This window comes from Streptomyces sp. NPDC031670, assembly GCF_055580545.1.
Map to the genome: position 1 here is coordinate 167269 of NZ_JBVILC010000004.1, position 57505 is coordinate 224773.

Consider the following 57505-nt stretch of genomic DNA (forward strand, 5'->3'; position numbering starts at 1 on the left):
AGGTCTCCGCACACACGCCCATCAGGGCAGGAAACAGCGGGGACACATGCCCGTTACTTGTCATGCTCGTTTCACAGGGCTGCTTATTAAACAGTATTGGCATCTCATTGCCCCGGAGACCCAAATCCCGCCATTCTCCGGCCTCATGAAACGATCTGTGTTCGTCGGCACGCTGTCCCTCGCGGTCAGCGGCCTTCTGATAGCCGGTGCGGGTACCCCCGCCTCCGCCGCCAAGGGCCCCCGAGCCGTCTCGCCGAAGGTGAGCAAGACGCAGGCCCTGCGGGATGCCACCGCCGAGGTGGCCGCCAGCCCCCATGCGGTCCGGGCCGGCGTCCACGACACCTTCGTGGCGCACGACGTGACCGTCGACAAGGACGGCACCCGCCACGTCCACCTGGACCGTCGCTACCAGGGCCTGCCGGTCCTCGGCGGTGACGTCATCGTGCACTCGGCCCCCAACGGTGAGCTGAGCTCGACCTCGCTCACCCTCAAGGCCCCGCTGTCGCTGTCGGTGACGCCGAAGGTCAGCAAGGAGCGCGCGGTGGCCGTGGCCGTCGCGAAGTTCAAGGGCACCAGGAAGGGCAGCAAGGCCGATCTCGTCGTCGACGCGACCGCGGCCACGCCGACGCTCGCCTGGCAGGTCGTCGTCGACGGCACCGCCCCCGACGGCTCGCCCAGCCACGTCCACACGCTGGTCGACGCGACGACCGGCAAGGCCGGGAAGTCCTGGAACACCTTCCACAGCACGGTGGTGCCGGGCCAGACCGCCACCGCGCCGCAGACCTCCTCCCTCGCCGGCGCCGCCGCCTCGGGCACCGGCCACGGCTACCAGGTCGGCGACGTGACGCTGGGCACGAGCAGCGTCTCCGGCGGATACGAGCTGAAGGACCCGACCCGCGGTAACGGGGAGACGCGGGACGCCCAGAACAAGACCGTCACCAACGACTCGCCGCCGGCCGGCTGGGGCGCCGCGTTCACCGACACGGACAACGTGTGGGGCAACGGCACCCTCAGCGACCGCGCCACGGTCGCCGTGGACGCCCACTACGGCATCCAGGCCACCTGGGACTACTACAAGAACGTCCACGGTCGCAACGGCATCAAGAACGACGGTGTCGGCGCCCGTTCCTTCGTCCACTACGGCGTCAACTACGCCAACGCGGGCTGGGACGACGACAGCTTCAGCATGATCTACGGCGACGGCGCCTCGGGCCAGAAGCCGTTCACCGAGCTGGACGTGGCCGGCCACGAGATGAGCCACGGCGTCACCGCCGCCACCGCCGGCCTGAACTACTTCGGTGACGCGGGCGGCATGAACGAGTCCACCTCGGACATCTTCGGCACGCTGGTCGAGTTCAACGCCAAGAGCCCCGCGGACACGCCCGACTACCTCATCGGCGAGAAGATCGGCTCCACGCCGCTGCGGTACATGGACGACCCGAAGAAGGACGGCGTCTCCCAGAGCTGCTGGACCACCAACACCAAGAACCTGGACCCGCACTACTCGTCGGGCGTAGGCAACCACTGGTTCTACCTGATGGCGGTCGGTTCCGGCTCGTCCAGCTACGGCAACAGCCCGACCTGCGACGGCGGTACGGTCACCGGCCTCGGCAACGACGCCACCGGCAAGATCTGGTACCGCGCGCTCACCACGTACCTGACGGCCGCCTCCACGTACGCGGACGCCCGTACCGCGACCATCAAGGCCGCGACCGACCTGTACGGCGCCAGCAGCACCCAGTGCACCACCGTCGAGAAGGCCTGGAGCGGCGTCGCCGTCGCCCCCACGGGCACCACCTGCGGCGGCGGGACCACGCAGCCGCCGAGCGGCTCCAACCTGCTGCTCAACCCGGGCTTCGAGTCGGGCGCGACGAACTGGTCCGCGTCCTCCGGTGCCATCACCAATGACACCGGCGCCACCGCCCACGCCGGCTCGTACTACGCCTGGCTCGACGGCTACGGCTCCTCCCACACCGACACCCTGTCCCAGTCGGTGACCATCCCGGCGACGGCCGCGGCCCCGAAGCTCTCCTTCTGGCTCGCGATCGACACCAAGGAGACCGGCAGCACCGCGTACGACACCCTCAAGGCGCAGGTCGTCTCCGGCACCACGACGACCACCCTGGCGACGTACTCCAACGCCACGCCGAGCGGCTACGTCCAGCGCACCCTCGACCTGTCCGCCTTCAAGGGCAAGACGGTCACCATCAAGTTCACCGGCGCCGAGGACTCCTCGCTGGCCACCAGCTTCCTGATCGACGACACCTCGGTCACGACCGGCTGATCCGGCGCACCACACGGCACCGGCCCCGATCAACGGCCCGGACGGGATGCCCCCAACGCCCCGTCCGGGCCGTTTCGTGCCTGGAGACTCGCGTATGCGGCTGAGCGTCCGGGCCATGGTCGCGTACGGGCCGTCCGCGATGAGATGACCAGGTCACCCGGTGCGACGGGTCACCACGGTCGGAGCGGTCGTGTGAATGCCACGCGGAGGGTTCTATGAGTCACCCGGAGATGTCTCGCAGCACTGGCGCGTCCGACGACGATGTGTCCGTACGGATGCCGGCAGGACCGCCCGGCGCGGACCCCCGCTCCCCGCGGCTCTCCGCACTCCCCCCACGGGACGGCCGGGACCGGTTGACGGGGTTGCTTCTGGGCGTCGCCGCCGTCGCGATGGGTCTGATGGCGGGGCTCTTCTTCGCTTTCGACGTATCCGTCATGCCGGGCCTGGCGAGAGGCGACGACCGTACGTATGCCACGGCCATGCGGAACATCAACGCCGTCATCGACGGCAGCGGCCCGTTCGCCCTGGTCTTCCTCGGCACACTGGCGGTCACCGCGTGGGCGGCGGTCCGCGCCTTCCGCGAGCAGCGGCGGCCGATGGGATGCTGGCTCCTGGCGGCAGCGCTGTGCTACCTGGCCGTACTGGCCTTGACCATGGGGATCAACATCCCCCTCAACAACCGGCTGGCCGACCTGGGCCGCCCCGGGCCCACCACCGACTATTCGGTGGTCGCGGACTTCAAGGGCACCTGGGAGACGGCCAACATCTTCCGAACGCTGCTGTGCCTCGGCGCCCTGAGCGGCATCGTGCGCGCCCTGCTGCTGCACGGCCGCGCCACGCCCCGGCCCGGCAGCCGCTCCGTTTCTTCGCAGCCCTAGGCCATAGGCCGCTCCCGCACCGCGACGGCCCGGGCTCCCATGGGGACCGGGCCGTCGGGTGGTCGGGCAGGGGCGCGGGCGCCTAGAGCCGGCGAGGCGTCAGATCATCAGCAGGAGTCGCGTGTGCGGCACGAGCTTCCGGTTCACGCTGGTGCTCTGCACGAAGATGGTGAAGTCGTCGTTGTGGTCGGGCTTGACGCGGGCTTCCGCGTCCGGCAGACCGAGCAGGGCCCGGGCCTCGGGCCCCGTGTACACCCGGTCCGTCTTCTTCTCCAGCACGGCGATCTGCTTGCGCGCCTGGATCTTCTCCGACTTGCTGAGCTGGTAGAACGCGCAGCCCGTACGGTAGGTGTGTCCGCATTCGACGACCCAGTCGCGTATCGCCGCCTCGCGCGCCACCGGGATCAGCTGGTACGTGGAAGGGTCCACCGGCGCGAGACCGGCCGCCTTGATGGTGTCCTTGTTGACGGCGTCGGCGCCCGTGGAGAACACCGCCCGCGAGCCCCGGATGCCCTGGGCGCGGCCCACCATGAAGTTCTCGGTGGCCTGCTGGATGACCTGTCCGGCCTCCTCCAGGCCCCGTGTGCTGGTGGCGTCCCAAATGGCGATGTTGTCCTTGGGGAAGCCGCACTGCATGGCCTCGCGCTTGCCCATCTGGTCCGGCACCAGAACGGCCAGCGTCCAGTTGTCCTGCTGTGTCTCCATCATCTCGGCGACGGCCTTGATCAGGGCGCGCGGATCCCTGCTGGGGGCGTCGGGGCTGCGATGGCTCGCGTTCTCCTGCCCGTCGGTGAGCACGAACGTCAGGAAGCTGTGGTCGCCGTACAGTTGCGCCGTCTGCGCGAGCTCCCGCTGCGACTTCAGGGCCGCGGCCAGCAGAGCCGTCATCCCGCCCACCCGGTACAACTGCTTCAGGGACGGCATCCGCAGCACGTCCTTGTCGTAGATCACACACTCGACCGTGTCCGCGAAGACGTACACCGTGACGCGGGTCTCCTGCTCCAACTCCCTTGAGCGGCGGGCGAGATACGCGATCTGCTGGTCGGCGACCTCGACGACCTTGCCGCTCAGGTGCGACATGGATGAGCTGGCATCCAGCACGAGAGCGACGTGGTTGATGTAGTTCTGGTTTCCGGACATGACGAGTCCCCCCTCTTTCTCGGATTCGATACGTCGATCCTCCCACCCACCACTGACAATCGATCTTGGTCCGGGTTCGGGGACGGCCCTACGCCCGGGGACCTCCGGCGAGGGGGACGCCGGTGCGCCGGGCCTGCTCCACGGAGGCTCTGGAGTCGACGCTCCGGGCCGCCTCCTGAGGGATGCGGGCGGGTTGGGCCGGGTGGCCGGGCGGCGGGACGTATCCCGGCAGGCGCAGGGTGCCCCAGACATAGGGGTCGGCCTGGGCACTGCCGAAGGGGGACAAGGCCAGCCGCGTCCGACCGGTCCGGTCCCCGGTGTCGGAGTCGTAGAGGAGGACGTTGACGGCGAGGTGTCGGGGATCGACGCCGGCCGGGAGGTCGGTGAGCGGAATCTTCACCTCCACCGAGTAGCCCCGGTACGGGTCGGTCACCGAGGAGGCAACGGCCATACCGGGAGCGGTGCTGCCCGCGGGTCCCTGGCGGTTGTCCGCGTCGCGCTCCACACAGGGCCCCCCGCCGCCCCTGGTGAAGGGCAGCACACCGGTTTTGAAGGTGGTCGAGGTGTCGTCGGAGTTGCCTCGCGGGTCGAGGGCGATCTCGACGGCGTCGGTCCGCCAGTGGCGTTTGCAGTCGGTCACGGCGTCCAGGGCGTACCCCTTGACGTCGTCGGCGACGCGGATCAGCACGTACAGGTCGTCAGCCCGGCGCGAGAAGCGGACATCCGCCGCGCAGTCCCTCTCGTCGGCGCACCGCTCGCCCTCCCAAAGGGTGAGGTGCGAGACCTGCCCGGGGTACTCGCCCGGGCCGGCCTCTCCGTCCACGACGGGAGTCCGCGCCACCGCGGGCGCGTCGGTGGAGGGGGTGGCCGGATAGGCGGGCTGGGCGTCGTTGGCGAGCCATGGCATGCGCACCCGCCGCGTCCAGGCACGGAAGTCGGCGTACAGCGGGCGCAGGCCCGGCTGATCCCGTGTGGCGGGAGCCTGGGGCGCGCGGTCGTCGGCCAGGACGGTCAGCCACTCGCAGGGGAGCTTCCGCCGGGGGGTCTCGACGGTCGGCGGAAGCGAGGCGAAACCCTGGGTGGCGTACTCGCGGGCGGCGTCCCGTTCGATCTGGGCCCATGTCCTGCCGTGGTGCCGGTGAGAAGTGACCCCGGTCCACGCACCGATGACGGGGAGCCCGGTGTGGGGGTCGCGCGCGTGCTGTTCGGCGCACTTCTGCCCCACCGGCCCCTGGAAGCCGCTGTTCTGGGCGAGCAGACGGGCCGGCTTCCACGCCGCGTACTTCTCCCGTGTGATCTGCTCGGGAAAGGCCTTCGGGTCGCCCGCGGCCCGGAACGCCTCGACGGCGAGACGCGCCGCTTCCTGGTGTCCTCCGTGCTGGCGGAACGGACGCGGGTCCATGACCACCACCTCTTGCGGAGTGGTCGCCCGGATCAGCCGCACGAGCCGCGAGAGGGTGTCCGTCGGCGGCTGCGGCGACCGGTTCCAGACGGCGGCGGTCAGCGGGGCGGACAGGGTGTACCAGAAGTCGGGCTTGTCGAGATAGAAGACGTTACGGATGCCGGCGTGCCGTACCGCCTTGCGTTCCTCGCCCTCACGGATCATCCCGAGAGCAGCGCCCTCCTCGGGGCCGACGGCGTTCCCGCCGCCCTCACCCCGGGTGATGGTGACCACGCCGGTGCTGAGCCCACGCCGCTCCCCCCATTGACCGAAAGTGGCCAGCAGCGGGGACTCGTCGTCCGGGTGGGCTCCGACGAACAGGACGTCGGTGTGCGCCGGGGCCACCCTGCCAGGGGCGGCGACGGCCGCCGGTGGACCCACTCGCGCGGTGTCCGCGACCGCGGGCAGCACGCTTCCGACCACGCCGAGGGCCGTACACCCCGCCCACAGCCCATGTCGGAGCCTCGATCTCAACAAGGCAGCCCCTTCCTTTGCGCTCAGTGTGCGACGAGCCGCACCGCATGTCACCGGCCACCGCATGTCTCCGGCCAGCCTGCCGGACAGGGGCTGCCTCTTCCCTTAAGGAGGGCGCGAATTCGGCCCGCGTCGCGACGGCCGCGGCGGGCTGTGGGGCACCGCGCTCGCCAGCCGTTACGGTCTTCGGATGACCGGACTCGAACGCGACCCCTCGCACTCCACCCGCGAGGCCTACGACGCCATCGCCACCACCTACGCGCAGTTGTTCCACGACTCCCTGCGCGACCGCCCTTTGGAGCGTGCCCTCCTCAGCGCCTTCGCGGAGCTGGTGTCGACGAGCGGCGGCGAGGGACGGGTCGCGGACCTCGGGTGCGGCCCGGGCTACGTCACGGCCCATCTTCAGGGGCTGGGGCTCAACGCCTTCGGCATGGACGCCTCCCCCGTGATGGTCGGGCTCGCCCGTGAGGCCCACCCCGGGCTGCGGTTCGAGGTCGGCTCGATGGCCGCGCTGGACATCGAGGACGACGCGCTCGACGGCGTGCTCGCGCGATGGTCCGTCATCCACACCCCGCCACGGGAGCTGCCCGCCGTGCTCGCCGAGATCGCCCGGGTCCTGGCCCCCGGCGGCCACGTGCTGATCGCGTTCCCCGCCACGGACGGCCCGCACGACGAGCCCCGGGCCTACGACCACACGGTGGCCACGGCTTACCGCTGGTCCCCCGACCGCCTCGCCGAACTTCTCGCTGACCACGGCCTGAAGGAGTCGGCCCGCCTCGTGATGGAGCCGAAGCCCACTGACCAACGTCAGTTCCAGGAGGTCCAGCTCCTCGCGCGGAAGACGCGGTCCGAAGAGCCGCTCGGCGAGACGGCGTGACCGCGCCGGCGGCCCGGATCGTTCATCCACGTACCAGCGCGTAGGGGGCGGGTTGGGCGCGCCGAGCAGGAGGGCGTTCCGCGCGGGTACCTGGGCGGATGAGCGGGGAGAGCCTCCTTCCTGTGGGACATGCCGCCCCGGTGAGACACGCCGTCCCCGGGGTAACCGCGCCCCATGGCGAGCTGGCATCTTCACGGGCGACAGGACAACGGCAGCGACGACGCGGCGCCGAGGGAGGCCGGCCCGGCGCCGGAGGTGGCGGAGGCGGCGCCGGATGCCCCGGTGAAGCTGCCCAAGCGCGCGTGGGTCGCCGTACTCAAAGGCAGCCTGCGGGAGTTCACGGACGACGAGCTCAGCGACCGCGCGGCGGCGCTCACGTACTACAGCGTGCTGTCGCTCTTCCCCGCGCTGCTGGTCCTGGTCTCGCTGCTCGGCATCACGGGCAGGTCGACCACCGACAAGGTGCTGCACAACGTCCAGCGGTTCGCGCCCGGCTCGGCCCGGGACCTTCTCACCGACGCGGTGCGGAAACTGCAGGACAGCGCGGGCCTGGGCTCGGTGATGGCCGTCGTCGGTCTCGTGCTCGCGGTGTGGTCGGCGTCGGGCTATGTCGCCGCGTTCATCCGTGCGGCGAACGCGGTCTACGAGATGCCCGAGGGCCGGCCCGTCTGGAAGGTCCTCCCCGTACGGATCGGGCTGACCGTGGTCCTGATGGTCCTGGCGGTGCTCAGCGCGCTGATCGTGGTCTTCACCGGAAGCGTGGCCCGCCATGTGGGTACCGCCCTCGGTGTCGGCAGTGCCGGTCTGTCGGTGTGGTCGGTCGCCAAGTGGCCCGTGCTGGCCGCCCTCGTCACCCTCATGATCGCGCTCCTGTACTGGGCGGCCCCGAACGCCAAGGTGAAGGGCGTCAAGTGGGTCACCCCGGGCAGTCTCCTGGCCCTGCTGATCTGGATGATCGCCTCCGCCGCGTTCGCGTTCTACGTCGCCCACTTCGCTTCGTACAACAAGACCTATGGTGCGATGGCGGGCGTGATCGTCTTCCTGGTGTGGCTGTGGATCACCAATCTGGCGATTCTGCTGGGGCTGGAGTTCGACGCGGAGATCGTGCGCCAGCGGGCGATCGCCGGTGGGATGCCGCCGGACGAGGAGCCGTACGCGCAGCCGCGCGACACCAGGACATGGGACGAGGAGGACCGGCGCCGGCTGCGGAACGCCTGACCGCCACCCCACCGGGCCCCTCGGGCACCCCGCGCATCTCTCCAGCGGGGGCGCACCATTGCCGGGCGTAGTACGGCGAAGGCGTGAAAGGCATCCCGGGCGCCCGGTATCTTTGCGACACCCCAATAGTGCGCCCCCCTTCCATCGCTCGACAAGAGTTCACCAAGCGTGCTGATGGAATCGTTCCGCCCACCACGCGAACAGGAATCCGTTCCTGTTCGGCGCCGCCCGTGGTCCGGACCTGAAATGCCTCCGCATTCCTCTCGCGGCCCGACGGTCGGATAATCATATGACGTTCGACGCCCTTGCCTTCCCCTGCTGACCTGCGAATACCGTTGCACCTGATCGCCTCCCGGCTCTCCGGGTGGTGATGACGTTCAGTCAGAGGAAAAAGAAGGAGTCGTCATGAAGAAGGCGTACGAAGCTCCGACGCTCGTCCGACTGGGTTCTTTCCGGAAGGAGACGGGACTTCTGCAGTTCAGCGGAAACGACCGCCTCATTCTCAGCAAGAACTGACGGTCGACGGTACGTCCATTCGACGTCATGACTGACACGCACGCAGGTGCGGGTCCGGGCCGCGGCGACGCGCACTTCGTGGTCCTTCCGGACCGCGAGGACGCCGCCGCCGCGGCCCGCCTCTTCACCCGCCCCGGAACCCGTACCCTGCCCCACGCCTCGGGACGCCCCTGGCTGATCGGCCGGTGGCACGACGACGAGATCGTGACCGCCCAGGCAGGACATACGGCCCTCGCCGCCATCGGCTGCTGCCCGCTCGACGGCCCCCGACTGCGCGGCCACGCGGGGCAGTTGCGCGGCCTCACCCAGCTCGACGCGCTGGCCCGCTCCACCGCCGGCAGCTTCCATCTGGTGGCCGCGCACGACGGCCGCCTCCGTGTCCAGGGCACCGCGTCCGGACTGCGGCTCGTCTTCCACGCGGAGATCGGCGGCGTACGCGTCGCCGCCACCCGGGCCGACATCCTCGCCGCCGCCCTCGGCCGGGAGCCGGACGTCGAACAGGTGGCGGTCAGGCTGCTGTGGCCGGTCCCCCATCCGTTGCAGGAGGCACCGCTGTGGAAGGGCATCACCGCGGTGCCCCCGCAGGACGCCCTCGTCGTCGCGGCGGACGGCCGGTCCACCCGCCACGCGCGCTGGTGGACACCGCCCGAGCCGGTCCGCTCGCTCTCCGCCGGGGCCGCCCTGGCCCGCGACGCACTCGCCGACGCCGTCCACGCCCGTACCCGGCAGGGCGGCACGGTCAGCTGCGACCTGTCGGGAGGCCTGGACTCCACGTCCATCTGCTTCCTGGCCGACCGCTCCCCCGCCCACGTCGTGGCCAGCACCTGGCCCGGACGCGATCCCGCCGACACCGATCTGCACTGGGCCCGGCAGGCCGCCGAATTCCTGCCGGACGTCGAACACGTCGTCTGGGACGCCAACGCCTCGCCGCTCGTCTACACCGATCTGCTCACCATCGACGACCTGCTCGACGAACCGACCATCGGCGTCATGGACCGCTCCCGGGTGCTGCACCACCTTCCCGCCATGGCCGAGCGGGGCAGCCGTCTCCATCTGACCGGTATCGGCGGCGACCATGTCGCCTGGTGCTCCGAGGCGTACTACCACCGCCTTCTGCGCACCCGCCCGCTGTTCGCCGTGCGCCAGCTCCGGGGCTTCCGTGCCCTGTGGCAGTGGCCGCTCGCCGGGATGGCACGCACCCTGAGCGACTCCCGGCCGTACGGCAGGTGGCTGGCGGACTCCGTCGGTCACCTGCGCGGCCCCCTTCCCGACACCGTCAGCGGCGCCCTCGGCTGGGGCGGGGAGCCACGTCTGTTCGACTGGGTGACACCCGAGGGCGAGCGGCTGGCCGCGCGGGCGCTGCGCGCCGCGGCCCAGGACGCCCGGCCCCTGCACCGCGACCGCGGACTGCACGCCGACCTGGAGCAGATCCGCTCCTGCACCCGCATCATCCGCCAGTGGGACGCGATGGCCGCCAGGGCCGGCGTTCCGATGGCGTCACCGTTCCTGGACGACCGCGTCATCGAGGCGTTCCTCTCGGTCCGGCCCAGCGAACGGGTGTCGCCCTGGCGGTACAAACCCCTGCTGGCCGCCGCCATGCGGGACGTCGTCCCGCAGGTGTGTCTGCGGCGCAGCAACAAGGCCGCGGCGTCCATGGACGCCTCCAACGGGCTGCGCGAGCACCGCGCCGATCTCCTCGCGCTGTGGGAGGACTCGCGACTGGAACAGCTCGGCCTGGTGAACGGCGACGCGCTGCGCGCTCTCGCCCAGCGGCCCGCCACGCCCGGACTGCGGCAGGCCATCCTCTACTCCACGATCGCCGCCGAGGTGTGGCTGCGCGGTCTGCCGCGCACCGCGCGGACCTGGGCCACCACCTCCATCTGACCCCCAAGTGAAAGGCAGGCACGCCATGGCACTGCGGTTCGCCGCCGACATCTCCACCGCACAGACCGACTACGGAACCGTCCTCCTCGACGAACGCAGCGGTCACTACTGGGAGTTGAACCCCACCGCCACGCTGATCGTCGAGACGCTGCTCGCCGGCAAGGACGAGGCGGCGGCGGCCGACGCGGTCGTCGCGGAGTTCGACATCGACCGGGAGCGGGCGCGGCAGGACGTCATCCAGCTGGTCGGCGAACTGCGCGCATCGGGACTCGCCGCATGACCACGCCCAGCGCGCTCGAACGCCCCTCCGGCGTGCCCTTCGTACGGAAGCTGGGCGCGCGGCTGGTCCTGCTTCCCGCCGTGGTGCTCTCCCTGCTGCCGCCGCGTCGCATCCGCCGCGTCCTGAACGTGCTGCGCCGCGGCGCCGCGCCCGCGACGGCCACCGAGGCGAAGAACGCCCGCGACGCGGTGTGCGCCGTGAGCCTGCGCTGCGCCGGGCCCCGGGGGTGCCTGCCGCGTTCCCTGGGCGCCGCGCTGCTGTGCCGGCTGGGCGGCACCTGGCCGACCTGGTGTACGGGAGCGCGGGTCGTACCGCCCTTCACCGCACACGCCTGGATCGAGGCCGACGGCCATCCGGTCGATGAAGGAGTGCCCGACGACTACTTCACCCGGTTGATGGCGGTCACCCCGGTGAGCCAGCGCGCTCGATGACCCGCCCCGAGGCACAGGGCCCCGACCGTACGACGCGGGGCGCGATCGCCACCATGTTCCGTCTCACCGCCGGACACCGCGGCGCCATGGCCGTCGCCACGGCCCTGACACTGGCGGGCTCCGCCCTGGGGCTGGCCCAGCCGCTCGTCGCCAAGCGCATCGTGGACGCGAGCGGCGCGGACGCGGCCTTCTGGTCGACGCTGGCGCTCCTGGGCGTGCTGTTCACCCTCGAAGCGGTCACCGGCGCCGTGGGCCGCTATCTGCTGGAGCGCATGGGCGAGGGCATCGTGTGCCGGCTGCGGCACGGCCTGGTCCGGCATCTGCTCCGGCTGGAGATGAAGGAGTACGACCGCCACCGCAGCGGCGACCTCATCTCCCGGGTCACCTCCGACACCACCCTCCTGCGGGAGGTGGTGGCCCAGGCACTGGTCGACCTGGGCACGGGCGCCGTCGCGGCGGCGGGCGCGATCGCCCTGATGATGTGGCTGGACCCGCTCCTGCTGCTCCTGGTCACCCTCACGGTGGCCGCCGCGGCGGTGATCGTCGCGTCCCTGCTCAAGGGCATCAGGGCCGCGTCCGAGCACATGCAGAACGCGGTCGGTGCCATCGCCGCCGAACTGGAGCGCGCGCTGGGCGCGTTGCCGATGGTCCGCGTACACCGGGCGGAGGACCGCGAGGCGGCACGGATCGGCGAGCGGGTCGACGAGGCCTACCGCGCGGGGGTACGGACCGCTCAGCTCGCCTCGGTGATGAGCCCCGCCGTCGAACTCGCCGTCCAGGGCTCCTTCCTGCTCGTCCTGGTCATCGGCGGCCTGCGGGTGAACGGCCGCACCGGCTCGCTCGGCGACCTGGTCGCCTTCCTGCTGTACGCCTCGTACCTGGTTCTGCCCCTGTCGTCGGTCTTCCGGGCCGTCGGTCTCATCCAGCGCGGTATGGGCGCCTACCAGCGGGTGGCGGAGGCCCACAGCCTCCCCACCGAGCCGGAACCGACTCCGCAGCCCGCCCGGCCCCGGGAGCGCGCCCGCCCCGCGCCGCCCGCCGCGCACGCGTCCCCGCGGCCGAAGGCGGCCCTCGCGCTCCAGGACGTCCACTTCGGCTACCAGCCGGACCGGCCCGTGCTGCGCGGTGTCTCCTTCACCGTGCCCCACCGCCAGCAGGTCGCCCTGGTCGGACGGTCGGGAGCGGGCAAGACCACCCTCTTCGCACTGGTCGCGCGGTTCTACGAGCCCGACGCGGGAACCCTGCTGTTCGACGGCCGGCCCACGACCGAGCTGAGCCGCGACCGGTGCCGCGCGCACATCGCCGTGGTCGACCAGAACACCCATGTCGTCCACGGCACCCTGCGCGACAACATCACGTACGCGGTACCGCACGCCGGTGACGCCGAGATCCGCCGGGTCATCGAACTCGCCCAGCTCGAAGGGGTGGTACGTCGTCTGCCCGGCGGTCTTTCGGGTGTCCTCGGCGAGCGCGGCGCGACGCTCTCCGCGGGGGAACGGCAGCGGGTCGCCCTGGCCCGCGCCCTGCTCGCCCGGCCCTCCCTGCTGCTGCTCGACGAGCCGACCTCACACCTCGACGCCATCAATGAGGCAGCCCTCACCACGGTCATGCGGGAAGCCGCCCAGGAGTGCGCCCTGCTGGTCATCGCGCACCGTCTGTCCACCGTCCGCCACGCGGACCGGATCGTCGTCCTGGAGGGCGGCCGGGCCATCGCCTGCGGGCGCCACGAGGACCTGCTCACCACCAGCCCCGCCTACCGCGAACTCGCCGCCGGTCAGATGCTCACGCCCGGCCCGCCCCTGCCGTCCGCCGCGCGGAACGGCGGCCCTCAGATGTACGCCGAGGGCACCGATCCCCGCGCCGGACACCCCGGCCGCGACTGACGATTTGGGGCCCCTGACTTTGGCGGTTCGGGGTCCCTCACTGCCCGGCGCCCAGCGCCGCGAGGCGCTTGCGGGCCGCGTGCAGGGAACGGCCGCGCGGGGCGTCGTGCCAGGGGTCGTGCTTGAGGAGCTCGTCGACGGTGGAGACCGTCCAGCGACGCGCGGTGAGGTCCGGGGCGTCCAGGTCCTCCCAGGCCAGCGGCGCGGCGACGGGAGCGCCGGGGAGGGCCCGTACGGCGTAGGGAACGACCGCGGTCTGGGCGTATCCGTTGCGCTGGATGTCCAGGTAGAGACGGTCTCCCCGGGCCTGCTTGCGGGCCTGGGTGGTCAAATGGTCGGGATGGCGGGCGGCGAGGAGTCCGGCGACGTCAACGGCGAACGCGCGGACCTCGTCGAAGGACGCGCGCCGGTCAAGGGGCACCGAGACGTGCAGACCGCGCGAGCCGGTGGTCATCAGCGTCGCGGGAAGCTCCAACTCGTCCAGCAGCTCACGGGTCCACCGGGCCGCGTCCCGTACGGGAGTGAAGTCGTCACCGTGCGGGTCGAGGTCGAAGACGAGCCGGTCGGGGTGGTCGGGGCGGTCGACCCTGGACAGGAAGCGGTGGAGCGTCAGGCACGCCTGGTTGGCGAGGTAGACCAGGGTCGCGGTGTCGTCGCAGACCGTGTAGGTGACGGTGCCGTCCTCCTTGGGCAGCTCCGCCCGGTGGATCCAGTCGGGGAAGTGTTCCGACACCTCCTTCTGCATGAAGGCCGGGCCGTCGACACCGTCCGGGTGGCGTTCGAGCATGAGCGGGCGGTCACGCAGATGCGGCAGCATGCGCCGGGAAACCGTGCGGTAGTAGTCGACCAGGTCGGCCTTGGTGATGCCGTCCTCGGGGAACAGCACCTTGTCCGGGCGGCTGATCTCCACCGTGTGCCCGCCGACGCGGATGCTCCTTGACGTGGTCGTGGTCATCACGTGCTCCCGCCGGGTTGTTCGCGGATCCTCGCCGGTGAACGTCGTGTGCGCGCGAACGCGGTGCTCATCCGCCACCACCGGCCGCCTCGGCCGCCTCGGCGGCGACCTGCCGGAGGGTGTGTCCCGTGCGCGCCGAGCGGGCGCGGTGCGGATCGGGGGTGCCGGCGCTTGAGGCCCGCTCGTCGGCGCGCTTCACCAGCAACCAGGCCTCGCGTTCACCCCGGGTGTCGCGGATGCGGGTGAGCGAGTAACCGCCGTGCAGCTTGCGGCCGTCCAGCCAGAACGAGGCGTGACCCCGCTCCAGCGCGGTACCGAAGTCGACTTCCGCACCGCTGCGGTCGGTCGAGATGTTCCGGTAGGTTCCCTCGTCCCAGACGATCACCGTACCGCCCCCGTACTCGCCTGCGGCGATCACACCCTCGAACTCCCGGTACTCCAGCGGATGGTCCTCCGTCGGCATCGCCAACCGCTTGTCGTGCGGATCGGTGGACGGCCCTTTCGGTACCGCCCACGACTTGAGGACGCCGCCGACCTCCAGACGGAAGTCGAAGTGCATGGCGGTCGCCTCATGGATCTGCACCACGAACACGGGCCGCCGCGCCTTCGCCCCGTCGTCGGCACCCTTGGGCTCGGCGGTCTTGGAGAAGTCACGTCGGCGGTGGTACTCCGCCAGCGCGTCCTTCGGTGCGTGCGTCGATTCGTCCGTCGATGCCATGGCCACCTCCTGACGGCGGGAGTCGGTGCGCGCCCGGTCGCGCGGCGCTCCTCGCCCCGGGCCTCCGGATGTCGGCTACCCCGTCGGAACGCCGGTACCCGCACGCGGCAGGCACCACCGTCCGCCTCTGCCATTCTCCGGCTCCCGAGCGTACGACGCAGACCGAGCTCCCAGGCCACGCCGTCACGCACAGTAGCGACAAGGGGCCCTCGGTGCCCGTCCTGGCGGACCGGCCGTCTCGGGACACGCGCCGCCCGCCCGCAATGGAGACATGCGCCACCTGGTGACCGCCCGATGTGTCGTGGCCCCACGTCGCGACGCCCCGTGACCGCTCCCACACTTGCGGAACCTGCCCCCCAGCCCGCATCTGGAGCCCTCATATGCGTGACCTCAAACGCCTCCGCGTCGCAGACCTGCTCGTCGCGGTCTCGGCGGCGCTCGCGTTGTCCCTGAGCGCGGTCCCCGACGCCGTCGCGGCCGTCCCCGCTCCCACTCCGGGATCCCTGCCACCCCTCACCATCAACTCGGTCTACGTGTCCGGGGTTTCGTCAGGGGGATTCCTCGCCAACCAGTTGCACGTCGCGCACTCCGAGATCTTCAAGGGCGTCGGGATATTCTCCGCGGGACCGTACGACTGCTCCCAGGGGAACGTCTCCACCGCGCTCTACGCCTGCATGGACACGTTGCTCGCGCGCAAGAGCCCCGCCCAGCTGGAGCAGGAGACCCGTGACAGGGCCGCGTCCGGCGCCGTCGATCCGGTCGCGCATCTGTCCGGGGCCCCCGTCTGGCTCTCCCACGGCAGCTCCGACCGGACCGTGGACCGCGCGGTGAACGACGATCTCGCGGCCTACTACCGCGACCTGGGCGCCGACGTCGCCTACGACACCGCGTCGCCGGCCGGGCACGCCTGGGTCAGCCCGCTCGGCGAGGTGTCCTGCACCTCCACGGCGGCGCCCTATATGAACAACTGCGGTGGCGACCCCGAAAAGGACATGCTCGCCCACCTCTTCGGCTCCGTGCGGCCCGCCACCACGGCCCCGCTGACCGGCCGACTCGTCCAGTTCGACCAGAACACCTACGCCCCTGGTGGCAGCGCCTCCGCGATCAGCATGGGCAACGAGGGATTCGCGTACATCCCGCAGTCCTGCGCGACGGGTGCGTCCTGTCGGCTGATGGTGGCCCTCCACGGCTGCTACCAGTACTACGGGCTGATCGGCGACAAGTTCATGGCCGAGGCCAACCTGAACGAGTACGCCGACACGAACAGCACGGTCGTGCTGTACCCCCAGGCCACCACCGCGAGCGACAACCCGCGCGGCTGCTGGAACTGGTGGGCGTACGGCGGCGACACCCACTACGCCGACAAGGGCGGCCGGCAGATCACCGCGATCACGAACATGGTGAACGCGACAGCCCAGGCGCCCACGACACCGGCTCTTCCCGCCCCGACCGGCCTGACCAGCACCGGGACCACCACCACCGCGATCTCGTTGGCGTGGAACCCGGTCGCGGGCGCCGCCTCGTACAACGTCTACCGCGACGGCGGCAGGGCCAACACCGTCCCGCTCGACGGCACGGCCTACACGGATGGCGGCCTGGCTCCCGGCACGACCCACACCTACACCGTCGCCGCCGTCGACGGTTCCGGCGCCGTGGGGGCGCGTTCGGCCCCGGTGACGGCTACGACCACACCGGCCACCACGCCACTGCCGAACTGCTGGACCACCGACAACGTCGCGCACAACCTGGCCGGGCGGTCGTACTTCATCGGTGACAAGAGCTATGCGATCGGCACCGGTCAGTACATGGGCCCGCACACCGCCACGGCTCTCAGCAGCCTGCACCTGCGCTCAGCGGGCTCATGGGAGGTCGTACCGCACTGCTGAGACGGATCGTGCGCCCGTCAGCCGGGCCGGGTGTCGCGACCGCGGCGGCCGGCCCTCGGCCGTCCCGGCACTTGCGCCGAGATCGCGTTGGCGGTCCAATGCTGAAGATGAGTGCCGTCGGTGGGCGCGGCTCCCCAGATGCCGGGGCCGCAGAAGGCGCGAACCCGCTTGAGGAGCTGTCGCTCGACCGGCTCCGTCGGCGCGGGAGCATGAAGTGGCGCACCTACCCGGCCGATGTCCTGCCTCTGTGGGTGGCGGAGATGGACGTGCCGCTCGCGCCGCCGGTCGCCGAGGCGCTGCGCGAGGCCATCGACACCGGTGACACCGGATATCCCGCCGGAACCGAGTTCGCCGAGGCGCTGGCGGGCTTCGCGTCGCGCCGCTGGAAGTGGGACGGCGTGGCAGTCGACCGCACCGCCATGCTCCCCGACGTCATGATGGGCGCGGTGCAGGTGCTGCGGCTGATCACGGACCCCGGTGACCCGGTCGTCGTCAACTCCCCGGTGTACGCGCCCTTCTACGCCTTCATCACCCACGACGACCGCCGGATCGTGGAGGCCCCGCTCGGGCGGGATCTGCGGATCAGCCCGGACACGCTGGAGGAGGCGTTCCGGCGTGCCCGCAGGCAGAGCGGCCGGGGCGGGATCGGCTACCTCCTCAGCAATCCGCACAACCCCACCGGAACGGTCCACACCGCCGAGGAGCTCACGGCCGTGGCACAGCTGGCGCGGCGGTACGGAGTCCGGGTCGTGGCGGACGAGATTCACGCGCCACTCGTCCTGCGGGGCGCCGAGTTCACGCCCTATCTGAGCCTGCCGGGGGCCGAGGACGCGTTCTCCCTCATGTCGGCCACCAAGGGCTGGAACCTCGCCGGAATCAAGGCGGCGCTCGCCGTGGCGGGCCCCGAGGCGGCCTCCGACCTGCGCCGCATCCCCGAGGAGGTACACCACGGTGCGAGTTACCTGGGCGTCATCGCCCACACGGCGGCCTACCGCCACGGGGAGCCATGGCTCGACACCCTGCTGACGGGGCTCGACGCGAACCGGGCCCTGCTGGGCCGGCTCCTCGCGGAACACCTGCCCGGGATCGGGTACACCAGGCCGGAGGGAACCTATCTGGCCTGGCTGGACTGCCGTCCCCTGGGCCTCGCCCCGGAGGCCGGCCCCACGCACCCCGAAGGCCCGGCGCACCCCGCAGACTCCACGGACCTCGCCGTCGTCACCGACCTGGCCGGACCGGCCCGGCTGTTCCTGGACCACGCCCGGGTGGCGCTGTCCTCCGGACACATCTTCGGCACGGGAGGAGCCGGGCACGTACGCCTGAACTTCGCGACCTCACGGTCCGTGCTGACCGAGGCGGTCACCCGCATGGGACGCGCGGCAGCCTGCCACACGCGCTAGCCGCTCGCGCCGGTCACGTCTCTGAGGACGTACATACGGGTCTGACGACCCAATAAGGCCTGCCCACGTACGACAGCCCGTCGGCGCGGGGCCGCGTATCGTGCCCGGATGACTGTGTTGCCGGAAGAGTTCGTACGGACCACCGTCGAGCGCGAAGGAGAGCCGGGAGCCGCCTGGATCGCCGGGCTGCCGGGGCTCGTGGACGAGCTGCTGGACCGCTGGGAGTGCGTGCCGGACGGCCCGGTCATGCACGGAGGCGTCGGCGTGATCGTTCCCGTACGACCCGTACGACGGGGAGATGAGCGGCCTGCCGTGGTGAAGGTGTCGTTTCCGCATCCCGGCAACGTGCACGAGCCGGACGCGTTCGTGGCGTGGGGCGGGCGCGGTGCCGTCCTGCTGCACGAGCGCGACGACGAGCGGTTCGCGATGCTCCTGGAGCGGGTGCGACCGTCGACGCTGGGAGAGCTCCAGGACGGCGACGAAGTGGTGAGGGTGGCCGGGCGCCTCAACCGCCGACTGGCCGTGCCCGCGCCACCCGGCCTGCCCCGGCTGCGGGAGCGGGCGGACTCCTGGGAGGAACAGCTCCGCAAGGATGCCGAGGACATGCCTCACGCGCTGCCGCAGGAGGTACTGGACGCAGCCGTGGCGACCGTACGCGAACTGGGCGCGGTCCAGCCGGACGTCCTCGTCCACGGCGACCTCCACGCCCGCAACATCCTGCGCGCCGAACGCGAGCCGTGGCTGGCGGTCGACCCCAAGGGGTACGCGGGCGATCCCGCCTACGACGGCGGCACGCTGCTCAAGTCACGCGCGCTGACGCTTCTCGAAGCAGACGATCTGGGCAAGGCAGTCGATCGCGTCCTCGACGTGTTCACCGAGGCCGCGGAGCTCGACCGCGAACGTGTCCGCCGGTGGGCGCAGTTCCACGCCGTACAGGCCGCGTTCTGGGGCCGCCGCCACGGCTTCCGGGTCGCCCGCGCCGGACCGCTGCTGGACTGGATCACCGAGTTCGCCGACCATCTGGCGGGGTTGCTCACGAAACGCTCGTGAGGCGCTCGTCAGCTGCCCGTCGGACGCCCATGAGGCGTGATCGTGCTGTCCGGGGTGCACGCCGCCCGGCCTGTGCCGGTCAGCGCGGGTCGAGGAAGGACGTGGGGTCGTCCGGGTCGACGGGCAGACCGGGCGGGCGCGCGGGGTCGAACTGCCGACGGGCGAACGCGTCAGTGGCCCGGTGCACCACATCGGGCTGCGCAGGCGCGGGCCAGACGGCCAGAGCGTGTTCTTCCACCAAGTGTCCCCGCCTCACTGGAACAGCCACGGGGTGCCGCTGCTGCTAGTAGATACTCACGGCGACGGCGGTCTCCCACTCCTCACCGACGGGTGGCGGCACGTCCGCACACTGCTCCGTCGTCAGACGTATCCAGGGAGTACTGGCAGTACGAGACGAAAGCCGTTCCGTGGTCCATCGCGTGTCGGGCATGTGCGGATCATGCACCACGGCGTCAGACGCCGCCCTCGATCAGCGTCCAGCCCGACGACACCTGTGCGAGCGAACCGACGTTGGCGTAATGGCCGTGGGACAGCGTCGATGTCCACGCCGTGCCGTCGTCCTTGTAGAAGAACAGGCTGTCGGAGGTACGACCTTCCTTCTCCCAGATGCCGGAGGTGCCGATCCTGTTGAAGTGGACGCCCGAGCCGTTGGTCGCCCTGGACACCCGGAACTGGAGTGCGTCGTCGGTCCTCGCCAGGGACAGCACGGAGTCCTTGGTCGCGGTCAGCTCCCCGAGGAAGTCGGTCCTCGGGATGCCGCCCTTGTCGTGGTAGACGCCGCCCGTGAGGGTGCCGTAGCCCACGTTGCTCCAGGGGGAGTCACCCGAACCGTGCCTGGCCGCGGAGATCAGCGTGTCGCAGGAGGCGGCCATGGTCCCCCAGCCCGTGCTGAAGTTGTCGTACTGACGCATCTCCCGGTACGTGCCGTTCTTGAGGGTGCCCGTGACGCCGCGGCCGGTGTCCCCGTTGTAGAAGAGCACGGAGTCGCCGGACGCCTTGACGAAGGTCCAGTCGGTGGAGAAGTCGTCGTAGGACTGGGTGCGGTGGTACCGGCCGCCCCTGAGGGTGCCGACCTCCCCGGCCCCGGTGTCCTTGTTGTAGAGGACCAACGTGTCGCGGCTCGCCGCGCCGTGCGTGTACCCGGTCGGGAGGTCGAACTCCGCCTTCTCCTGCCAGTGACCGGCGGAGAGAGTGCCGGTGGCGGCCGAGCCGCTGTCGGCGTTGTAGAAGAGGATCGAACTGCTCGGCCTCGTCTGATCGCAGTACGACGAGGTGGCGCTCGCGGGCGACACCGGGCCGGCCAGCAGCACGGCCGTGGCGGAAGTGACCGCGGTGAGCGCGGCCACCAGGGCTTTCCTCATGGCTTTCCCCATTTCCTCGCACCGGGTACGTGCGGCGTCGGGGCGCCCCGGAACCCCGGCCCCGGCCATGCACGGTCTGAAGGAAGACGGACGCGCACTGACGCACTCACGCGCGTCGCCGCCCCGCCCTCGGCGCCGATGTCGGCCCGGCCTGTCAACGCCACCGAGCCCGCCGCAGGCTCGCGCCGGCGCTCGTACACAGACGTCCACCTCCCATCGTGCGCCGCCCGGACCCGCCCCGCATCTCGATGCGGGGCGGGCCCCATGACCTGCCATGGCAGACCTCGCGGCCGGAGCACCGGCCGCCGCGTCGCGGGCCGTCCCCCGGCCGTCCGCGCCCGCCCGTGTCGGCACTCCTCGCCCCGTGAGAGGTGTTGGTTGATACGAGGTCCACCCACCCAACTTCTCTGTGGCATCTGCCAGTACGGCCCCGGGACCAGCCGGGAGCAGACTTTCTGCCACGAGCGTGGCCCGCTGATCCTCTCGTTCCGGAGGGCCGGTGCGGTCGCGTGCGGGACGATCCACGATCCATACGGGTGTGATCCACACGAGGGGGCGGCACATGAGCGTGCAGCAGCAGTACGACCGGATCGGCGAGGCGTTCGAGGGGTTCAAGTCCCTGCCGCTGATGCGTTACGGGGAGGTGCCGAGCTTCCTTGGCCTGGTCGGGGACGTGGGCGGCAAGTCGGTTCTGGACCTGGCGTGCGGCACCGGTTTCTACAGCAGGGAGCTCAAGCGGCGCGGAGCCGCGGACGTCTTCGGTGTCGACATCTCCGGCGAGATGATCGCCGTCGCGCACAGGACCGAGCAGGGTGAGCCGCTCGGGGTGCGCTACGAGGTCGGTGACGTGGCCGAACTGCCCAAGCTGGAACGGCGTTTCGACATGGCCCTGGCCGTACAGTGCCTCAACTACGCCGGGGACAACGCGGAGATGGAGCGGATGTGCCGCGCCATCCACCGGAACCTGGTGGCGGGAGGAGCGTTCTACATGCTCTGCCAGAACCCCGACTACCGGTTCAACCGTCCGCCTCTGGACAAGTACGGGTTCCGCTGCGAGCCCACCGGTGAGGAGACCGAGACGGGGCCGAGGGTGCGGGTCACCGCTCTCCTCGACCCGGAGCCGGTCACCATCCTCGTCGCGGCCCCGCGCCGCGAGGTCTACGAGGAGTGTCTGCGGGCGGCCGGGTTCAGCGCGCTGGAGTGGGTGCCCCTGCGGATCTCCGAAGCCGGCATCCGTGAGTTCGGCGAGGACTTCTGGGCCGACCTGCTCGCGAACCCGCCGCTGGAGATGCTGCGCTGCCGCGCCTGACCAGCGCATCCGGGCAGCGACCCGGCGGATCGGCGGGTTTCACCGATCCGCCGGCACCTGCCGCCTCGGTCACCCCGAGGCGGCAGGAGGGTCGGGTAAGCCGGTCGGTGCGGGAGCCGTGGGGTTCACCTCTCCCCCGGCGCCCCCGCCCGGTTCACCGTCAGCTCCGCGATGCCCGGGTGCTCCTTCGCCTTCGCGTCGCCCCGCACCGTGACCCGTACGTACCGTGCCAGTCGTACGTCGTCCTTCACGGCCCGCCTCCAGTGCCGGCCGTCGAGGGACAGCTCGATGCTGTACGCGACGGGCTTGGTGGTGTTCCAGGTGGGGGTGACGCTCTTGACGCGGACGGGCCGGGCGAGGTCCGTCGTCAGTCGGCCGTTCGCACTGTCCGGGACCCAGGCCGTTGCCGTGTTGCCGTCCACCGCGGCGCCCGCGTACATGCCGGGCTGCTGGGAGGAGGCGGTGGCGGTCGTGCAGCGGGCCGCGTTGGTGGTGGGGGTGAGGTCGGGGCGGCGGGTCTTGAGGACGGCCGGGGCGCCCTTGCTGACGATCTGCTCCCCCTGGGGGGTGTCGAGCGTCATCGGCGCGCCGCCGGTGAGGCGGACGGTGGTGCGGTGGGCGCCGAGTTCGATGTCGTAGGTGCGTCCCTGCCAGGTCAGACCGCGCAGGGTGACACCCCGCTCCAACTGCGGGGGCAGCATCGGGTCGAGGTGCAGCCGGTCCTCACGCATCCGCATACCGGTCAGGCCGTTGGTGAAGACCTGGAGGAAGCCGCCCTTGCCGGTGAGGAAGTCATGGGCGGGTGAGCCTGCCAGGGGGTCCTCGGCGCCCGCCTTGTCGCCGCGTGCCTCCGAGAACTGCGCGAAGGGGCCGCGGACGAACGGCCTGATGGAACGCTCCAGATAGGTGTACGTGGAGCAGCCCGGCTCACCGATCCCGGCGGCGTCGATGGCGTGCACCGAGTCCGTCATGGCCGGGCCGTCCGGGTCGGTGCGCTGCGCGTAGTAGTCGAGGGTGGCCGCGTCGGCGCCCTTGGGCATCGGCCATTCCAGCGGGTACATCAGCAGGACGGTGTCGGCCTGCTTGATGGTGCTGCCGCGGTAGCCGTCGTACTGCTGGAAGACCTTGTCGTGTGCGTCGTAGGGGATCCGGATGCGGTCGGCGATCGTCTTCCACTCGGCGGGGGCGCGCTTGCCGAGGAGTTCGGCGGCGCGGGCGGCGTGGCGCAGGGCGGTGGCGGCTCCGGCGTTCGTGAAGACCGCGTCGTCCACACCGTTGCTGTATTCGTCCGGGCCGGCCGTGTCCTTGATCGAGTAGCTGCCGTCCGCGTTGGCGCTGACACGGCCCGCCCAGAACTCGGCGATGCCCCGCAACACCGGCCAGCCGCGCTCACGCAGCCAGCTCGTGTCCTTGGTGGCGAGGTAGTACTGCCAGGTGGCCAGGGAGATGTCGGACTGGAGGTGGATCTGAGTGCGGCAGTGCGGCGGGTCCACGCTGTGGCACTCCTGGGCCAGATTCCCCGAACTTCCACTGTTCCAGGGGAAGAAGAGACCTTGGTAGCCGAGTTTGCGGGCGTTCTCGCGCGCGCCCGCCCGGGTCCGGTAGCGGTAGTCGAGCACGGACTTGGCGAGCTCGGGCCGGGTGGCGAGCAGGCCCGGGTACATCCAGGTCTCGGCGTCCCAGAAGATGAGGCCGGCGTAGTTGTCGCTGGTCAGCCCGGCCGGGGCGATGCTGTTGGCGGCGCCTGCCCGGGTGTTGGAGAGCAGGCCGTACTGGGCGGAGCGCACCCATGTCTGCATCTCGGGCTGCCCGGGCACCTCGATGTCGCTTCGCCACAGGCGGGCCCAGGCGGCGGTGTGGGAGCGCAGCAGGGCGTCCCAGCCGCGCCCGGCGGCGCGCCGCGAGGTGGTGGTGGCGTCGTTGCGCGGTGCGCGTGAGGTGAGCGCGGTGTCGACGCCGACGTACTTGGTGAAGTCGTAGGACCGCCCGCTGCGGACCGGCACAGTGAGGGACTGACGAGAAGTCATTTGCTTGGCCGGTGACGCCGGTTGGCCCTCGGCGCCGTGTACCCCGCTCCCGGCACGCAGGGTCGAGGCGACGGCTCCGTTCACGTTCGTACCGTCCGTACGGAAGGCGACGTCCATGGTGGGCGCGGTGCGGCCGGCGCGGGAGCCACCGCTCCGGTCACCGCCGCCGGTCTGCGAGATACGGCGCGCGCCGCGACCGTCCAGCATGTCGGTGACGGTGGCTCGGCCGCTCCAGTGCGGCGTCATCCTCATACGTACGGCACCGACGTGCGGGTCGGCGCGGTCGGTGAGGACCTCGTAGACGAGGTCGGTGCTGCGGCCGTCGGCGGCCGTCCAGGTCAGCGAGGTCCGGACCAGTCCGCAGTGGAGGAAGAGCGACTGGCGGTAGTGGGAGACGCGGCCGGACGGCGTCGAAGAGTTGAAGGTGTCTCCCCGCGCTCCGCCGGTGCTGAGGGTGAGCGCGGTCCAGTTGGGCAGCGCGGCGACGGCCTGCCGGTCGCCGGCGGTCCGCTTGTTGTGCGCGTACAGACCGGAGACGAGGGAGCCGTCGTAGCGCGGGGTGAACAGCGGCCAGCCGGTCTTGGCCTCGCTGTCGGCGTATCCGGCGCCGTTGGGGGGCACGCGCTGCCCCAGATAGCCGTTGCCGACGAAGGCGTGATGGCTGTCGGCCGTATCGATCCGGGTGGCGTCGAGCGTCCAGCCCGCGCCGCTGCGGCAGGTCGCGTCCGAGACGGAGGTGTTACGCGCGGTCTGCGAGGCCGCGGCCGGGGCGGAGGTGACAAGTGATCCGGCCAGCAGCACCGCGGTCAGTCGGGCGGCACGAGGCCGTACGCCGAGGGAGTACGTCATTGTTCTCCGTCACTCTGGTTCGACTGCGAGGTCCTGGGACCATAAATTTCCTGAACGATCCACGTCAATAGGCGTGCATTACCGGTCAAGTGTCGAAGGAATGGGGGGAACGTGAAGGCTTCCGCCAGACGGGGCGTGCGGGTGCGGCGGAGAGGCGTGACGGTGGTCGGCTCGGCTGCCGCAGCGTCAGTCGGTGACGAGGGCGAGTGTGAAGCCGTCGTACCCCTTGGAGCCGACGGTCTGCACCGTGGTGGCGGTGAGCCGCGGGTGGGCGGCGATGAGCTCGGTGAAGCGGCGGACGCCCTGGACGCGGGGGTCGGCGCTGGCCGGATCGGTGACCGCGCCGTCGCGGACGACGTTGTCGCCGATGATGGCGCTGCCGGGCCGCGTCAACTTCAGGGCCCACTCCAGATAGTCGGGGTTGGAGGGCTTGTCCGCGTCGATGAAGACGAGGTCGAACGGGCCGGCGCCCTCCCGCGCGAGCTGGGGAAGCGAGTTGATGGCCTTGCCGACGCGCAGGTCGACGACGTGGTCGAGTCCGGCGCGCGCGATGTTCGAGGCCGCCACGGCGGCATACCGCTCATCGGCCTCCAGCGTCACCAGGCGTCCGCCGTCCGGGAGGGCCCGGGCGAGCCATATGGTGCTGTATCCGCCGAGTGTGCCGATCTCCAGCACGGTACGCGCGCCTCGGAGCCGGGTGATCAGGTGGAGCAGCTTCCCCTGGTTGGGCGCGACCTGGTGGGGCGGGAGCCCGGCCGAGTCGCTCTCCGTCGCGGCTGCGAGCAGCGGCTCGTCCTCGTCGACCAGGAGGCCGTTGAAGTAGTCGTCGACCGCGGTCCAGGTCTGCTGGGACATAGTGAGTTCCTTTTCGATACCTACTAAGTTTCATCAAGGAACTTACTACGGGCCCTCGGGCGGCTGTCAACGATTCGCAGAAGGGCCCCGCCGATCCCCCGAGGTCGGCCGGCACCACCCGAACGATGGTCCAGGCGGGGGTGACGCTACGCATTCGGCGTAGGAGCGGTGGCTGAGGTGGTGGCCGTGCCGCACGGTGTGGACGAGGAAGTGCGGCGTCACGCCAGTCTCCCCGATCCACCGCCTCTCGAACAGGAGAACCGTCTCTGATGCGTGCCACATGGACCGCTGCCGCCCTGACCGCGGCGCTTGCCCTCACCCCGGTCGCCTCGGCCGCCGCCGTCCCGCGTCCCGGCGCCGACACCCCGCAGCCGGCCACGGCCGCGGCCCTGCCCATGGACCAGCCCGTATCGGCGGTCCCGACGAGACCGGTGACGGCGCCGGTAACCCAGGGGAAGACACAGAGCCCGCTCGCACCGCAGACCGCGCCCGCGGCGCCGGCCGACGACGGCGGTGGCGGGCTGGTGTCGATCGTGACGGGCCTGGTCAAGACCCTGCAGAACGTACTGAGCGGCCTCCTCGGCAACCTGTCGTCGGCCAAGCCCCCCGCGACGACCAGCGCGCTCAACGACCAGGCCACGACGACGAGCCAGCTGGTCCCCCCGGCCACGCTGGCGGAGCTGCTCAAGACCGTCGACGCCCTGAAGGCCGCCGAGACCGCCGCCCGCGCGGCTCAGTAGCCGCGCGAGGCCCCTGTCCGCGGCATGCCGCAGCCGTTCCGGACACGGCGCGCGTCACGGCGCTGTGCGCGCGCCGGTCGTCCGGAAGCGATCCCGGCCCGGACATGACGGGCCGGGATCGACGCGTCCGACCGGCAGGCGGCCGTCAGTGCCAGCGGCTGACTTCCACGTTCTCCAGGATGCCCAGGGCGTCGGGGACGAGGATCGCGGCCGAGTAGTAGGCGGTGACCAGGTACGAGATGATCGCCTGCTCGTCGATGCCCATGAACCGCACCGACAGGCCCGGCTCGATCTCGTCGGGGATCCCCTCCTGCCGCAGGCCGATCACCCCCTGCTCCTCCTTGCCCGTACGCATACAGATGATCGAGGTGGTGCGCTCGGGAGAGAGGGGGATCTTGCCGCACGGGAAGATGGGCACTCCGCGCCACGCGGGCAGCCGGTGGCCGCCGAAGTCCACCGACTCCGGGACCAGACCACGTTTGTTGCACTCACGGCCGAAGGCGGCGATGGCCTTGGGGTGGGCGAGGAAGAACTTGTTGCCGCGGCGGCGCGAGAGCAGTTCGTCCATGTCGTCGGGGCTGGGTACCCCGTCGTGCGGCTGGATGCGCTGCCCGTAGTCGCAGTTGGCCAAGAGGCCGAACTCGCGGTTGTTGACGAGCTCGTCCTCCTGGCGCTCGCGCAGTGCCTCGACGGTGAGCCGCAACTGCTGCTCGGTCTGGTTCATCGGCTGGTTGTAGAGGTCCGCGACCCGGCTGTGGACCTTCAGCACGGTCTGGGCGACGGAGAGTTCGTACTCGCGCGGGGCGCCCTCGTAGTCCACGTAGGTGTGCGGGATCACGGCCTCGCCGACATGGCCGGCCGACAGATCGATCGCGGCCTCGCCGTACTTGTTGGTCCGCTGCTTGGGGATGGCCGCGTAGGCGGTCAGATGGTCGTTCAGGGAGGTGGCGCGCTCGGCGAGGTTGAGCACGTCGGCCCGCCGCAGCTCCAGCACCGTACAGTCCGTCGCCGCGCGGACCGAGGCCTCCCAGGTGGCGTCGGACGAGACGAGCGCCTGCTCGCCCAAGTACGCCCCGTCGGCCAGGACACCGAGCACCGCCTCGCCGCCGTAGGGACCCGGACCGACGCGCTCCACCCGGCCGTGGGCCAGCAGATACACCGTGTCCACCGGATCGCCCCGGGTGGCCAGGACTTCCCCAGCGGCGAACTCGCGCTGCTCGCAGCGGTTCGCCAGCTCCTCCAGCGCGGCCTCGTCCTCGAAGCCGCGCAGCGCGGGCAGCTCTCCCAGCTCGGCGGGGATCACGGCGACCTGCCGACCGGTCTGCACGAAGGTGACCTTCCCGTCACCCACCGAGTAGCTCAGCCGCCGGTTGACCCGGTACGTACCACCCTGGACCTGCTCCCACGGCAGCATCCGCAGCAGCCACCGGGAGCTGATCTCCTGCATCTGGGGAACGGACTTGGTGGTGGTCGCCAGATTCCGCGCGGCGGCGGTACCGAGACTTTGCTGTTCGCATTCCCGGTCCACCGACTCCTGCGGACTTGCATCAACCGACATTGAGGGTCCTTCCTTCGAACGGAGAACAGTCAGGGACAGCCTGACCGCAAGTAAGGGAATTCGCTACTACACGAACGAGTGCAAGGATTTACCCAACCCGGCGGACTGGAACGGAATTTGGCCAATTTCCCACGCCCCAGCACGAGCTGCCGGAAGGGGGTGTGAGAAGGGGACGCTCGTACCCCTATGGAATTCGGTGAGGCTGCGCCGCTCACGCCACGTCCGTAGCGTGTCACGCTCACCGTGCGGCCCAGCAGACGCGGCGAGCCCGTCACGAGCGCGCCGGAACCGCAGGTCCGCGCAGGTGTACGCGCGGCAAACCCGCCGGGGCCGGCGTCACCATATCGAATGACAACCGGCCTTCTCGGCCCGCCGGTTCGCTAAACCGTCCTACCCTCGTACCTGGATCTGGAAGGAAGGCTTCCAGCCGCGCCCTCTTTCCTTCCCTTTCTCGCGGTGCCAGGTGTGAACGGGCAATGCCCGTATACCTGCGTCCCCTTCGCCGCCGATACCGTAGAAATGACCCAGCGATGACCGTGGACACCAGCCGGACGAGTGCGGACACCAGCATGCGGCCGAAACCGCGCCCGCAGCCCAGACAGACCTGCGAGGGTGCACAGGCATTCCCCGACTCCGGCACATCCGCCTTGAGGATGCGGGAATCCGCCTGCCCCTGACCGTTCGCCGGGCCGCTCCTCATGCGTCCACCCACGTTCCGTCCCGCGCGCCGGGACCCCGCGGGCACCTGCCCTTTCGGTGCCCCTCTTCCAGGCGCCGGTCACCCACGCACGCGCCCACGACGGCCCGGCCCTTCCGGGCGCTCTCGGCGTGCTCACACCCGTCCACCCACCCAAGGAGTCATGGATGCCCGGTCCCCCGCTCTACTCGGTGCCGACAGTGGGCCCCCGGGCCATGGCACCGTCGGCCCCACCCGGCGACGCACCTCCAGACGCGGGCGGCTGCCATGAGGACGCGGCGGCGGCCTGCGTCCAGGACCCGGCCCCCGCTCCGGAGGGGGACGGCTCGGCGCCGCACATCCCCGGGACCGAGACGGCGTGCGAGGACGACGCGCGAGGTGACCCCGCGCCGGAACGCGACGCCTGGGAACGTGTGCTGAGCGGGCCGAACGGTCTGGGCACCACGGGCCTGCGGCTGGCGCGCGCGCAGCCCCCGACACCGTGCCGGGAGATCCCGGGCCTCTACTACCACCCCGTACCCGAACCCGACGCGGCGCGGGTGGCGGAGGTCAGCCGGAGGATCAAGGACTGGGCGGTGGACGAGGTCGAGCTGTACCCGCCCGAGTGGGAGGACCAGTTCGACGGTTTCTCCCTGGGCAGATACATGGTCGCCTGCCATCCCGACGCCCCCACCATCGAGCACCTGATGGTCGCCACCCGGCTGATGGCCGCGGAGAACGCGGTGGACGACTGCTACTGCGAGGACCACGGTGGCTCACCCGTCGGACTCGGCGGGCGCCTGCTGCTGGCGCACACCGCGCTGGACCCGCTCCACACCGCGCAGGAGTACCAGGCGCCCTGGGCGGACTCCCTCCACAGCGACGCCCCGCGCCGGGCCTACCGCTCGGCCATGGACTACCTCCTCCAGGCCGCCAGCGCGTCCCAGGCCGACCGCTTCCGGCACGACATGGCCCGTCTGCACCTGGGGTACCTCGCCGAGGCCGCCTGGGCACAGACGGAGTACGTGCCCGAGGTGTGGGAGTACCTGGCCATGCGGCAGTTCAACAACTTCCGCCCCTGTCCCACCATTACCGACACGGTCGGGGGCTACGAACTGCCCGCCGACCTGCACGCCCAGCCGGCCATGCAGCGGGTCATCGCCCTCGCCTCCAACGCCACCACCATCGTCAACGACCTCTACTCGTACACCAAGGAACTCGCCGCCCCCGGCCGGCACATGAACCTGCCCGTGGTGCTCGCCGAGCGCGAGGACCTCGATGAGCGCGACGCGTACCTCAAGGCCATCGGGATCCACAACGACCTGATGCACGCCTTCGAGGCCGAGGCCGCCGCCCTGGCGCTCGCCTGCCCCGTTCCCCAGGTCACCCGCTTCCTGCGCGGTGTGGCGGCGTGGGTCGACGGCAACCACCACTGGCACCAGACCAACACCTACCGCTACGGCCTGCCCGATTTCTGGTAACCAAGGAGACCCATCGTGCCCAAGACAGCCGAAGCCGCCACCGCCGCGGCCATTCCCCACCCGGCGACGCCCTACCAGGGAGACATCGCCCGCTACTGGGACCACGAGGCCCGGCCGGTGAACCTGCGCCTGGGCGACGTGGACGGCCTCTACCACCACCACTACGGCATCGGGGCCGTCGACGAGTCCGCGCTCACCCACCCCACGGACAGCGACCGCGAGACGAAACTCATCGCCGAACTGCACCGGCTGGAGTCCGCCCAGGCCGATCTGCTCCTGGACCACCTCGGCCCCATCCAGCCGGACGCGCTGCTCGTGGACGCCGGCTGCGGGCGCGGTGGCTCCATGGTGATGGCCCATCAGCGCTTCGGCTGCTCGGTCCAGGGCGTCACCCTCTCCACCAAGCAGGCCGACTTCGCCAACCAGCGCGCCCGCGAGCTCGGCATCGACGGGTCCGTACGGGCCCATGTCCGCAACATGCTCGACATGCCCTTCACGAACGGGCAGGCGGCGGCCTCGTGGAACAACGAGTCGAGCATGTACGTCGACCTGCACGACCTCTTCGCCGAACACGCCCGCGTCCTGGCCCCCGGCGGCCGGTACGTGACCATCACCGGGTGCTGGAACCCCGTCTACGGGCAGCCCTCCAAGTGGGTGTCACAGATCAACGCGCACTTCGAATGCAACATCCACTCGCGCCGTGAATACCTGCGGGCCATGGCCGACAACCGTCTCGTGCCGCAGACGATCACCGATCTGACACCGGCGACCCTGCCCTACTGGGAGCTGCGCGCCACCTCATCCCTGACCACGGGCATCGAGGAGGCGTTCCTCAACTCCTACAAGGACGGTTCCTTCCAGTACCTCCTGATCGCGGCCGACCGGGTCTGACCGACCGGCGACCGGCGGACCGGGCCTCCCGCGCCCGGCGAGGGCGGGCACACTCACCACCTGCCCGCCCTCGTGTGCGCCCCGGGGGGCCGTGAGGGTCGAGCGGGTCGCGGAGAGGCGTGGGTCGATGTGAGGAGCGTTCCTCACTCCATGAGCAGGATCTGCTGGCGTCCGCCGCCTATGGTGACGCGGTACTCGACCTCGCTGTAGGCGGGCCACGCCCCCCTCACCGTCGGCCAGCCCAGCTCCGCGTAGGGGCGCTCGTCCCGCTGTCCGCGCATCTTCATGAACGCGACGCCCGTCACGAGCCGGCCCCGGGCGCCGCCCTCCCCGTCGGCGACGAGCCGCAGCAGGGCATCGTGGCCGAAGGGGCCGTTGAGCGGGGTGACGACGACGGCGCCGGGTGCGGCCTGGTCCAGCCAGGCCTGCGGGACGCGGCGTACCGCGGCGGTCGAGATGATTCTCGTGTAGGGGCCGCGCTGGGGGTGGCCCTCCTCCCCGTCCGCGCAGACGACCGCCGGCCGCAGTCCCAGCCGGGCGAGCCTGTCCCGGGCCAGGTCGGCCAGGTAGGGGTCTATCTCCACCGTGGTGAGCTGCTCGGGGGGCACCCGCTGGGCCAGCACGGCGGTGCTGTAGCCGGTGCCGGTGCCGATCTCCAGGGCGGTGTCGCCGGGGCCGGGGTCGAGGTGGTGCAGCATGTCCACCACGACGGCCGGGCACGAGGCGGCGGAGGTGAACGCCTCCCGGGTCGGACCGTCCTGAGGTCGTACGCGCCCGTCCGCGACCTGGGTGATGAGTGACGCCTGCGCCGTGTAGACGGCCCGCAGCCATGAACGGGGCCGCCGCGCACGGTCGATGACCGGGTGCAGTCCGTCCTCACCGGGGTAGGGCCACCACACCTGGTCGGGTATGAAGTGCTCGCGCGGCACCGTCAGGAACGCGGCGCGCAGCCAGGGCCGCTCATGGAAGTGGCCGAATTCCTTCCCGTCGAGTTCGGCCGCGCAGCGCGCGCGCAGCTCCCGGGGGTCGAGCGGGCTCGCCATACCGGCGTATCCGCCTAGTCGTCTTCCGCCGGCGGACTGGGTTCGGGCTCCGGAGCGGGATTGCCCGGATCACCCGGTGAACTGTGCGGGCCGCCCACCTGGCCGTCCGAGTCCTGACGACTGCCCATGAACGTCTCCTTTCCGAGGGGACGGCCAACTCGGTCTCGCAGCCGTCGTGTTACGCGGACGGTACCCCCGCGCGGGGAGGCGGATCCAGGCGGCGGGGAAGGCCGCCACCGATTCCCGGGCAGGCACACCGCGCCTCGTTCCCGGGCCCCTTCCTCACGCAGCCGCCTCGGCCGTCTGCGCGGTCAGCGCCGCGAGCAGCCAGTCGTGTGCCACGCCAGGGGTCGCCACCGGTCTGCCGTCTCCGGGGCCGGTGACCTCGGCCACCAGCTCCCAGTAGCGGTCGATCCGCGGGTCCGCCGCGAGGCTGGGACCCAGGGCGCGACGGAAGTACGGGGTGTCCCGGGTGTGCCGGGAGGCCGCGTAGGCCGCCACGAAGCAGTCCAGCGCCTCTCCCGCGCGCGGGGCGCGCCCCCGTCGCAGCTGCGCGCCCGCGAGCTCGTACGCCTCGGCCAGACCCGCGTACAGCACGTCCGGGCGGAAGTTTGGTGCGGAAGTGTGCGCCTCGGGCTGGCAGGGTTCGCCCGCGAGGCACGGCCGGGTCACGAAGGCGTTGAGCCGGGCGAAGGCCAGGACTTGTGCGGGGCCCGGGTCGTCGGGCGGTGCCGGGACCGCCACGTCCAGGAACGCCGAACGGGCGCGGGCCGGCATCCGGGGCGGCAGCCAGGCCCGCCAGAACCGCGCCAGCGGGTCCGTGCTCGGCGGGGCGGCCACCGCGCCGAGCAGCCGCAGCCGGTCGGCGCGCTCCTGCGGCGCGCACTCCTGGATGAGCCGCAGACCCGCCTCGCGCCACCGCAACGCCCGGATGTCGTCCCCCAGTTGGCGCAGCTGCCCGGCGACGGCCGCCTCCAGCGCCTGGCCGCCCGTACCGTCGTCCTCGTCGAGGATCCGCCGCACCTCGGGCAGCGGCAGGTTGAGCGCGCGCAGCGAACGGATCAGCCGCAGCCGGTCCAGCGCGGCCGGGCCGTAGCGGCGGTGTCCGCCCGAGCTGCGGGAGGCCTCCGGCAGCAGGCCTCGGTCGGAGTAGAAGCGGACGGTCTTGACGGTGACGCCGGCGTGCTCGGCGAGTTCACCGATGCTCCACAGGCCGTCGGGGGAAAGCGGCACTTGAACCTCCCTCAGGGGGAGTTCCTACCGTACCGGTGAGCGCGGACGGCCGATCGAGGACAACGGGGGTGCCGTCCGCGCCCAGACCGCACGGACCGCCGCGTACGGGGGCTTCCGGCAACAAGAGGAGAGGAAAGATCCATGACCGCGTTCATCCTGGTGTCCGGTACGTTCACCGGCGGTTACGTGTGGGAGGAGACGGCGGCGCGGCTGCGCGCGGCGGGCGCCGAGGTGCACGCGCCCACCCTCACGGGGCTCGGTGAGCACCGCGAGGCCGCCGGTCCCGGCACGGATCTGGAGACGCACATCGCCGATGTGCTCGCGGTGATCGACCGCGTCGCCGGGGACCAGGACCTCGTGCTCGTCGGCCACGCCTACGGCATCCACCCCGTGCTCGGCGCCGCCGACCGGCGTGCCGGGCGCGTCTCACGGATCGTGTACGTGGACGCGGGCATGCCGATGGACGGGCTGCCGGCCCTGGCCTCCGTACCCGACCAGGCACTGCGCGAGGAGCTGGCGAAGCTCGCCGAACAGGGCGGCGAGGCGGCCACCGGGACGCTCCCCGCCCCGGCCGACGCCGTCGCGTGGCGGCGGTGGGGCAGCACCGCCGGAGTCTCCGGGCGGGCGCTGGAGCGGCTGACCCGGCTCGCCGCGCCGCAACCGCTCGGCACACTGCTGCAACCGCTCCGTCTGACGGGCGCGGTGGCGGCGGTGCCGACCAGCGCCGTGCTGTGCAGCGGCAACGGCGGAGGCATCGAGCTGCTCCAGAACATGGTGAACATGGGCCACTCCGCCCTTCAGGCCCTGGTCGACCCCCGGGTGTCGTTCTTCGAGCTGCCCACCGGGCACTGGCCGATGCTCTCCTGCCCCGGCGAGCTGGCCGACGCGCTGCTGGCGGCGTCCGCGGGTGAGGGTCACCGGCTGACGCCCGCGGGCGACGAACTCCCCTCGTATCTGCGGCCGTTTCCCCTGGCGGTGCCCGAGGTGCCGCGCGAGAGGAACGGGCACGTGGATCTGTACGTACCCGAGGCCACGGAAGCGGGACCGCTGCCCGCGGTGCTGTTCGTCCACGGCGGCCCGGTGCCCGCCGACGTCAGGCCCACCCCGCGCGACTGGCCGGTGTTCGCCGGCTACGCGCGCCTCGCGGCGGGTCAGGGAGTGGTGGGCGCGGTGCTGGACCACCGGCTGCACGCGGTCAGCGACTACCCGCTCGCGGAGGCGGACGTCGCGGCGGCGGTGGAGGTGGTACGGGCCGACCCCCGGGTCGACGCGGACCGTATCGCCCTGTGGTTCTTCTCGGGCGGCGGCCCGCTCTCCGCGCCCTGGCTGGGAGCGCGTCCGGCGTGGCTGCGCTGCGTGGCGGCCACCTATCCGGTCCTGGCACCGCTGCCGAACTGGGGCCTCGGCGAGGGCCGCTTCCGCCCGGTGGAGGCCCTGCCCGACGCGGGTGACCTGCCCATCGTGCTGACCCGGGTGGGCCTGGAGATGGCGGAGATCGCCGCGACCGTCGAGGAATTCCTGGCCGCCGCCGAGGACTGCGGTGCCGACGTGGAGGTGGTCGATGTCCCCCACGGTCACCACGGCTTCGAGACGCGGCTGCCCGGCGACGAGGCGCGGGCGGCGGTCGACCGGGCGATGGGCTCGGTGCTGGCTCACCTGCGGGCCTGACGGCCCGGCCTCGCCGTCGCGTCGAAGGCACCGGCCGCGCCCACAGGGGGCGCGGCCGGCTTCGAGGAGGCGGGGCGGGTGCTTCGCCGCGTCGAGGTCAGTGCCTGGTGGTCAGGCCGTACCCGTAGGGGAACAGCGGGTCGTAGTCCGCGTCACCGACGTTGATCGGCTCCTGGGCCTCGCTGCGGGGCCAGGTGACGGGGAGCTTGCCGGTGAAGGGGCGCTTGCCGAACAGGACGTCGGCGACCCCGTCGCCCTCGCTGCCCGGGAGCCAGGACATGACGAAGGCGTCCACCTTGGGGAGCTGGTCGGTGATGATCTGCGGGCGCCCGGCGACGTCGAGGACGAGGCACGTCTTGATCGCGGAGCAGACGCGGTCGATGTTCGCCCGGTCCTTGGCGGAGAGGTTCAGGGTGTTGCCGCCGTTGCCCACGTCACCGACGCCCTCCGCGTAGGGGGTTTCCCCGACGACGACGATGCCGACGTCGTGTCCTGCCATGGGCGCGCCGGCGTCGGCGCTGTAGGTGACGTTCTCGGCCTCGCGCTGGATGCCCCGCAGGATGGTGGTGCCCGGGAAGGCCGTGTTGCCGGACTGGCCCTGCCAGGTCACGGTCCAGCCGCCGGCCTGGTTGCCGAGGTCGTCGGCGTTGACCCCGGCCACGTAGATCTTCTGGGAGGGCCTGAGCGGCAGGGTGTGGTGGTCGTTCTTCAACAGGACCTGGGACTCCGCGACCGCGCGACGGGCCACCGCCCGGTGCTCGGGGGAACCGATGGTATCGATGTTGGCCCGGTCGGTGTACGGGTGCTCGAACAGGCCGAGCCGGAACTTCGCCCGCAGGATGCGCGCCACCGCGTCGTCGATGCGGGACATCCGGACGCGGCCGGCCTCGACCTCGGCGGTGAGGGCCTGCTCGAACTGCGGGGCGTTGTACGGCTGCATGAACATGTCCATGCCCGCGTTGACGGAGGTGCGGACCTGGGTGGCGAAGTCGCCCGGCAGTTGGGTGATGGCGTCCCAGTCGCTGATGAGGAACCCTTCGAAGCCGATCTTCCGTTTCAGGACGTCGGTGAGCAGTTCCTTGCTGGCGCTCATCTTCACCGGCTTGCTGCCCGGCACGTCGGTCCATTGGACGGACGAGAACGACGGCATGACGCTGCCCACGTCATGGACCTGGACGGCGGTGACATAGGGCGCCAGGTCCACGGCGGCGAAGCGCTTGTGGCTGGTGACGGTGGTTCCCTGGTCGATGGTGTAGTCGTTGGTGGTGGAGGTCCCGTAGGTGGTGTCGCCGTCACCGGCGTAGTGCTTGACGGTGGCGAGCACCCGGTCGGGGCGGGCCAGGTCCTTCGTACGGGTGCCCTGAAAGCCGTCGATGGCGCTTTCCATCCGCTGCACCAGGGCGGGGTCCTCGCCGAAGCTCTCGTACGTACGGCCCCACCGGTCGTCGCGGGCCACGCACACGCACGGCGCGAACACCCACTGCGGGCCGGTCGCCCGGGTCTCGGTGGCCGTGATGTGCTCCTCCTCGGCCACCAGCCGGGGATCGCGCGTGGCGCCCATGCCGATGTTGTGCGGGAAGATCGTGGCACCGACCAGGTTGCCGTTCCCGTGTACGGAGTCGATCCCGTACAGCAGCGGGATGTGCAGCCGGGTCGCGAGGGCGTGCCGCTGGTACCCGTCGACCATGTCCGCCCACGCCTCGGGCGTGTTGGGCGTGGGCGTGGAGCCGCCGCCGGAGAGCAGCGAGCCGAGGTTGAGGTCCGTGATACGGGTGGGTTCGGCGTCGACCGCACCGCGTTCGGTCTGCGTCATCTGGCCGATCTTCTCCGCCGTCGTCATACGGCCGAGCAGGTCGGAGACGCGCCGCGCCACGGGCAGCTCCGGGTTGAGGTACGGCAGCGCCCGGTCGTGGGAGGCGGTGGCCGGGGAGTCCGGGGCGGCCAGGGCCGGAGCGGCCGGGATCGCGGTGGCGACGAGTGCGGCGGCGGTGAGCAGGAGGCCCGACGTACGTCGGCGGCGGGTGGTGCGGGTGTGCGGCAGCGGGCCGCGCACGGGCTGATGGGTCACGTGGTGCTCCTTGTGAGTGGCCGCTTTTCCGAGGAGGGGTGGAGGGCGCGCCTGGGGATGGGCGGCGCCGTCGAACTGAGGTCAGGGAGCGCTCCCAGAAAGCGGTTGCGCCGAGTCCGGCATCTTTCGGTACCGCGCGAGGGGACTGGGCGCCACGGAGCCACTCTCCGATACATCTGATACATCCGATACGGAAGAACCAGTGCGGCGACACACGAGCTCATCCAGCTCGCTTACGCCGCAATAAATGAAGCCAGTGACGCTGATTACCTGTCAAGGAGTGTGCATGCGTTCAGTTTCCGAAGTTAAAGTGGCGCGCCCCTGACAAGGGTGAATGGGTAAAGATCACTGACGGCGGGCGCAGGGCCGATCATGGGAGCCTCGGCCAGGCGACGAGCGATGCCCCAATGAATTCAGCAGTCAAACGCAGAGCTTTTGGCCGGCTCGTCTGCCTCAGCTCTCCTCGGACTCCCACTCCGTATCAGCGGCCTGTCGCCGCAGTGCCGTCGTGGCGATGTCCAGGAAATCCGCCAAGGGGTGGGAGCGGTCGCCCTCCGGTACGGCCAGGCAGGTCGGGACGGGCACGGCGTCGGCGACGGGCAGGTAGACGAGGTCGGGGCGGGAGTAGGAGCGGGCGATGCTGACCGGGAGGAGGGCGATGCCCTGGCCGGAGGCGATCAGCTCGAACTTCTCGTCCAGTGAGGCGGTCCGCCGTGACTTGACGTCGAGGATCGGCTCGCGGTCGAGGTCGGCCGAGGTGACGGCGGGGCGGCCCGCCAGGGGGTGCGCCGTCGGGAGGCATACGACCTTGGTCTCGTGGCCGATGGGGACGGTACGCAGCCCGGTGTCGTCGAAGGGGCCGCGGAGATACGCCACGTGCGCGCGGCCGTCGCGGAGCGGCGCGTCGCGCTCCTGCCAGGGCAGCGGAAGGACATCGATCTCGATGTCCGGGTGGCTCGCCGTGAACGCCCGTATGGCATGCGAGACCTGGAGTCCGGCCGAGAACGCGACCACGAGCCGCTGCTCGCCGCGCCCGGCCTCGCGCACCCTCCGCAGCGCCACGTCCACCACGGTCGTGATCCTTGACGCTTCGTCATACAGCCGCTCTCCGGCGGGAGTCAGTTCGACGCTGCGCGTGGACCGCGTGAGGAGCACGCACCCCAGCTCCTGCTCGAACGCGCGGATCTGCCGGCTGAGGACGGGCTGTGCGATGAACAGCGCCTGCGCCGCACGGCCGAAGTGCCGGTGCTCGGCCACCGCGACGAAGTAGCGGAGCTTTCGCAGATCCAGATCCATGCCGTCACGGTATCAATCGGGCCCGAAGGGTATTGGACGCCCGCCCGGGCCGCTCGGAGACTTGCAGCCGTACCGCTCGCCGCACGTGCCGCGACGTTCGTTCACCAAGCTCTCGCAGACCATCCAAGGAATCACATGAACGACACCCGTAGGACCGCTCTCATCGTCGGAGCCTCACGGACGATCGGCCTCGGGCTCGCCGCCGAGTTCCTTCGCCGCGGCTGGGACGTCATCGGTACGGTCCGGGGCAGCCGGCGCACCGCTCTCCACGACCTGGCCGACGCGTCCGCGGGACGGCTGACCGTCGAGTCGCTGGAGATGACCGAGCCGGATCAGATCTCGGCGCTGCGCGACCGACTGGAGCGGCGCACCCTCGACCTGCTCTTCGTCAACGCCGCCATCGCACGTGGCGACATCCCGATCGGCGAGGTACCGACGGAGATGTTCACCGAGGTGATGATCACCAACGCGCTCAGCCCGATGCGCGTGGTGGAGACCCTGCATCCGCTGGTCGCACCGACGGGGACCATCGGCGTCATGTCCTCCGACCAGGGAAGCGTCTCCCTCAACACCAGGGGCGGCCAGGACCTGTACCGAGCCAGCAAGTCCGCGCTGAACCAGCTGATGCGCTGCTACGCCGCCCGTCGCGCCGACGACACACGGACGCTGCTGCTCATGGACCCGGGCTGGGTCCGCACCGGCCTCGGCGGCGCCGAAGCGGAGCTCAGCGTCGAGGAGAGCGTCCCCGGCGTGGCGGAGACGATCGAGGGCCAGCAGGGGAAGCCGGGCCTCCACTTCCTGGACCACCAGGGGCAGGTCGTGCCCTGGTAACCGGGCGCGGGAGTGACCTGCGCTCCTGATCCGGGACGCGCGAGGCCACCCCCTCCCGGCCAGGGCGTCAGGCGTTCCAGGTCCAGTCCGCGACCTCCGGCAGGTCGGTGCCGTGCTCGCGGATCCAGGCGTGGTGGCGGGTACGGGCGTCGGCCATCGACTGACGTACGGCGGCAGCCCGTACCGCGAGGCCGGGGACGCGGTCGATGACGTCCATGACCAGCCGGTAGCGGTCCAGATCGTTGCGGACCACCATGTCGAACGGCGTGGTCGTGGTGCCGGACTCCTTGTAACCGCGCACATGCAGGTTCCCATGGCCATTGCGCCGGTACGCGAGGCGGTGGATCAGCCACGGATAGCCGTGGTAGGCGAAGATCACCGGCTTGTCCCGGGTGAACAGCCCGTCGTACTCGAAGTCGCTCATCCCGTGCGGGTGCTCCTCGCGCGGCAGGAGCCGGGTCATGTCGACCACGTTGACCACGCGGACGGCGAGGTCCGGCAGGTGTCGGCGCAGCAGTTGGGCTGCGGCCAGCACCTCCTGGGTGGGCACGTCGCCGGCGCAGGCCAGGACGACGTCCGGCTCGCCGCCGTTCTCCGTGCCCGCCCACTCCCAGGTTCCCGCCCCCCGGGCACAGTGGGCGCGGGCGGCTTCCATGGAGAGCCAGTCGAAGCAGGGCTGCTTGCCCGCCACGACGACGTTGACGTAGTCGCGGCTGCGCAGCACATGGTCGGCGACCGACAGGAGGGTGTTGGCGTCCGGCGGCAGATAGACCCGTACGACCTCGGGGCTCTTGTTGAGGACATGGTCGACGAAGCCGGGGTCCTGGTGGGAGAAACCGTTGTGGTCCTGGCGCCACACATGGGAGGTCAGCAGGTAGTTGAGGGAGGCGATCGGGGCGCGCCAGGGCAGTTCACGGGATGTCTTGAGCCACTTGATGTGCTGGTTGACCATCGAGTCGACGATGTGCACGAACGCCTCGTAGCAGGAGAACAGCCCGTGCCGGCCGGTCAGCAGATAGCCCTCCAGCCATCCCTGGCAGGTGTGTTCCGACAGGATCTCCAGCACCCGGCCGTGGTGGTCGAGGTGTTCGTCGACCGGGAGGTACTCGGCCTGCCAGGCCTTGCCGCTGACGTCGAAGACGGCCTGGAGCCGGTTGGAGGCGGTCTCGTCCGGCCCGACCAGCCGGAAGTCGCGGCGCTCACCGGTGTCCCTCATCACCCGGGCGAGGAGGTCACCGAGGATACGGGTGGGCTCGTGCAGGGTGGTGCCGGGTTTGTCGACGGGTACGGCGAAGTCGTCCAGCGGCGCGACGGGCAGGTCCCGCAGGAGGAGTCCGCCGTTGGCGTGCGGGGTGGCGCCGAGCCGCTTGGCGCCGTCGGGGACGCAGGCGAGCACCTCGGCGACGGGGCGCCCGTCCGGGCCGAAGAGCTCCTCGGGCCGGTACGAACGAAGCCAGCCCTCCAGCTGCCGCAGGTGCTCGGGGTTCTCGCGGACACCGGCCAGCGGGACCTGGTGGGCCCGCCAGGTGCCCTCGACGGGGACGCCGTCGACCTCGGCGGGGCCGGTCCAGCCCTTGGGGGTGCGCAGGACGATCATCGGCCAGTGCACACGTTCGGTGGACCCGTCCTCGCGTGCGGTCCGCTGCTTCGAGGCGATCCGGTCCAGCGCGTCGTCGAGGGCGCGGGCCATGGCCAGGTGCACCTGGAGGGGGTCGCCGCCGCCGACATGGATGGGCTCGTGCCCGTACCCCCGCAGCAGCGCGTCGAGCTCCTCTTCCGGGAGACGGGCGAGCACCGTCGGGTTGGCGATCTTGTAGCCGTTGAGGTGCAGGATCGGCAGTACCGCGCCGTCGTGCACGGGGTCGAGGAACTTGTTGGAGTGCCAGGAGGCGGCCAGTGGTCCGGTCTCCGCCTCACCGTCGCCGACCACGCAGGCGACCAGCAGGTCCGGATTGTCGAAGGCGGCGCCGTAGGCGTGGGAGAGCGAGTAGCCGAGCTCGCCTCCCTCGTGGATGGAACCGGGCGTCTCGGGGGCGACATGGCTGGGCACCCCGCCGGGGAAGGAGAACTGCCGGAACAGCCGGGCCATCCCCTCGCCGTCGCGCGGCACGTCCGGATAGGTCTCGCTGTAGCTGCCCTCCAGCCAGGAGTTGGCCAGCACGGACGGGCCGCCGTGCCCGGGCCCCCACACGCACAGCGCGTCGAGCCCGCGCGCCTTGATCACCCGGTTCAGATGGGTGTACACGAGGTTCAGGCCGGGCGAGGTGCCCCAGTGACCCAGCAGCCGGGGCTTGATGTGCTCGGGCTTCAGCGGCTCGGTGAGCAGCGCGTTGGACATCAGGTAGATCTGCCCCGCCGCGAGGTAGTTGGCGGCGCGCCAGTGCGCGTCCAGGGTGCGCAGTTCGTCGTCGGAAAGTACGGTGGCGTCCTGGTGTTCGACCGTGGACATGGGCGGGACTCCAGAAGTCGTCGGGACGGGTCGTCGGGCGGTGGAGGCGGCACGGCCGGCAAGAGGACGGCGACGCCCCCGGGCAAGGCGGTGGCCTTCAGACCTCCGTTCCCGACCGTGCCGCGAGCCTCTGGGCGGACGTCCTCCACCTTCCCGGATTCCCGCGTCGTCCGCGAGGGCTGACCGGGCCCCGGGGCCGGGCCAACCGTCCCCATGGGCGTTGCCCGGCGGGCGGGCGGTTCGCACCCGGCCGCGGAAGCCGTCACCCTGCGTACCGCCCTAATAACCGACTGAAATCATCCCGGTGGGTCGGCGGAGCCTTCGCTCCTCGCCGCGCCCGGCCTTTCCCGCTCGCCGACGACACCACGCCGCGCGGAAGCGGCGATCGGGTGACACTGGAAGGGAATCCGGACAGGGAGGCCGTCCATGAGCAATCCGACCTCGATCACCACAGCGCTTCCGGCCGAGTACCGCGACCGCCTCATGACCATTCCCCGCGAGATCAACTTCTCGGCGGGAGTGCGGCTCTTCAACGAGGGCGGCCACGCCGACCGGTTCTGGATCGTGCGCTCCGGCACCGTGACGCTCGACATGCACGTACCCGGCAGACGCCCGGCCGTGATCGGACAGCTCGGCTCCGGCGAGCTGGTGGGCTGGTCGTGGATGTTCCGCCCGTATGTGTGGCAGCTGGGCGCCGAGGCGATGACGCCGGTGCGCACGTACGAGTTCGACGCGGCGGCCGTGCGGGCCATGATGGACGCCGACACCGCGTTCTCCGCGGCGGTCGGCGCGTGGGTGGGCCGCGTCCTCGCCCACCGCCTCCATGCGGCCCGTATCCGGTTGCTCGATCTTTACGCACCGCACGGCAGTGGCAGCGACAGCCTGCTGTGAGGGCATGCGAAGCCGTTGCCGTACGCGACGGGTGTGCCGCCGCCCGGCCTGATTCGGGCCGGGCGGCGGCGAGTGGGGGGGGGTGACGGGGTCGACTACCGGCGTACGGACGTCAGTTGTACGTGATGTCGGCGGCCGAGTAGCGGCAGTACGTGCCGTCCGGGCCGCTGCCGAGCACCTTGGGCTCGGCCCCGGTGTTGTTGCCCTCGTAGCGCACGCACGGCTTGATCTTCTTGCTGCTGTCGCCGTGGATGCGGACGGCGCGCAGGGTGGCGCTGTCTCCGTAGTTGCTGTTGATGCCCACCAGCGCCTTGCCGGGCGCGGTGGCGTCCACGTTGTCGACGACCACCTTGCGCTTGTACTGCGTGGAGCAGTTGCCGCAACTGCGCACGAGCTTGCCGAAGTCGGCGACCTGGAACCCTCCGGTCACGGTGAGGGTGCCGGCGCCGTTGAACTGGAAGACCTTGTCGGAGGCCTTCTTGGCGCCGCCGCCCTCGACGCGGTAGACGGCGGAGGAGGACTTGCCCTTGAAGGTGGCGGCGTCCTCGCCGACGTCCTCCCACCACACGTTCTTGAGCGTGCAGGTCCCCAGGCAGTGGATGCCGTCGGCGGCGGGTGCGCCGATGACGACGTTGGACAGGACGGCGCCGTCCTTCAGCTGGAACAGCGGTGACTGGTTCTCGCTCTGGCCACCGTCACCGAGGTCACCGCTGCCGTAGAAGCGCTGCATCTTGCCGTCGTACGCACCCGAGACCTCGATGGTCGCCGGGACGGGCTTGCTCGTGCCGGGAGTCGGCCAGCCGGCCACGGCGGAGGCCGCGGGGGTGGGCATGGGGGTGGCCGCGTTCGCCGCTCCAGTGAGTGCGCCCGTGAGGATCGCGGTGGCCGCCAGACCGAAGGCGGCGGCGCCCGCGCCGAGGACCGCCCGGCGGGGGTGGCGCGAGCGGGTCCGTGCTGGTGAAGTCATCTCTCGTCTCCTTGTGTTGCCGTTGAGCGTTGCCCTGGCCGTTGTCCTTGGCCGTTGCCCTTGCGTTGCCGGGCCTTCGGGCCTCAGAGCTTTCCGGCCCCGGCTCCGGCGGTCACCGATGTGACGACGGAGGAGGCGGGCTCGGCGGTGTACGCGTAGGGGGCGGTGGTGAAGGAGCCTGTCCGGGAGACCTCCAGCGCGGCGCCGCCGAGGTCGTTGCCCCGGAGGTTGGCGTAGCCGTCGGTGCTGCTGTCCCGGTTGGTGGTCACGGCGACCTTCGTCGAACGGAAGACGTTGTTCTCGACGAGCATCTGCGCGCCCATCCGGGAATGGACGGCGGTGTCGGCACCCTCGACGTAGTTGTCGTAGAAGTGACCGGTGCCGAACCGCAGGCTGGGGATGCGCGAGTTGACGTTGCTGAAGTGGTTGTGGTGGTACGTCACCCTCAGGTGCCCGGTATCCTCGGAGGCGTTCTTGTCGCTGTGGCCGACGAGGGAGCCCTTGTAGTGGTCCTTGAAGGTGTTCCAGGAGACGGTGACGTAGTCGGAGCCATGGGTGATGTCGACCAGTCCGTCGTAGTGGTCCTTGCCGTGGTCGCGGTCCGAGGAGAAGGTGTTGTGGTCGATCCACACCTTCGTCGACTTCTGCACGGTGATGCCGTCGGCTGGCGCCACGGGTTTGCTGATGTTCAGATTGCGGATGACGACGTTGGTCTCCTGCTTCACACGCAGGCCGCCCCCGGTGAAGCCGGAGGCCGAACCGACGCCGAGAACCGTGGTGTTGGAGCCGACGTCGATCTGTCCGGTGAGCGGGATCAGACCGCTGACCTTGACGACCTTGGCCGTGTCACCGGTGACGGCGGTCTTGAAGGCGGCGAGGGTGGACACGGTGACAGGTGTCGCCGCGCCGCCGCCGGAGGTGCCCGCGCCGAAGCCGACGGGCGCGGTTTCGACGGCGCGGGCGGCGGGTGCCGTGCCGACGGCACCCGCGGACTGGGGCAGCCCGGCCAGTGCCGTGGCGGCGACGGCGGTCGCTGCCAGAAGGAGGGTGCGGGGACGCTTGTGGGGGGCGTGCGTGCGCATGCGGGTGGGTCCCTTCGGATCGGGATGTGGGCCCGTCGGTACGGGCGAGTGGGGGTGGAGCCCGACTGCTCAGCGGTGCACGGAGTTCAGTGTGCGGAACGTCGTTCGAGTAGCTGATGCGCTCTGATCGCGGCCATGCACGGCAACTGCCGTTCTCTCGGCGCGTGCCACACAGGCGGGCGACCGGGGTCACACTGATGAATGGAACGTAGAGGGAAAGCGCTTTCTCGTCAACGCCTCGACGGGATCTCGTGCCGGTACGTCAGATCCGTTGACTCACCGCGGAATCGGCCCTACTTTCATCGCGTCGTACCTGATGCGTCATATATGAGACGCGATACGTGACAGTCGAGAGGCGCGCATGACCTCTGTGCCCACACCCATCCCCTCACGGACCCAGTTCGTGCTGGAAGCCGTCAAACACCGCATCCTGACCGGCCAGTTGGCGCCAGGCCAGGCACTCGTCGAGGTCGAACTCGCCGCGCACTACGGGGTGTCCAAGACCCCCGTGCGCGAGGCGCTCAAGACGCTGGCCGGCACCGGGCTGGTCGTGATGAACCAGTACAAGGGCGTCACGGTGCGCATGGTGGACGCGGACATGGCGCGCGAGGTGTACGACGTACGGCTGCTCCTCGAACCCGAGGCGCTGCGCCGCACCGTCCGCGCCGCAGCGGGCCTGGACTCCGCGCGCGAGGCCCTGGAGCGCGCCGACACCGCGGCGGACACCGCCGAACGCTCGCTGGCCAACCGGGAGTTCCACCGCGCCCTGTACCTGCCGTGCGGCAACCCGCTGCTCGCGCGGATGCTGGACGAGGTGCGCGACCAGGCGGCGCTGGTCTCCGCGGTCGCCTGGGCGGCGGATCCGTCCTGGGAGCAGGAGGCGGCGGAGCACCGGGAGATCCTGCGGCTCGCCCTGGCCGGCGACGCGGACGGCGCCTCCCGCGCCCTGCACGCCCACATCGCGTCCTTCGTCGAACGGGCCTTCCCCCCGGCCGAGGAAGAGGACCCGATATGACGACGCCGTACGACTTCCTGCGCGGCGCCCTGGCCGATGTCGTGGCGATCCCCGTGACGCCGTTCGCCCAGGACGGGTCCATCGATCACGACGCCCTTCGCGCACTGCTGCGCAGGCTGCTGGACGACGGCGTCCGGACGCTCACCCCGAACGGCAACACCGGGGAGTTCTACGCCCTCACACCGCGGGAGCGCGCGGCCGTCGTCGAGTCGACCGTCGCCGAGGCCGGTGGCCGGGCGGCGATCGTCGTCGGGGTCGGACACGATGTGCCGACCGCCGTCGAGGCCGCCCGGCACGCGCGGGACACGGGCGCCGACATGCTGATGGTGCATCAGCCCGTGCACCCCTATGTCGCGGCCGGAGGATGGGTCGACTACCACCGGGCCATCGCGGAAGCCGTCCCCGAGCTGGGGATCGTCCCGTACATCCGCAACGCCCACCTGGCGGGTGAGCACTTGGCGGCGCTCGGCGAGGCGTGTCCGAACGTGATCGGGGTGAAGTACGCGGTGCCGGACGCGGCGCGGTTCGCCGCCTTCGCCCGCGACGCCGGTCTGGAGCGGTTCGTGTGGGTGGCCGGTCTGGCCGAGCCGTACGCGCCCTCCTACTTCTCCGCCGGGGCGACCGGGTTCACCTCCGGCCTGGTGAATGTCGCGCCGAAGATCTCCCTGACCATGCTGGAAGCGCTGCGGTCGGGCGACTATCCGGCCGCGATGCGGGTGTGGGAGCAGATCCGGCGCTTCGAGGAGCTGCGGGCCGCCGACTCCTCGGCCAACAACGTGACCGTGGTCAAGGAGGCGCTCGCCGCGCTCGGCCTGTGCCGCCGCCATGTCCGTCCCCCCAGCAGATCGCTGGACGCGGCCGGGCGCGCCGAGGTCGCCGCCATCGTCGAGGGGTGGGGCGCGGTCGCGGGGTGGGGCGTATGACACCCGCCGCGCCCCCGCCTCCCCCTCCCGGGCAGCCGCGCCGCCGCGCACCGGAGGAGCTGCGCAGCCACCAGTGGTACGGCACCGACGGCCTGCGCTCCTTCAGCCACCGCGCCCGCACCCGCCAGCTCGGCTATCTGCCCGAGGAGCACCTGGGCAAGCCGGTCATCGCGATCCTCAACACGTGGTCCGACATCAACCCCTGCCACGTCCATCTGCGCGAACGCGCGCAGGCCGTCAAGCGCGGGGTGTGGCAGGCCGGGGGCTTCCCGCTGGAGTTCCCCGTCTCCACCCTCTCCGAGACGTTCCAGAAGCCCACCCCGATGCTCTACCGCAACCTCCTCGCCATGGAGACCGAGGAACTCCTGCGCTCGTATCCGGTGGACGGGGCGGTGCTGATGGGTGGCTGCGACAAGTCGACGCCGGCGCTGCTGATGGGGGCGATCTCCGTCGACCTGCCCGCGGTGTTCGTACCGGCCGGGCCGATGCTGCCCGGCCACTGGCGCGGCGAGGTCCTCGGTTCCGGTACGGACATGTGGAAGTACTGGGACGACAAGCGGGCCGGGCTGATCGGCGACTGCGAGCTGGCGGGCCTGGAGAACGGCCTGGCCCGCTCCCCCGGCCACTGCATGACGATGGGCACCGCCTCCACGCTCACCGCGGCGGCCGAGGCCCTGGGGGTGACGGTTCCCGGCGCCTCCTCCATTCCCGCCGTCGCCTCCGAGCACGACCGCATGGCAGCCGCCTCGGGTCTGCGGATCGTACAACTGGTCCACGAGGACAGGCGGTTGTCGGCCATCCTCGGTGAGGACGCCTTCCTGGACGCGGTGACCACGGTCCTGGCGCTCGGCGGCTCCACCAACGCCGTCATCCACCTGATCGCGATGGCCCGGCGGGCGGGTGTCGAGCTGACCCTCGACGACTTCGACCGCATCGCGCGGACCGTTCCGGTGCTCGCCAACGTACGGCCGGGCGGCGACACCTACCTCATGGAGGACTTCCACTTCGCTGGCGGCCTGCCCGCGCTGCTCTCCAGGATCACCGACCTGCTGCATCTGGACCGGCCGACCGTCGCGTACGACACCCTGCGCGAACAGCTCGCCACCGCCGAGGTCCACCACGACGACGTCATCCGGCCCCGCGCCGACCCGGTCGCGGCCGAGGGCGGGCTCGCGGTGCTGCGCGGCAACCTGTGTCCGGACGGTGCCGTCATCAAGCACATCGCCTGCGAGCAGCGTCTGCTCAAACACACCGGCCCGGCGGTGGTCTTCGACGACTACCGCGAGCTCCAGCGCACCATCAACGACCCGTCGCTCGGCATCACGGCGGACAGCGTCCTGGTGTTGCGCGGTGCGGGCCCCAAGGGCGGTCCCGGTATGCCCGAGTACGGGATGCTGCCGATCCCCGACCATCTGCTCAGGCAGGGAGTGCGGGACATGGTGCGGATCTCCGACGCCCGGATGAGCGGCACCTCGTACGGGGCGTGCGTCCTGCACATCGCGCCCGAGTCGTACGTGGGCGGTCCGCTCGCCCTGGTCCGCACCGGCGACCTCATCACCCTCGATGTCGCGGCCCGCAGCCTCCACCTCGACGTGCCGGACGAGGAGCTGGCCCGCCGCCGCGCCGCGTGGACGCCGCCGCCCGCCCGGTTCGAGCGGGGATACGGGGCGCTGTACACCGAGCAGATCACCCAGGCGGACACCGGTTGCGACTTCGCCTTCCTCGCCCGGCCCGGCACGGTGCCGGACCCGTACGCCGGCTGACCCGCGCACCACCCCTCGCTCCAGTCCGCGCACCCCTTCTTATTTGTTCGACATTTCGAACATCGTGCGGCAAGCGCTTTCCCGCACACACCCCGAACGGAGACCCGTCATGGCCCAAGCCGCCACCGCCGTGGCCGAGCCACCACCGAAGCGCTCCGGCACCGTGCGCCGCACCGGAGCCACCCCGCGCACCCTGCCCTATCTGCTCATCGCGCCGGCCGCCCTGCTGATGCTGGGCTTCATCGCCTACCCCGTGCTCAGCGTCTTCTACTACAGCCTGCGGAACTTCAACCCCTCCAAGCCCTGGCGCAACGGTTTCGCGGGATTCGACAACTTCACCAAGGCGTTCACCGACGACCCCGAGTTCTGGCACACGCTCGGGTTCAGCCTCCAGTGGGTGGTCGTCCAGGTGGTGCTGCAACTGCTGCTGGGGCTGGGACTCGCGCTGATCGTCAACCAGACGTTCGTGGGCCGCGCGCTCTCCCGCGCCCTCGTCTTCTCCCCGTGGGCGGTCTCGGGGGTGCTCACCTCGTCCATCTGGATGCTCATCTACAACTCCCAGACGGGTATCACCCGTTACCTCGCGGACGCGGGCGCCGGCACATACGGCACATCGTGGCTCTCCGACACGAACACCGTCTTCCCGGCCGTCGTCACCGCCGAACTCTGGCGCGGTGTGCCGTTCTTCGCCATCCTCATCCTCGCCGACCTCCAGTCCGTGTCGAAGGACCTGTACGAGGCGGCCGAGGTGGACGGCGCCGGACGGCTGCGCCAGTTCCTCCACATCACCCTGCCGCACCTCAAGGACGCCATCATCCTCTCCACGCTGCTGCGGGCGGTGTGGGAGTTCAACAACGTGGACCTCCTCTACACACTCACCGGCGGCGGCCCGGCGGGCGAGACCACCACACTGCCGCTGCGTATCGCCTCGATCGCCGTCGACTCGCACGACTTCGGCTACGCGTCCGCCCTGACCTCCATCGCCTTCGTCATCCTCCTGTTCTTCTCGATGGTCTATCTGCGGCTCAGCAAGTTCGGAGGGCAGGAGAAGTGATCACCGAAGAGGCCGGGACGCGGACCACCGCCACGGTCCCGGCCCGTATGCCCGTCCGGCGCCAGGACGCCGGGCCGTCGAAACGCCGTGCGTGGGACGAGGTGCCCCGCTGGCAGATCTACCTACCGCTGGGCCTCTACCTCCTGTTCACCCTCGTTCCCTTCTACTGGATGCTGCTCTTCGCGTTCCGCCCCACCGGCTCCACCTCGCTCACGCCGTGGCCGCTCACGCTGGATCACTTCGACAAGGTGTGGAACGAGCGCAGCTTCGCTCTCTTCTTCAAGAACAGTCTGATCGTCGGCCTCGTGTCGATGCTGCTGACGACGGTCGTCGCGCTGGCCGGCGGCTACGCCCTCGCCCGCTTCGACTTCACGGTCAAGCGCGGATTCATGCTGATGCTGCTGTGCTCGCAGTTCATCCCGGGCGCGCTGATGCTGGTGCCGCTGTTCCAGATCTTCGCCGACCTACGGATGATCAACTCGCTGGGCAGCGTCATCATCGCCGAGGCCGTCTTCCAGCTCCCCCTATCCATGATCCTGATCAGCGGGTTCATCAAGAACGTGCCGTACTCCCTGGAGGAAGCCGCCTGGGTCGACGGCTGCGGACGCTTCCGTGCCTTCTGCGCGGTGGTCCTGCCGCTGCTGCGCCCCGGTCTGATAGCCGTCGGCTCCTTCGCCTTCGTCCACAGCTGGAACCACTTCCTCTTCGCGCTGATGTTCCTCAGCAACCAGGACAAGCAGACGATCCCGGTCGGCCTCGCCACCTTGATGGGCGCCGACAGCGTCGACCTCGGGGCCCTCGCCGCGGGCGGTGTCATCTCGGCCCTGCCGGTCGTCCTGGTCTTCGCCTTCATCCAGAAGTGGCTGGTCACCGGGTTCAGCGCAGGGGCGGTGAAGGGATGAGCCCCCGCCGTGAACCCGTCCCCGTCGTCCTCGCCGGTGCGCGCGGCCACGGACGCCGGCATCTGGAGAACATCCGCCGACTCGCCCGCCTCGGCCGGGTCCGCCTCGCCGGAGTCTGCGAACTCAGCCCCCTGACCCCCGCGGAACTCGACGGCTTCGCCGCCCCCGAGCAGTCCGGCGACCTCGCGGCCCTGCTGGCCTCCACCGGCGCCCGCATCGCCCTCGTCAGCACCCCGATCCAGACCCACACCGACCTGGCCCTCACCACCGCGCGGCACGGCGCACACCTGCTCCTGGAGAAACCCCCCGCCCCCTCGTACGCACAGTTCCAGCGGATGACCGAGGCCCTCGCCGCGGCGGGCACCGCCGCGCAGATCGGCTTCCAGTCGCTCGGCTCCCACGCCATCGGCGCGATTCGCGACCTGATCGCGGACGGCGCGATCGGCGACCTCCTGGGCATCGGCGCGGCGGGGGCGTGGGCGCGCGACGAGGCGTACTTCCGCCGGGCGCCCTGGGCCGGGCACCGGCGGCTGAACGGCACCGACGTCGTCGACGGCGTCCTGACCAACCCCCTGGCACACGCCGTCGCCACCGCGCTCGCCCTCGACGGCTCGACCCGGGCCGAGGACATCGCCGCCATCCGCACGGAGTTGTTCCACGCCCATGACATCGAGGCCGACGACACCTCGTACGTGGACATCACCACCACGTCGGGGCGCCGCGTCACCGTCGCCGCGACCCTGTGCGCCGAGCGTCCCGGCGAGCCGTACGTCGTCGCGCACGGCAGCCGGGGCCGCATCACCTTCTGGTACAAGCAGGACCGCGTCCTGGTGCAACGCGCCGGGCACGGCCCCGTGGAGTCGTTCCACGGCCGCACCGACCTCCTCGACAACCTCCTCGACCACCTGGAGGGCCGCGCCGCGCTCCTGGTCCCGCCGGAGTCGACGGCCGCCTTCATGAAGGTGGTCGAAGCGGTACGCACGGCGCCCGATCCGGCGCCGCTGCCTTCCTGGGCGTGGAGCGGCGCGACGGACGGGGCGGGGGCCGTACGCCGTGTCGTGCACGGCATCGACGACCTGGTCGCCGCCTCCGCCGGCACGCTCAAGGGCTACAGCGCGCTCGGCGCGCCCTGGGCGACCCCCTCAGCGGCGGACGCGGCAGGCCGGGCGGACGCCGGGAGCGGGGTGAACGCGTCATGAGCTCCCGCACTCCCGCCGAGGCGCCTTACTCCCCCCGGCCGGTCCTGAGCGTTTCCGGGCGGCCCGTCGCACGCTACGGCTTCCCCCCGCAGGGCGAACCTCGCATGTCACCACGCCCCTTCCTCCACCCCGTCACCACCCTCGCGGGTACACCCGTCACCGAGTACCGGCCCGCCGACCACCGGCACCACGTCGGTGTCTCGGTCGCCGTGGCGGACGTGGAGGGGCACAACTTCTGGGGCGGGCGGACCTTCGTCCGCGGCCAAGGACCCACCGAGCTCGACAACCACGGCGTCCAGCACCACGAGGACTTTGTGACATGCGGCCCCGAGGGCTTCGTCGAGGAGCTGGTGTGGCGGGCGGGCGACCGCGATCTGCTGCGCGAGCGCCGCACGGTCTCGGTGGCCGCCCTCTCCCCCGCCGCGTGGGCGCTGGACCTCACGTTCCGCCTCACCAACCCCTCCCCGGCCGCCGTCACCCTCGGCAGCCCGGCGACCAACGGCCGCCCCGGCGCCGCCTACGGAGGTTTCTTCTGGCGCGCCCCCAAGGCGCGGTCGGCTCCGGAGGTGTTCACGTCCACCTCCACCGGTGAGGCCGCCGCACACGGCCGGTGCGCCGAATGGCTGGCGCTCGCGGGCGAGGACTGGACACTGGTCTTCGCGGGAGGCACCGCCGAGACCCTGCGCGACCCCTGGTTCGTCCGTGCGGCCGAGTACCCGGGCGTCGGCTCGTCCCTCGCCGCGTCCGGGCGCCTCGCCCTCGCGCCCGGTGCGTCGCTGGTACGCCGTGTGATCACCGTCGTCGCGGACGGGCGGCTGCGTCCGGACCAGGCCCGGTCCCTGGCCGGCGAGGCGGTGCACGTATGACTCCTCCCGAGACGGTCTACCGCAACCCGGTCCTCGGCGCCGACTGGTCGGACCCCGATGTCGTCCGCGTCGGCGACGACTTCTATCTGACCGCCTCCAGTTTCGGCCGCGCACCGGGCCTGCCCCTGCTGCACTCGCGCGACCTGGTCGACTGGAGGCTGATCGGGCACGCCCTCGACCGGCTCGTACCGGAGGAGGCGTTCACCGTGCCCCGCCACGACCGCGGGGTGTGGGCGCCTTCGATCCGTCACCACGACGGAACGTTCTGGATCTTCTGGGGCGACCCCGACCACGGCGTCTACCACGTCAACGCCCCAAACATCAGAGGCCCTTGGAGCCCTCCGCACCTGATCAAGGCGGGGAAGGGGCTCATCGATCCGTGCCCGCTGTGGGACGAGGCCACCGGCGAGGCCTTTCTCGTGCACGCCTGGGCCAAGTCCCGCTCCGGCGTCAAGAACCGGCTCACCGGCCACCGGATGAGCCCCGACGGGGCCGAGCTGCTCGACGACGGCCACGTGCTCGTCGACGGTGACCGGATTCCCGGCTGGTTCACCATCGAAGGCCCGAAGGTGTACCGGCACGACGGCTGGTTCTGGATCTTCGCACCCGCCGGGGGCGTGGCGAACGGCTGGCAGGGCGTCTTCCGGTCGCGCTCCTTCCTGGGGCCGTACGAGGAACGCGTCGTCCTCGAACAGGGAGACACCCCGGTGAACGGGCCGCACCAGGGCGGCTGGGTCCGCACCGCGTCCGGCGAGGACTGGTTCCTGCACTTCCAGCAACGCGGTGCGTACGGGCGGGTCGTCCATCTCCAGCCGATGCGCTGGGACGAGAACGGCTGGCCGGTGCTCGGCGCCGGGGGCAGCCCCGTCCTCGCCCACACCCGCCCCGGCGTGCCGCCGCAGCCGCCGTCCGCGCCCGCCACCGACGACATGTTCCCCGGGGGCCGCTTCGGCCTTCAGTGGCAGTGGGCCGCCAACCCCCGGCCCGGGTGGGCGGTCAGCCACCGCCAGGACGGGCTCCGGCTCGCCTGTGTGCGCTCCCCCGACGTCCACGACCTGCGTCTGCTTCCGCAGCTGCTCACCCAGCGCCTTCCGCTGGCGTGCCGCACGGTCGACGTCGACCTCCGGCTGGACGCCACCGGGCCGGGCGCGCGGGCCGGGCTCGCCGTCGTCGGTGATGCCTACACCTGGATCGGCCTTGAGCGCGGCGCCGACGGGACGGCGACCCTCGTACACCGGTTCGCCGAACCGGCGGCGTGCGGCCCGGAGCGCGACGCCGCGACGCCGCGCCCGGCCCCGTCCGGCTCGGTCCGGCTGCGCGTCGAAGTCGGCGAAGGGGCGCGCTGCCGCCTGTACGCGGACACCGGAGACGGGTTCCGGCCCTCGGGCCAGGTCTTCGCCGCCACCCCCTGGCGCTGGGTGGGCGCCCTCCTGGGGCTCTTCGCCGGGGCGCCGCCCGGCAGAGGACCCACCGGTACGGCCCTGTTCCGGCACTTCCGGATCAACGGCTGACCACCACCCCATGCCTCACCCGCACTCCCCGCCCGCAGAGTTCAGCAGAAATGAGCCGATCCATGGACATCAGCACCGGCCGCACCAGAGGCCGACACACAGCAACCGCCCTCGCCCTCGCCGCCGTCCTCGCCCTGACCACCACCGCGTGCGGTGACGACGGCGGTGGCGCGGGCGGCGGCAAGGGGGAGGAGGGGACCGGAAAGGGCGAGATCACTTTCTGGGACAACAACACGGCCGTCCGCCGCGACATCTGGATGGAGATCATCAAGGACTTCGAGAAGAAGTACCCGGACATCAAGGTCAACTACGTCGGAATTCCCGCCGCATCCGTCCAGTCCAAGTACGACACCGCCATCCAGGGCGGCGGTCTGCCCGACGTCGGCGGGGTCGGAGCGGCGATGCTCGCCGGGATCGTGGGGCAGAACGCGCTGGAGCCGGTGGGCGACCGCGTCACGGCGAGCACGGCACTCAACGGCAGACTGAACGCGGGCATGGTCGAGTCGGTGAAGGCGGCCGGCGGGAGGAAGGAGCTCTACACCGTGCCCACCTCCGCCAGCAACGGTGTGCTGTACTACCGCATCGACCTGTTCAAGGAGGCGGGGCTGGAGGCACCCACCACCTGGACGAAGTTCTACGAGGCCGCGGCGAAGCTCACCGACACCGGCAGGAACCAGTTCGGCTACACGATCCGCGGCGGCGCGGGCTCCATCGCCCAGGCGCTGGACGCGATGTACGGCCAGAGCGGCATCACCTCGTTCTGGGACGCGTCCGGCACGAAGACCACGGTCAACGACCCCCGGAACGTCCAGGCGCTGGAGAAGTACGCCGCCCTCTACAAGAAGGCCACCCCGTCGGCCGACGTGAACAACGACTTCACGAAGATGGTCGCCCAGTGGGACAGCGGCCGGATCGGCATGCTCAACCACAACCTCGGCTCGTACAAGGACCACGTCAAGGCACTCGGCCCCGACAAGTTCCGCGGTCTGCCCAACCCGACCACGGACAGCGGTGCACGCGTCCAGGTCTCCAACCCCGTCGACGGACTGGGCCTGTTCAAGGCGAGCAAGAACAAGAAGGCCGCCTGGGCGTTCATCGAGTTCGCCGCCTCGCACGAGTCCAACAGCAAGTGGAACGAGTCGGCGGGCGCCATCCCCGCCAACACCGAGGCCGCCAAGGACCCCTGGGTCCAGAAGGCCGAGCCGACCCGGCTCGCCGCCGAGGCCCTCGCCGGCGGCAGCACCACGATCGTGCAGTTGCCGTACTACCTGCCCGACTGGAACACCATCTCCAAGACCGCCAACGAGCCCGCCTTCCAGAAGGTCCTGCTCGGCAAGGTGTCCGCGAAGGGCTTCCTGGACTCCCTCGCGGGCCAGCTCGACAAGGCGCAGGCCGAGTGGAAGAAGCAGAGCCGGTGACGGCCGCCGCCCCCGGCCGCCGCGGCGTCCTCGCCGCCGCCGGAACGCTCGCCCTCGCGGCGGTAACCGCTCCCGCCGCCCACGCCACCCCGGGAGCCCCCCGCCGTATGCCCACCCTCCACATCGCGGGTGACTCCACGGCCGCCCAGAAGTACGCGGACGCGGCCCCGGAGACCGGCTGGGGCATGGCCCTGCCGTTCTTCCTGCACACGGGCACGCACGTCGCCAACCACGCCGTGAACGGCCGCAGTTCCAAGAGCTTCCTCGACGAAGGGCGCCTCACCGCGGTCCTCAGGGTGATCCGGCCCGGCGACTTCCTGCTCGTCCAGTTCGGCCACAACGACGAGAAGAGCAACGATCCCACCCGCTGCACGGAACCCTGGTCCACCTACCAGGACTGTCTGCGCAAGTACGTGGACGGGGCGCGTGCCCACGGGGCGCGGCCGGTGCTGCTCACCTCCGTGGAGCGCCGCAAGTTCGACGCGGAGGGCACCGCACACCCCACCCACGGCGACTACCCGGCCGCGATGCGGGCTCTCGCCCGGCAGACGGGCACTCCGCTGCTCGACATCCAGGCACTGTCGCTGGCGCTGTGGCAGCGGCTGGGGGCGGAGGAGACGAAGAAGTACTTCAATTGGACCGCCACGGAGCAGGACAACACCCACTTCAACCCGCCGGGCGCGATCGCCGTGGCACGCCTGGTGGCCCGGCGACTGCGCGATCAGCGCCTGCTGGCGGCCGGTGACCTGCGGCGCCTGGACGACGCCATCCCCTCGTCCTGGATCACCTGGCCCGCCGCCCCCTGACCCGTACCGCCCTCGCGAGGAGAGACGAATGACGCACACACCCCAGAGGCGATCCCACCGCGTGGCCGCGACGGCCGCCTGCGCGGCCCTGGTGCTCGCCCTGACATCCACCGCGGGCTCCGCCCACGCCCACGGCCGCGACCCGGGCCGGCAGTCCCTGCCCGCGGGCGACGGCTGGGGCTCGACCGGCTCCGGCACCACCGGCGGCGCCCGGGCCGACGCCGCGCACGTCTCCACCGTCACCACCTGGGACGGGCTGAAGGCCGCGCTGCGGGAGGGCGGCGACAGCCCGAAGATCATCCGGGTGAGGGGCACACTGGACGCCGCCGCCGACGGCTGCGCCGCCTTCGCGGCCGAGGGGTACGACTTCGCGCGCTACCTCGCCGACTACGACCCGGCGGTATGGGGCCACGACAGGCCGGTCAGCGGCCCGCAGGAGGATTTGCGCGCCGCTTCGGCCGCCCGCCAGAGACCGGCCATCACCGCCGACGTCCCGTCCAACACCACCATCGTCGGTGTGGGCGCGCACGCGGGAATCGTCGGCAGCAGCCTCCAGATCAAGGGCGTCGACAACGTCATCGTCCGCAACCTGACCCTGGAGAGCCCCCTCGACTGTTTCCCCCAGTGGGACCCCACCGACGACAACAGGACGGGCGCCTGGAACTCCGAGTACGACAGCGCCGTCGTCCACGGCTCCACCCATGTGTGGATGGACCACAACACCTTCACCGACGGCACCCACCCCGACAGCACGCTGCCCACCTACTTCGGCAAGATCTACGAGCAGCACGACGGCGAGCTCGACATCGTCAAGGGCGCCGACCGGGTGACGGTCTCCTGGAACGCCTTCAGGGACCACGACAAGACCCTCATGATCGGCAACAGTGACGGCGCCGCCGCCACCGACGCGGGCCGACTCAAGGTCACCCTCCACCACAACCTCTTCGCCGGCATCGTCGAGCGCGCCCCGCGCGTCCGCTTCGGCCAGGTCGACGCGTACAACAACCTGTACGGCGTCACCAAGGAGCAGAAGTACCAGTACGCCTTCGGGATCGGCTACCAGTCCCAACTCGTCGCGGAGAAGAACGCGTTCGTGCTTCCGGTCGGTGTGTCCGCCGCGAACATCCTGAAGAAGTGGAGCGACGCGCCGGTCACCGCCGACGGCAACTACGTCAACGGCCGCGTGGTCGACCTCATCGCCGTCCACAACGCGCAGTCGCCCGGCGAGGTGCTGCGCTCCGGCGCCGGGTGGACACCCACCCTGCGCACCGTGGTGGACGACCCGCGCGCCCTGCCCGGCCTCGTCGGCAGGCGGGCGGGCGCGGGAGGGATCGGCTGATCCCGGCGTACAAGGGAGGACCCCGGTCCGTCCGGCGGGGCGGGCGGGACGGACCGGGGCCACGGAGCTGTCAGTGGGCTATTCGAGCAGCTCCGCGTAGGCGCCCATGGCCATCGCGA

Annotated in this window: 46 protein-coding genes and 1 pseudogene (1 of these 47 cut by a window edge); 30 read left to right on the forward strand and 17 right to left on the reverse strand. The window is 71.0% G+C overall.

Annotation, left to right across the window (positions count from 1 at the left end; all coding sequences use genetic code 11):
- The first annotated feature begins 145 nt into the window (after window positions 1–145).
- Window positions 146–2284 carry a M4 family metallopeptidase gene (locus ACZ5ID_RS10270; RefSeq protein WP_468895496.1) on the forward strand — a complete coding sequence of 713 codons (2139 nt, stop codon included), beginning with the start codon at window positions 146–148 and terminating at the stop codon, window positions 2282–2284.
- 230 nt (window positions 2285–2514) lie between these two features.
- Entirely contained in the window at window positions 2515–3162 is a 648-nt protein-coding gene (locus tag ACZ5ID_RS10275) for an anthrone oxygenase family protein (RefSeq protein ID WP_468895499.1), read from the forward strand.
- A gap of 99 nt (window positions 3163–3261) precedes the next feature.
- On the opposite strand, the gene ACZ5ID_RS10280 is transcribed toward ACZ5ID_RS10275, so the two are convergent.
- Together ACZ5ID_RS10280 and ACZ5ID_RS10285 are read right to left on the reverse strand one after the other, a co-directional pair.
- Window positions 3262–4302: a vWA domain-containing protein gene (locus ACZ5ID_RS10280; RefSeq protein ID WP_468895502.1), complete on the reverse strand. Its 1041-nt coding sequence runs from the start codon at window positions 4300–4302 to the stop codon at window positions 3262–3264.
- 88 nt (window positions 4303–4390) lie between these two features.
- Window positions 4391–6166 carry a sugar-binding protein gene (locus ACZ5ID_RS10285; protein ID WP_468895505.1) on the reverse strand — a complete coding sequence of 592 codons (1776 nt, stop codon included), beginning with the start codon at window positions 6164–6166 and terminating at the stop codon, window positions 4391–4393.
- A gap of 241 nt (window positions 6167–6407) precedes the next feature.
- On the opposite strand from ACZ5ID_RS10285, the gene ACZ5ID_RS10290 reads away from it, so the two are divergent.
- From ACZ5ID_RS10290 to ACZ5ID_RS10320, 7 genes are all read left to right on the forward strand, one after another.
- Complete coding sequence (locus ACZ5ID_RS10290) at window positions 6408–7094, forward strand: class I SAM-dependent DNA methyltransferase (protein WP_468895508.1); 687 nt, start codon at window positions 6408–6410, stop codon at window positions 7092–7094.
- 174 nt (window positions 7095–7268) lie between these two features.
- A complete protein-coding gene (locus ACZ5ID_RS10295; RefSeq protein WP_468895511.1) occupies window positions 7269–8312 on the forward strand; it encodes a YihY/virulence factor BrkB family protein in 1044 nt (347 codons plus the stop codon).
- A 405-nt stretch (window positions 8313–8717) separates the two neighbouring features.
- Window positions 8718–8828 (forward strand): keywimysin-related RiPP, encoded by a 111-nt coding sequence (locus tag ACZ5ID_RS10300; RefSeq protein ID WP_468597127.1) that lies wholly within the window; start codon window positions 8718–8720, stop codon window positions 8826–8828.
- A gap of 27 nt (window positions 8829–8855) precedes the next feature.
- Window positions 8856–10712 carry a lasso peptide isopeptide bond-forming cyclase gene (locus tag ACZ5ID_RS10305; RefSeq protein ID WP_468895514.1) on the forward strand — a complete coding sequence of 619 codons (1857 nt, stop codon included), beginning with the start codon at window positions 8856–8858 and terminating at the stop codon, window positions 10710–10712.
- A gap of 25 nt (window positions 10713–10737) precedes the next feature.
- A complete protein-coding gene (locus ACZ5ID_RS10310; RefSeq protein ID WP_468895517.1) occupies window positions 10738–10992 on the forward strand; it encodes a lasso peptide biosynthesis PqqD family chaperone in 255 nt (84 codons plus the stop codon).
- Window positions 10989–11423: a lasso peptide biosynthesis B2 protein gene (locus ACZ5ID_RS10315; RefSeq protein ID WP_468895520.1), complete on the forward strand. Its 435-nt coding sequence runs from the start codon at window positions 10989–10991 to the stop codon at window positions 11421–11423. The genes ACZ5ID_RS10310 and ACZ5ID_RS10315 overlap by 4 nt, the downstream gene beginning before the upstream one ends.
- Window positions 11420–13306 carry an ABC transporter ATP-binding protein gene (locus tag ACZ5ID_RS10320; protein WP_468895523.1) on the forward strand — a complete coding sequence of 629 codons (1887 nt, stop codon included), beginning with the start codon at window positions 11420–11422 and terminating at the stop codon, window positions 13304–13306. Before ACZ5ID_RS10315 ends, ACZ5ID_RS10320 begins: the two co-directional genes overlap by 4 nt.
- 37 nt (window positions 13307–13343) lie before the next feature.
- On the opposite strand, the gene ligD is transcribed toward ACZ5ID_RS10320, so the two are convergent.
- A complete protein-coding gene (gene ligD / locus ACZ5ID_RS10325) occupies window positions 13344–14261 on the reverse strand; it encodes a non-homologous end-joining DNA ligase (RefSeq protein ID WP_468895526.1) in 918 nt (305 codons plus the stop codon).
- Window positions 14262–14328: 67 nt separating this feature from the next.
- Window positions 14329–14979, reverse strand: coding sequence for a DNA polymerase ligase N-terminal domain-containing protein (locus ACZ5ID_RS10330; RefSeq protein WP_468895529.1), 651 nt, complete (start codon window positions 14977–14979; stop codon window positions 14329–14331).
- Between the two features lie 380 nt (window positions 14980–15359).
- Here ACZ5ID_RS10330 and ACZ5ID_RS10335 point away from each other — a divergent pair, with 380 nt between their 5' ends.
- From ACZ5ID_RS10335 to ACZ5ID_RS10345, 3 genes are all read left to right on the forward strand, one after another.
- On the forward strand, window positions 15360–16865 hold the full coding sequence (locus ACZ5ID_RS10335) for an extracellular catalytic domain type 2 short-chain-length polyhydroxyalkanoate depolymerase (RefSeq protein WP_468895532.1): 1506 nt from the start codon (window positions 15360–15362) through the stop codon (window positions 16863–16865).
- A gap of 107 nt (window positions 16866–16972) precedes the next feature.
- Entirely contained in the window at window positions 16973–18265 is a 1293-nt protein-coding gene (locus ACZ5ID_RS10340) for a MalY/PatB family protein (protein ID WP_468895535.1), read from the forward strand.
- Between the two features lie 108 nt (window positions 18266–18373).
- Window positions 18374–19315 carry an aminoglycoside phosphotransferase family protein gene (locus tag ACZ5ID_RS10345; RefSeq protein WP_468895538.1) on the forward strand — a complete coding sequence of 314 codons (942 nt, stop codon included), beginning with the start codon at window positions 18374–18376 and terminating at the stop codon, window positions 19313–19315.
- A gap of 79 nt (window positions 19316–19394) precedes the next feature.
- Here the strand turns inward: ACZ5ID_RS10345 and ACZ5ID_RS10350 are convergent, their stop codons facing one another.
- Together ACZ5ID_RS10350 and ACZ5ID_RS10355 are read right to left on the reverse strand one after the other, a co-directional pair.
- The gene (locus ACZ5ID_RS10350; RefSeq protein WP_468895541.1) at window positions 19395–19553 is read right to left on the reverse strand and encodes a hypothetical protein; all 159 of its coding nucleotides are present in this window, start codon (window positions 19551–19553) and stop codon (window positions 19395–19397) included.
- A gap of 214 nt (window positions 19554–19767) precedes the next feature.
- The gene (locus tag ACZ5ID_RS10355; RefSeq protein ID WP_468895543.1) at window positions 19768–20676 is read right to left on the reverse strand and encodes a hypothetical protein; all 909 of its coding nucleotides are present in this window, start codon (window positions 20674–20676) and stop codon (window positions 19768–19770) included.
- 562 nt (window positions 20677–21238) lie between these two features.
- Between ACZ5ID_RS10355 and ACZ5ID_RS10360 the strand changes: the two genes are divergently transcribed.
- Window positions 21239–21985: a class I SAM-dependent methyltransferase gene (locus ACZ5ID_RS10360; RefSeq protein ID WP_468895546.1), complete on the forward strand. Its 747-nt coding sequence runs from the start codon at window positions 21239–21241 to the stop codon at window positions 21983–21985.
- A gap of 125 nt (window positions 21986–22110) precedes the next feature.
- Here ACZ5ID_RS10360 and ACZ5ID_RS10365 read toward each other — a convergent pair whose 3' ends face one another.
- Complete coding sequence (locus ACZ5ID_RS10365) at window positions 22111–24861, reverse strand: discoidin domain-containing protein (RefSeq protein ID WP_468895549.1); 2751 nt, start codon at window positions 24859–24861, stop codon at window positions 22111–22113.
- 186 nt (window positions 24862–25047) lie between these two features.
- Window positions 25048–25716: an O-methyltransferase gene (locus ACZ5ID_RS10370; RefSeq protein ID WP_468895552.1), complete on the reverse strand. Its 669-nt coding sequence runs from the start codon at window positions 25714–25716 to the stop codon at window positions 25048–25050.
- A gap of 269 nt (window positions 25717–25985) precedes the next feature.
- Between ACZ5ID_RS10370 and ACZ5ID_RS10375 the strand changes: the two genes are divergently transcribed.
- Window positions 25986–26456, forward strand: coding sequence for a hypothetical protein (locus ACZ5ID_RS10375; protein WP_468895555.1), 471 nt, complete (start codon window positions 25986–25988; stop codon window positions 26454–26456).
- A gap of 145 nt (window positions 26457–26601) precedes the next feature.
- On the opposite strand, the gene ACZ5ID_RS10380 is transcribed toward ACZ5ID_RS10375, so the two are convergent.
- Complete coding sequence (locus ACZ5ID_RS10380) at window positions 26602–28014, reverse strand: family 2B encapsulin nanocompartment shell protein (protein WP_468895558.1); 1413 nt, start codon at window positions 28012–28014, stop codon at window positions 26602–26604.
- 864 nt (window positions 28015–28878) lie between these two features.
- On the opposite strand from ACZ5ID_RS10380, the gene ACZ5ID_RS10385 reads away from it, so the two are divergent.
- Together ACZ5ID_RS10385 and ACZ5ID_RS10390 are read left to right on the forward strand one after the other, a co-directional pair.
- The gene (locus ACZ5ID_RS10385) at window positions 28879–30171 is read left to right on the forward strand and encodes a family 2 encapsulin nanocompartment cargo protein terpene cyclase (protein WP_468895561.1); all 1293 of its coding nucleotides are present in this window, start codon (window positions 28879–28881) and stop codon (window positions 30169–30171) included.
- Window positions 30172–30186: 15 nt separating this feature from the next.
- A complete protein-coding gene (locus tag ACZ5ID_RS10390; RefSeq protein WP_468895564.1) occupies window positions 30187–31062 on the forward strand; it encodes a geranyl diphosphate 2-C-methyltransferase in 876 nt (291 codons plus the stop codon).
- Window positions 31063–31205: 143 nt separating this feature from the next.
- Here the strand turns inward: ACZ5ID_RS10390 and ACZ5ID_RS10395 are convergent, their stop codons facing one another.
- Entirely contained in the window at window positions 31206–32105 is a 900-nt protein-coding gene (locus ACZ5ID_RS10395; RefSeq protein WP_468895567.1) for a methyltransferase domain-containing protein, read from the reverse strand.
- Between the two features lie 282 nt (window positions 32106–32387).
- Window positions 32388–33338, reverse strand: a complete 951-nt coding sequence (locus ACZ5ID_RS10400; protein ID WP_468895570.1) for a MerR family transcriptional regulator — start codon at window positions 33336–33338, stop codon at window positions 32388–32390.
- A 141-nt stretch (window positions 33339–33479) separates the two neighbouring features.
- On the opposite strand from ACZ5ID_RS10400, the gene ACZ5ID_RS10405 reads away from it, so the two are divergent.
- Complete coding sequence (locus ACZ5ID_RS10405; RefSeq protein WP_468895573.1) at window positions 33480–35006, forward strand: alpha/beta fold hydrolase; 1527 nt, start codon at window positions 33480–33482, stop codon at window positions 35004–35006.
- Between the two features lie 106 nt (window positions 35007–35112).
- Here ACZ5ID_RS10405 and ACZ5ID_RS10410 read toward each other — a convergent pair.
- Window positions 35113–37041 (reverse strand): annotated as a pseudogene (locus ACZ5ID_RS10410) (glycoside hydrolase family 3 protein); the annotation flags it as partial.
- Between the two features lie 486 nt (window positions 37042–37527).
- Complete coding sequence (locus ACZ5ID_RS10415; RefSeq protein ID WP_468895576.1) at window positions 37528–38370, reverse strand: LysR family transcriptional regulator; 843 nt, start codon at window positions 38368–38370, stop codon at window positions 37528–37530.
- Between the two features lie 135 nt (window positions 38371–38505).
- Between ACZ5ID_RS10415 and ACZ5ID_RS10420 the strand changes: the two genes are divergently transcribed.
- A complete protein-coding gene (locus tag ACZ5ID_RS10420) occupies window positions 38506–39201 on the forward strand; it encodes an SDR family oxidoreductase (RefSeq protein WP_468895579.1) in 696 nt (231 codons plus the stop codon).
- Window positions 39202–39268: 67 nt separating this feature from the next.
- Here the strand turns inward: ACZ5ID_RS10420 and ACZ5ID_RS10425 are convergent, their stop codons facing one another.
- Complete coding sequence (locus tag ACZ5ID_RS10425; protein WP_468895582.1) at window positions 39269–41650, reverse strand: phosphoketolase family protein; 2382 nt, start codon at window positions 41648–41650, stop codon at window positions 39269–39271.
- A gap of 426 nt (window positions 41651–42076) precedes the next feature.
- Between ACZ5ID_RS10425 and ACZ5ID_RS10430 the strand changes: the two genes are divergently transcribed.
- The gene (locus ACZ5ID_RS10430) at window positions 42077–42541 is read left to right on the forward strand and encodes a Crp/Fnr family transcriptional regulator (protein ID WP_468895584.1); all 465 of its coding nucleotides are present in this window, start codon (window positions 42077–42079) and stop codon (window positions 42539–42541) included.
- A gap of 112 nt (window positions 42542–42653) precedes the next feature.
- Here the strand turns inward: ACZ5ID_RS10430 and ACZ5ID_RS10435 are convergent, their stop codons facing one another.
- Together ACZ5ID_RS10435 and ACZ5ID_RS10440 are read right to left on the reverse strand one after the other, a co-directional pair.
- Window positions 42654–43508, reverse strand: a complete 855-nt coding sequence (locus ACZ5ID_RS10435; protein ID WP_468895586.1) for a pectate lyase — start codon at window positions 43506–43508, stop codon at window positions 42654–42656.
- An 83-nt stretch (window positions 43509–43591) separates the two neighbouring features.
- Window positions 43592–44590: a pectate lyase family protein gene (locus ACZ5ID_RS10440; protein WP_468895589.1), complete on the reverse strand. Its 999-nt coding sequence runs from the start codon at window positions 44588–44590 to the stop codon at window positions 43592–43594.
- Window positions 44591–44951: 361 nt separating this feature from the next.
- Between ACZ5ID_RS10440 and ACZ5ID_RS10445 the strand changes: the two genes are divergently transcribed.
- From ACZ5ID_RS10445 to ACZ5ID_RS10495, 11 genes are all read left to right on the forward strand, one after another.
- Window positions 44952–45605 (forward strand): GntR family transcriptional regulator, encoded by a 654-nt coding sequence (locus tag ACZ5ID_RS10445; RefSeq protein WP_468895592.1) that lies wholly within the window; start codon window positions 44952–44954, stop codon window positions 45603–45605.
- Window positions 45602–46528: a dihydrodipicolinate synthase family protein gene (locus ACZ5ID_RS10450; protein ID WP_468895595.1), complete on the forward strand. Its 927-nt coding sequence runs from the start codon at window positions 45602–45604 to the stop codon at window positions 46526–46528. Before ACZ5ID_RS10445 ends, ACZ5ID_RS10450 begins: the two co-directional genes overlap by 4 nt.
- Window positions 46525–48291, forward strand: coding sequence for an L-arabinonate dehydratase (gene araD, locus ACZ5ID_RS10455; protein WP_468895597.1), 1767 nt, complete (start codon window positions 46525–46527; stop codon window positions 48289–48291). Before ACZ5ID_RS10450 ends, araD begins: the two co-directional genes overlap by 4 nt.
- A gap of 109 nt (window positions 48292–48400) precedes the next feature.
- Window positions 48401–49345, forward strand: coding sequence for a carbohydrate ABC transporter permease (locus ACZ5ID_RS10460; protein WP_468895600.1), 945 nt, complete (start codon window positions 48401–48403; stop codon window positions 49343–49345).
- Complete coding sequence (locus ACZ5ID_RS10465) at window positions 49342–50247, forward strand: carbohydrate ABC transporter permease (RefSeq protein ID WP_406555347.1); 906 nt, start codon at window positions 49342–49344, stop codon at window positions 50245–50247. The genes ACZ5ID_RS10460 and ACZ5ID_RS10465 overlap by 4 nt, the downstream gene beginning before the upstream one ends.
- On the forward strand, window positions 50244–51446 hold the full coding sequence (locus tag ACZ5ID_RS10470) for a Gfo/Idh/MocA family protein (RefSeq protein ID WP_468895603.1): 1203 nt from the start codon (window positions 50244–50246) through the stop codon (window positions 51444–51446). The genes ACZ5ID_RS10465 and ACZ5ID_RS10470 overlap by 4 nt, the downstream gene beginning before the upstream one ends.
- The gene (locus ACZ5ID_RS10475) at window positions 51443–52312 is read left to right on the forward strand and encodes a DUF6807 domain-containing protein (protein WP_468895606.1); all 870 of its coding nucleotides are present in this window, start codon (window positions 51443–51445) and stop codon (window positions 52310–52312) included. The genes ACZ5ID_RS10470 and ACZ5ID_RS10475 overlap by 4 nt, the downstream gene beginning before the upstream one ends.
- Window positions 52309–53823, forward strand: coding sequence for a glycoside hydrolase family 43 protein (locus tag ACZ5ID_RS10480; protein WP_468895609.1), 1515 nt, complete (start codon window positions 52309–52311; stop codon window positions 53821–53823). The genes ACZ5ID_RS10475 and ACZ5ID_RS10480 overlap by 4 nt, the downstream gene beginning before the upstream one ends.
- 62 nt (window positions 53824–53885) lie before the next feature.
- Complete coding sequence (locus ACZ5ID_RS10485) at window positions 53886–55241, forward strand: ABC transporter substrate-binding protein (protein WP_468895612.1); 1356 nt, start codon at window positions 53886–53888, stop codon at window positions 55239–55241.
- A complete protein-coding gene (locus tag ACZ5ID_RS10490; protein ID WP_468896173.1) occupies window positions 55238–56047 on the forward strand; it encodes a rhamnogalacturonan acetylesterase in 810 nt (269 codons plus the stop codon). The genes ACZ5ID_RS10485 and ACZ5ID_RS10490 overlap by 4 nt, the downstream gene beginning before the upstream one ends.
- Window positions 56048–56075: 28 nt before the next feature.
- Entirely contained in the window at window positions 56076–57386 is a 1311-nt protein-coding gene (locus ACZ5ID_RS10495) for a pectate lyase family protein (RefSeq protein WP_468895615.1), read from the forward strand.
- 78 nt (window positions 57387–57464) lie between these two features.
- On the opposite strand, the gene ACZ5ID_RS10500 is transcribed toward ACZ5ID_RS10495, so the two are convergent.
- Window positions 57465–57505: the 3' end of a glycoside hydrolase family 48 protein gene (locus tag ACZ5ID_RS10500; protein WP_468895618.1), read on the reverse strand. 2878 nt of this gene lie beyond the right edge of the window; 41 of the gene's 2919 nt are visible here — the last part of the coding sequence; the start codon falls outside the window, past its right edge — the gene reads right to left on this strand; the stop codon is at window positions 57465–57467.

Bases quoted from the DNA above. Each gene is read 5' to 3' on its own strand.
- ACZ5ID_RS10405 (WP_468895573.1), top strand. From the start codon at position 33,480: ATGACCGCGTTCATCCTGGTGTCCGGTACGTTCACCGGCGGTTACGTG.
- ACZ5ID_RS10335 (WP_468895532.1), top strand. From the start codon at position 15,360: ATGCGTGACCTCAAACGCCTCCGCGTCGCAGACCTGCTCGTCGCGGTC.
- ACZ5ID_RS10430 (WP_468895584.1), top strand. From the start codon at position 42,077: ATGAGCAATCCGACCTCGATCACCACAGCGCTTCCGGCCGAGTACCGC.
- ACZ5ID_RS10280 (WP_468895502.1), bottom strand. From the start codon at position 4,302: ATGTCCGGAAACCAGAACTACATCAACCACGTCGCTCTCGTGCTGGAT.
- ACZ5ID_RS10345 (WP_468895538.1), top strand. From the start codon at position 18,374: ATGACTGTGTTGCCGGAAGAGTTCGTACGGACCACCGTCGAGCGCGAA.
- ACZ5ID_RS10415 (WP_468895576.1), bottom strand. From the start codon at position 38,370: ATGGATCTGGATCTGCGAAAGCTCCGCTACTTCGTCGCGGTGGCCGAG.
- ACZ5ID_RS10315 (WP_468895520.1), top strand. From the start codon at position 10,989: ATGACCACGCCCAGCGCGCTCGAACGCCCCTCCGGCGTGCCCTTCGTA.
- araD (WP_468895597.1), top strand. From the start codon at position 46,525: ATGACACCCGCCGCGCCCCCGCCTCCCCCTCCCGGGCAGCCGCGCCGC.
- ACZ5ID_RS10460 (WP_468895600.1), top strand. From the start codon at position 48,401: ATGGCCCAAGCCGCCACCGCCGTGGCCGAGCCACCACCGAAGCGCTCC.
- ACZ5ID_RS10365 (WP_468895549.1), bottom strand. From the start codon at position 24,861: ATGACGTACTCCCTCGGCGTACGGCCTCGTGCCGCCCGACTGACCGCG.
- ACZ5ID_RS10320 (WP_468895523.1), top strand. From the start codon at position 11,420: ATGACCCGCCCCGAGGCACAGGGCCCCGACCGTACGACGCGGGGCGCG.
- ACZ5ID_RS10355 (WP_468895543.1), bottom strand. From the start codon at position 20,676: ATGAGGAAAGCCCTGGTGGCCGCGCTCACCGCGGTCACTTCCGCCACG.
- ligD (WP_468895526.1), bottom strand. From the start codon at position 14,261: ATGACCACGACCACGTCAAGGAGCATCCGCGTCGGCGGGCACACGGTG.
- ACZ5ID_RS10425 (WP_468895582.1), bottom strand. From the start codon at position 41,650: ATGTCCACGGTCGAACACCAGGACGCCACCGTACTTTCCGACGACGAA.
- ACZ5ID_RS10375 (WP_468895555.1), top strand. From the start codon at position 25,986: ATGCGTGCCACATGGACCGCTGCCGCCCTGACCGCGGCGCTTGCCCTC.
- ACZ5ID_RS10305 (WP_468895514.1), top strand. From the start codon at position 8,856: ATGACTGACACGCACGCAGGTGCGGGTCCGGGCCGCGGCGACGCGCAC.
- ACZ5ID_RS10330 (WP_468895529.1), bottom strand. From the start codon at position 14,979: ATGGCATCGACGGACGAATCGACGCACGCACCGAAGGACGCGCTGGCG.
- ACZ5ID_RS10445 (WP_468895592.1), top strand. From the start codon at position 44,952: ATGACCTCTGTGCCCACACCCATCCCCTCACGGACCCAGTTCGTGCTG.
- ACZ5ID_RS10380 (WP_468895558.1), bottom strand. From the start codon at position 28,014: ATGTCGGTTGATGCAAGTCCGCAGGAGTCGGTGGACCGGGAATGCGAA.
- ACZ5ID_RS10290 (WP_468895508.1), top strand. From the start codon at position 6,408: ATGACCGGACTCGAACGCGACCCCTCGCACTCCACCCGCGAGGCCTAC.
- ACZ5ID_RS10450 (WP_468895595.1), top strand. From the start codon at position 45,602: ATGACGACGCCGTACGACTTCCTGCGCGGCGCCCTGGCCGATGTCGTG.
- ACZ5ID_RS10360 (WP_468895546.1), top strand. From the start codon at position 21,239: ATGAGCGTGCAGCAGCAGTACGACCGGATCGGCGAGGCGTTCGAGGGG.
- ACZ5ID_RS10440 (WP_468895589.1), bottom strand. From the start codon at position 44,590: ATGCGCACGCACGCCCCCCACAAGCGTCCCCGCACCCTCCTTCTGGCA.
- ACZ5ID_RS10485 (WP_468895612.1), top strand. From the start codon at position 53,886: ATGGACATCAGCACCGGCCGCACCAGAGGCCGACACACAGCAACCGCC.
- ACZ5ID_RS10470 (WP_468895603.1), top strand. From the start codon at position 50,244: ATGAGCCCCCGCCGTGAACCCGTCCCCGTCGTCCTCGCCGGTGCGCGC.
- ACZ5ID_RS10340 (WP_468895535.1), top strand. From the start codon at position 16,973: ATGAGTGCCGTCGGTGGGCGCGGCTCCCCAGATGCCGGGGCCGCAGAA.
- ACZ5ID_RS10310 (WP_468895517.1), top strand. From the start codon at position 10,738: ATGGCACTGCGGTTCGCCGCCGACATCTCCACCGCACAGACCGACTAC.
- ACZ5ID_RS10270 (WP_468895496.1), top strand. From the start codon at position 146: ATGAAACGATCTGTGTTCGTCGGCACGCTGTCCCTCGCGGTCAGCGGC.
- ACZ5ID_RS10295 (WP_468895511.1), top strand. From the start codon at position 7,269: ATGGCGAGCTGGCATCTTCACGGGCGACAGGACAACGGCAGCGACGAC.
- ACZ5ID_RS10495 (WP_468895615.1), top strand. From the start codon at position 56,076: ATGACGCACACACCCCAGAGGCGATCCCACCGCGTGGCCGCGACGGCC.
- ACZ5ID_RS10435 (WP_468895586.1), bottom strand. From the start codon at position 43,508: ATGACTTCACCAGCACGGACCCGCTCGCGCCACCCCCGCCGGGCGGTC.
- ACZ5ID_RS10480 (WP_468895609.1), top strand. From the start codon at position 52,309: ATGACTCCTCCCGAGACGGTCTACCGCAACCCGGTCCTCGGCGCCGAC.
- ACZ5ID_RS10475 (WP_468895606.1), top strand. From the start codon at position 51,443: ATGAGCTCCCGCACTCCCGCCGAGGCGCCTTACTCCCCCCGGCCGGTC.
- ACZ5ID_RS10385 (WP_468895561.1), top strand. From the start codon at position 28,879: ATGCCCGGTCCCCCGCTCTACTCGGTGCCGACAGTGGGCCCCCGGGCC.
- ACZ5ID_RS10300 (WP_468597127.1), top strand. From the start codon at position 8,718: ATGAAGAAGGCGTACGAAGCTCCGACGCTCGTCCGACTGGGTTCTTTC.
- ACZ5ID_RS10275 (WP_468895499.1), top strand. From the start codon at position 2,515: ATGTCTCGCAGCACTGGCGCGTCCGACGACGATGTGTCCGTACGGATG.
- ACZ5ID_RS10370 (WP_468895552.1), bottom strand. From the start codon at position 25,716: ATGTCCCAGCAGACCTGGACCGCGGTCGACGACTACTTCAACGGCCTC.
- ACZ5ID_RS10395 (WP_468895567.1), bottom strand. From the start codon at position 32,105: ATGGCGAGCCCGCTCGACCCCCGGGAGCTGCGCGCGCGCTGCGCGGCC.
- ACZ5ID_RS10420 (WP_468895579.1), top strand. From the start codon at position 38,506: ATGAACGACACCCGTAGGACCGCTCTCATCGTCGGAGCCTCACGGACG.